At 62.7% G+C, this 54,025-nt stretch carries 46 protein-coding genes and 2 tRNA genes (1 of these 48 only partly in view); 17 read left to right on the top strand and 31 right to left on the bottom strand.

Annotated features, from left to right (window positions below):
* Window positions 1–501: 501 nt before the first annotated feature.
* The 9 genes from msrQ to mrcB form a co-directional block, all read right to left on the bottom strand.
* Window positions 502–1,113, bottom strand: a complete 612-nt coding sequence (gene msrQ, locus CAG00_RS05050; protein ID WP_085663626.1) for a protein-methionine-sulfoxide reductase heme-binding subunit MsrQ — start codon at window positions 1,111–1,113, stop codon at window positions 502–504.
* Window positions 1,113–2,126: a protein-methionine-sulfoxide reductase catalytic subunit MsrP gene (msrP, locus tag CAG00_RS05045; protein WP_015271833.1), complete on the bottom strand. Its 1,014-nt coding sequence runs from the start codon at window positions 2,124–2,126 to the stop codon at window positions 1,113–1,115. Before msrP ends, msrQ begins: the two co-directional genes overlap by 1 nt.
* Window positions 2,127–2,205: 79 nt before the next feature.
* Window positions 2,206–3,057, bottom strand: a complete 852-nt coding sequence (gene pssA / locus CAG00_RS05040; RefSeq protein WP_009685387.1) for a CDP-diacylglycerol--serine O-phosphatidyltransferase — start codon at window positions 3,055–3,057, stop codon at window positions 2,206–2,208.
* Between the two features lie 150 nt (window positions 3,058–3,207).
* A complete protein-coding gene (ilvC, locus tag CAG00_RS05035) occupies window positions 3,208–4,224 on the bottom strand; it encodes a ketol-acid reductoisomerase (protein WP_013974255.1) in 1,017 nt (338 codons plus the stop codon).
* 55 nt (window positions 4,225–4,279) lie between these two features.
* Window positions 4,280–4,771: an acetolactate synthase small subunit gene (ilvN, locus tag CAG00_RS05030; RefSeq protein WP_003250040.1), complete on the bottom strand. Its 492-nt coding sequence runs from the start codon at window positions 4,769–4,771 to the stop codon at window positions 4,280–4,282.
* A 1-nt stretch (window position 4,772) separates the two neighbouring features.
* Window positions 4,773–6,497, bottom strand: coding sequence for an acetolactate synthase 3 large subunit (locus CAG00_RS05025; protein WP_015271834.1), 1,725 nt, complete (start codon window positions 6,495–6,497; stop codon window positions 4,773–4,775).
* A 408-nt stretch (window positions 6,498–6,905) separates the two neighbouring features.
* Window positions 6,906–7,238: a YqcC family protein gene (locus tag CAG00_RS05020; RefSeq protein ID WP_015271835.1), complete on the bottom strand. Its 333-nt coding sequence runs from the start codon at window positions 7,236–7,238 to the stop codon at window positions 6,906–6,908.
* The gene (locus CAG00_RS05015) at window positions 7,238–8,056 is read right to left on the bottom strand and encodes a tetratricopeptide repeat protein (RefSeq protein ID WP_085663625.1); all 819 of its coding nucleotides are present in this window, start codon (window positions 8,054–8,056) and stop codon (window positions 7,238–7,240) included. The genes CAG00_RS05020 and CAG00_RS05015 overlap by 1 nt, the downstream gene beginning before the upstream one ends.
* Before the next feature lie 15 nt (window positions 8,057–8,071).
* Complete coding sequence (mrcB, locus tag CAG00_RS05010) at window positions 8,072–10,393, bottom strand: penicillin-binding protein 1B (RefSeq protein ID WP_061551398.1); 2,322 nt, start codon at window positions 10,391–10,393, stop codon at window positions 8,072–8,074.
* Between the two features lie 116 nt (window positions 10,394–10,509).
* Here mrcB and CAG00_RS05005 point away from each other — a divergent pair, with 116 nt between their 5' ends.
* Window positions 10,510–12,072: a bifunctional aminoglycoside phosphotransferase/ATP-binding protein gene (locus tag CAG00_RS05005; protein ID WP_085663624.1), complete on the top strand. Its 1,563-nt coding sequence runs from the start codon at window positions 10,510–10,512 to the stop codon at window positions 12,070–12,072.
* Window positions 12,073–12,312: 240 nt separating this feature from the next.
* Window positions 12,313–12,591, top strand: coding sequence for a TfoX/Sxy family protein (locus CAG00_RS05000; protein ID WP_013974260.1), 279 nt, complete (start codon window positions 12,313–12,315; stop codon window positions 12,589–12,591).
* A 179-nt stretch (window positions 12,592–12,770) separates the two neighbouring features.
* Here the strand turns inward: CAG00_RS05000 and CAG00_RS04995 are convergent, their stop codons facing one another.
* The 4 genes from CAG00_RS04995 to CAG00_RS04975 all read right to left on the bottom strand — a co-directional run bounded on the left by CAG00_RS04995 (window position 12,771) and on the right by CAG00_RS04975 (window position 16,505).
* Window positions 12,771–13,652, bottom strand: a complete 882-nt coding sequence (locus CAG00_RS04995) for a ChaN family lipoprotein (RefSeq protein WP_085663623.1) — start codon at window positions 13,650–13,652, stop codon at window positions 12,771–12,773.
* 167 nt (window positions 13,653–13,819) lie between these two features.
* On the bottom strand, window positions 13,820–14,587 hold the full coding sequence (locus CAG00_RS04985; RefSeq protein ID WP_085663621.1) for a heme ABC transporter ATP-binding protein: 768 nt from the start codon (window positions 14,585–14,587) through the stop codon (window positions 13,820–13,822).
* A complete protein-coding gene (locus CAG00_RS04980; RefSeq protein WP_176240857.1) occupies window positions 14,587–15,570 on the bottom strand; it encodes an iron ABC transporter permease in 984 nt (327 codons plus the stop codon). Before CAG00_RS04980 ends, CAG00_RS04985 begins: the two co-directional genes overlap by 1 nt.
* Before the next feature lie 50 nt (window positions 15,571–15,620).
* A complete protein-coding gene (locus tag CAG00_RS04975; RefSeq protein WP_085663620.1) occupies window positions 15,621–16,505 on the bottom strand; it encodes a hemin ABC transporter substrate-binding protein in 885 nt (294 codons plus the stop codon).
* A 148-nt stretch (window positions 16,506–16,653) separates the two neighbouring features.
* Here CAG00_RS04975 and CAG00_RS04970 point away from each other — a divergent pair, with 148 nt between their 5' ends.
* Window positions 16,654–16,971 carry a Rieske (2Fe-2S) protein gene (locus tag CAG00_RS04970; RefSeq protein ID WP_025340682.1) on the top strand — a complete coding sequence of 106 codons (318 nt, stop codon included), beginning with the start codon at window positions 16,654–16,656 and terminating at the stop codon, window positions 16,969–16,971.
* Here CAG00_RS04970 and sfsA read toward each other — a convergent pair.
* On the bottom strand, window positions 16,961–17,674 hold the full coding sequence (gene sfsA / locus CAG00_RS04965; RefSeq protein ID WP_085663619.1) for a DNA/RNA nuclease SfsA: 714 nt from the start codon (window positions 17,672–17,674) through the stop codon (window positions 16,961–16,963). The two genes, CAG00_RS04970 and sfsA, sit on opposite strands and share 11 nt — an antisense overlap.
* The gene (locus CAG00_RS04960) at window positions 17,674–18,846 is read right to left on the bottom strand and encodes a pyridoxal phosphate-dependent aminotransferase (protein WP_075046415.1); all 1,173 of its coding nucleotides are present in this window, start codon (window positions 18,844–18,846) and stop codon (window positions 17,674–17,676) included. Before CAG00_RS04960 ends, sfsA begins: the two co-directional genes overlap by 1 nt.
* Window positions 18,847–19,056: 210 nt before the next feature.
* Here CAG00_RS04960 and dksA point away from each other — a divergent pair, with 210 nt between their 5' ends.
* From dksA to CAG00_RS04900, 13 genes are all read left to right on the top strand, one after another.
* Entirely contained in the window at window positions 19,057–19,500 is a 444-nt protein-coding gene (gene dksA / locus CAG00_RS04955) for an RNA polymerase-binding protein DksA (protein WP_025340685.1), read from the top strand.
* Window positions 19,501–19,564: 64 nt separating this feature from the next.
* Window positions 19,565–20,452 (top strand): tRNA glutamyl-Q(34) synthetase GluQRS, encoded by an 888-nt coding sequence (gene gluQRS / locus CAG00_RS04950; RefSeq protein ID WP_084785353.1) that lies wholly within the window; start codon window positions 19,565–19,567, stop codon window positions 20,450–20,452.
* Between the two features lie 245 nt (window positions 20,453–20,697).
* Window positions 20,698–20,874, top strand: a complete 177-nt coding sequence (locus tag CAG00_RS27650; RefSeq protein ID WP_003250005.1) for a hypothetical protein — start codon at window positions 20,698–20,700, stop codon at window positions 20,872–20,874.
* Complete coding sequence (locus CAG00_RS04945; protein WP_025340687.1) at window positions 20,858–23,833, top strand: sensor histidine kinase; 2,976 nt, start codon at window positions 20,858–20,860, stop codon at window positions 23,831–23,833. Before CAG00_RS27650 ends, CAG00_RS04945 begins: the two co-directional genes overlap by 17 nt.
* A 4-nt stretch (window positions 23,834–23,837) precedes the next feature.
* Entirely contained in the window at window positions 23,838–25,280 is a 1,443-nt protein-coding gene (locus CAG00_RS04940; RefSeq protein WP_013974271.1) for a sigma-54 dependent transcriptional regulator, read from the top strand.
* Window positions 25,281–26,119: 839 nt separating this feature from the next.
* Window positions 26,120–27,508: a polynucleotide adenylyltransferase PcnB gene (locus tag CAG00_RS04935; protein WP_015271847.1), complete on the top strand. Its 1,389-nt coding sequence runs from the start codon at window positions 26,120–26,122 to the stop codon at window positions 27,506–27,508.
* A complete protein-coding gene (folK, locus tag CAG00_RS04930) occupies window positions 27,505–27,984 on the top strand; it encodes a 2-amino-4-hydroxy-6-hydroxymethyldihydropteridine diphosphokinase (protein WP_085663618.1) in 480 nt (159 codons plus the stop codon). Before CAG00_RS04935 ends, folK begins: the two co-directional genes overlap by 4 nt.
* 262 nt (window positions 27,985–28,246) lie before the next feature.
* Entirely contained in the window at window positions 28,247–29,047 is an 801-nt protein-coding gene (gene panB, locus CAG00_RS04925) for a 3-methyl-2-oxobutanoate hydroxymethyltransferase (RefSeq protein ID WP_025340690.1), read from the top strand.
* Window positions 29,044–29,907, top strand: coding sequence for a pantoate--beta-alanine ligase (gene panC / locus CAG00_RS04920; protein ID WP_085663617.1), 864 nt, complete (start codon window positions 29,044–29,046; stop codon window positions 29,905–29,907). Before panB ends, panC begins: the two co-directional genes overlap by 4 nt.
* Before the next feature lie 262 nt (window positions 29,908–30,169).
* On the top strand, window positions 30,170–31,834 hold the full coding sequence (gene pgi, locus CAG00_RS04915) for a glucose-6-phosphate isomerase (protein ID WP_025340692.1): 1,665 nt from the start codon (window positions 30,170–30,172) through the stop codon (window positions 31,832–31,834).
* Between the two features lie 242 nt (window positions 31,835–32,076).
* The gene (acs, locus tag CAG00_RS04910) at window positions 32,077–34,011 is read left to right on the top strand and encodes an acetate--CoA ligase (protein ID WP_085617912.1); all 1,935 of its coding nucleotides are present in this window, start codon (window positions 32,077–32,079) and stop codon (window positions 34,009–34,011) included.
* A gap of 42 nt (window positions 34,012–34,053) precedes the next feature.
* Window positions 34,054–34,923 (top strand): oxygenase MpaB family protein, encoded by an 870-nt coding sequence (locus CAG00_RS04905; protein WP_085663616.1) that lies wholly within the window; start codon window positions 34,054–34,056, stop codon window positions 34,921–34,923.
* Window positions 34,924–35,001: 78 nt separating this feature from the next.
* On the top strand, window positions 35,002–37,938 hold the full coding sequence (locus tag CAG00_RS04900; protein ID WP_085663615.1) for a DUF748 domain-containing protein: 2,937 nt from the start codon (window positions 35,002–35,004) through the stop codon (window positions 37,936–37,938).
* Window positions 37,939–38,059: 121 nt separating this feature from the next.
* Here the strand turns inward: CAG00_RS04900 and CAG00_RS04895 are convergent, their stop codons facing one another.
* Window positions 38,060–38,473: a VOC family protein gene (locus CAG00_RS04895; protein ID WP_010955354.1), complete on the bottom strand. Its 414-nt coding sequence runs from the start codon at window positions 38,471–38,473 to the stop codon at window positions 38,060–38,062.
* Between the two features lie 60 nt (window positions 38,474–38,533).
* On the opposite strand from CAG00_RS04895, the gene CAG00_RS04890 reads away from it, so the two are divergent.
* The gene (locus CAG00_RS04890; RefSeq protein WP_085663614.1) at window positions 38,534–38,836 is read left to right on the top strand and encodes a putative quinol monooxygenase; all 303 of its coding nucleotides are present in this window, start codon (window positions 38,534–38,536) and stop codon (window positions 38,834–38,836) included.
* Window positions 38,837–38,914: 78 nt separating this feature from the next.
* On the opposite strand, the gene CAG00_RS04885 is transcribed toward CAG00_RS04890, so the two are convergent.
* The 15 genes from CAG00_RS04885 to ftsH all read right to left on the bottom strand — a co-directional run.
* Window positions 38,915–39,265, bottom strand: coding sequence for a BON domain-containing protein (locus CAG00_RS04885; protein ID WP_025340697.1), 351 nt, complete (start codon window positions 39,263–39,265; stop codon window positions 38,915–38,917).
* Between the two features lie 263 nt (window positions 39,266–39,528).
* Entirely contained in the window at window positions 39,529–41,634 is a 2,106-nt protein-coding gene (gene pnp / locus CAG00_RS04880) for a polyribonucleotide nucleotidyltransferase (protein ID WP_025340698.1), read from the bottom strand.
* Between the two features lie 250 nt (window positions 41,635–41,884).
* A complete protein-coding gene (gene rpsO / locus CAG00_RS04870; protein WP_003249971.1) occupies window positions 41,885–42,154 on the bottom strand; it encodes a 30S ribosomal protein S15 in 270 nt (89 codons plus the stop codon).
* 147 nt (window positions 42,155–42,301) lie between these two features.
* Window positions 42,302–43,219 carry a tRNA pseudouridine(55) synthase TruB gene (gene truB, locus CAG00_RS04865; protein WP_013974284.1) on the bottom strand — a complete coding sequence of 306 codons (918 nt, stop codon included), beginning with the start codon at window positions 43,217–43,219 and terminating at the stop codon, window positions 42,302–42,304.
* Between the two features lie 3 nt (window positions 43,220–43,222).
* Window positions 43,223–43,621, bottom strand: coding sequence for a 30S ribosome-binding factor RbfA (rbfA, locus tag CAG00_RS04860; protein ID WP_025340699.1), 399 nt, complete (start codon window positions 43,619–43,621; stop codon window positions 43,223–43,225).
* Between the two features lie 116 nt (window positions 43,622–43,737).
* Complete coding sequence (infB, locus tag CAG00_RS04855; RefSeq protein WP_085663613.1) at window positions 43,738–46,278, bottom strand: translation initiation factor IF-2; 2,541 nt, start codon at window positions 46,276–46,278, stop codon at window positions 43,738–43,740.
* A gap of 27 nt (window positions 46,279–46,305) precedes the next feature.
* Window positions 46,306–47,787, bottom strand: coding sequence for a transcription termination factor NusA (nusA, locus tag CAG00_RS04850; protein ID WP_003258062.1), 1,482 nt, complete (start codon window positions 47,785–47,787; stop codon window positions 46,306–46,308).
* A gap of 59 nt (window positions 47,788–47,846) precedes the next feature.
* Window positions 47,847–48,305: a ribosome maturation factor RimP gene (gene rimP, locus CAG00_RS04845; RefSeq protein WP_003249960.1), complete on the bottom strand. Its 459-nt coding sequence runs from the start codon at window positions 48,303–48,305 to the stop codon at window positions 47,847–47,849.
* Between the two features lie 130 nt (window positions 48,306–48,435).
* Window positions 48,436–48,512, bottom strand: a tRNA-Met gene (locus tag CAG00_RS04840).
* 100 nt (window positions 48,513–48,612) lie between these two features.
* Window positions 48,613–48,698: transfer RNA gene (locus CAG00_RS04835), tRNA-Leu, on the bottom strand.
* 21 nt (window positions 48,699–48,719) lie between these two features.
* Complete coding sequence (gene secG, locus CAG00_RS04830; protein ID WP_015271857.1) at window positions 48,720–49,118, bottom strand: preprotein translocase subunit SecG; 399 nt, start codon at window positions 49,116–49,118, stop codon at window positions 48,720–48,722.
* Between the two features lie 4 nt (window positions 49,119–49,122).
* Window positions 49,123–49,878 carry a triose-phosphate isomerase gene (gene tpiA, locus CAG00_RS04825; protein ID WP_025340701.1) on the bottom strand — a complete coding sequence of 252 codons (756 nt, stop codon included), beginning with the start codon at window positions 49,876–49,878 and terminating at the stop codon, window positions 49,123–49,125.
* Between the two features lie 65 nt (window positions 49,879–49,943).
* Entirely contained in the window at window positions 49,944–51,284 is a 1,341-nt protein-coding gene (gene glmM, locus CAG00_RS04820; protein ID WP_085591700.1) for a phosphoglucosamine mutase, read from the bottom strand.
* 16 nt (window positions 51,285–51,300) lie between these two features.
* Window positions 51,301–52,152 (bottom strand): dihydropteroate synthase, encoded by an 852-nt coding sequence (gene folP, locus CAG00_RS04815; protein WP_075046426.1) that lies wholly within the window; start codon window positions 52,150–52,152, stop codon window positions 51,301–51,303.
* 8 nt (window positions 52,153–52,160) lie between these two features.
* Window positions 52,161–54,025, bottom strand: the 3' portion of a protein-coding gene (gene ftsH, locus CAG00_RS04810) for an ATP-dependent zinc metalloprotease FtsH (RefSeq protein WP_025340704.1). 40 nt of this gene lie beyond the right edge of the window; 1,865 of the gene's 1,905 nt are visible here — the last part of the coding sequence; the start codon falls outside the window, past its right edge; it ends in the stop codon at window positions 52,161–52,163.

Here is a 54,025-nt window from a genome sequence, read left to right as displayed (position 1 = left end):
TGGGTTTTTAAGAAACCCTAAACTTGGCTCAGCAATCTCAAATGACTATGTGATTTCTCGCATGGCCACTTGTGATGCTGATAATCTTTGTGACTATCAGTCCGTACTCACAAGCACCCACACGAATTGCTTGATTCGATTTGTTAAAGAGCGTTTGGTTAAGAGCGTTTCGTCTCAACCGAGGCGCGCATTCTACGCTTTCCTCATTTGCTGTCAAGCGTTTATTTTGAAGTTTTTTGCGAGAAACTCGTTTAGCTTCAAACACTTGACTCACTGCGATCTCTCGTAGCGGGAGGCGAATCATACAGCGTTTAGAAGCGCTGTCAACCATCATCTCAACCGCTGCCGATCATTCGATCGTAGCCCTTTCAACTTCGCTTCAACTATCTAACTCTTTGAAAATCAAGGAGTTTGTCGTTCCGGCGTCGCTGGAAGTGGGGCGCATTATAAGGGGATTCGAGAGGGCGTCAACCTTTAATTTCAAGAAATTGAAATAATCGCTCAGACAACCCTCCCCTGCCTCCGACCAACCCTGGGCAGCACCCGCGAAACCGCGGGAACCCGCAACACCATCAACACTGCCCCAATAACCGCATAGATTGCCCACTCCCGCAGATCCGAGCGCACGATCCACAAGAAATGCAGCAACCCCAACCCAAGTATCACGTACACCAACCGGTGCAGCTTCTTCCAACGCGCACCCAACCGCCGCTGGCTATACCGATTCGAGGTAACCGCCAGGGCCAGCAGCCCAAGAAACCCAAGCGCACCCACAATAATGTAAGGCCGCTTGCGCAGCTCAACCGCCAGCTGCCCCCAGTCCAGCCCAAGGATAAAGAACAGGTAAGCCAGGACGTGCAGCACGATATAGGCAAACACCCACAACCCCAACTGCCGGCGCACCACGATCCAGCCCGACCATCCCGTCAGCTTCTGCAGCGGCGTCATGCCCAAGGTAACCAGCAGAAAGGTCAACGCCCCGAGCCCAAGCCGGTCCATCATGATCTTTCCGGGATCAGGCCCTAGCAGATTCATCGCCGCCTCATACAACCACCAGACTGGGAACAGGCATCCCACGATGAAAATGGCCAGACGAAACCAGGGGTAACGCATCAATAGTTCTTCCGCAGATCAAGCCCGGTATACAGCGACGCCACTTCATCGGCATAGCCATTGAACATCTGGGTTTCCCGCACATTGGGACTGAACAGCCCGCTGGGCAGCCGCCGTTCACGCGCCTGGCTCCAACGGGGGTGGTCGACCGTCGGGTTCACATTGGCATAGAACCCATATTCATCCGGCGCCAGCCCTTCCCAGGTGGTGCCCGGCTGCTCCGCCACCAGGCTGATACGCACGATCGACTTGATGCTCTTGAAGCCATACTTCCACGGCACCACCAGCCGCAACGGCGCGCCATTCTGGTTGGGCAGCTCCCGGCCATACATCCCGACCGCCAGGATCGCTAAAGGATGCATTGCCTCATCCAGGCGCAAGCCTTCTCTATAAGGCCAGTCGATCAAGGCAAAACCCGAACGCTGCCCCGGCATGTGCTCCGGGTCTTTCAGGGTTTCGAAGCGCACATAACGTGCCTTGGATGTCGGCTCGACCTGCTTGAGCACCTGCGCCAACGGGAAGCCCAGCCACGGAATGACCATCGACCACGCCTCCACGCACCGCAGCCGGTAGATGCGCTCCTCGAGCTGGTACGGTTTGACGAAGTCCTCCAGCGCATAGCGGCCGGGCTTACCCACTTCGCCATCGACCACAACGCTCCAAGGTTCGGTCTTCAGGCTGTCGCCATTGGCCGCCGGGTCGCCCTTGTCAGGCCCGAACTCGTAGAAGTTGTTGTAGTGGGTAGCATCCTTGAACGGCGTGATTGCCTCACCCTTGACCGTTACTGCCTGCCATCGGGTAGCTGCGAGCTTTTCATTGAACCAACCAGGCGCCCTGCCCGCCTCGACATCGGCGTAACGGCTGGCTTCAGCTGCGCGCGCCATGCTCGGCAAAGCGCCCAAGGCCAGGCCAGCCAACGAGCCACCCAGCAGGGTACGACGGGAGAGGTAGATGCCTTCGGGGGTGATCTCCGACGCCTTGCACTCGGAAGACCTGGGAAGCTTGATGAGCATGAGCGGCTCCACAGCACTGGATAACGGATGTACCAGTAAGACTATGGAGCCGGCGGGTTATTCCAGCATTAAATGATTGTCACGCTTTGCGACGGCGTGACTTCAGCAGGAACTGAATCGGGCCCGAAGCCGCATAGGCGAGGAAGATCAGCAGCAGGATACGCGGCGGGTCGCTGAACACCACGGCAAACACCAGCACCACGGCCAGGATAGCCACGAACGGCACACGCCCCTTCAGGTCCAGCTCCTTGAAGCTGTTGTACTTGATGTTGCTGACCATCAGCATTCCGGCAGCAGCCACCAGCAGCGCCACCAGGAACGACAGCTTGGAGCCCTGGATGCCGTAGTCGCTGAACGCCCACACGGTACCCGCGACCACACCCGCAGCAGCAGGACTGGCAAGGCCGATGAAGTAGCGCTTGTCGGCGGTGCCGACCTGGGTATTGAAGCGTGCCAGGCGCAGTGCTGCACCGGCCACATAGATGAAGGCAACCATCCAGCCAACCTTGCCCATGTCGCCCAGCGCCCAGCCAAAGGCCAGCAAGGCCGGAGCGACACCAAAGGCAACCATGTCCGACAGTGAGTCGTACTCGGCACCAAAGGCGCTCTGTGTGTTGGTCATGCGCGCGACACGGCCATCCAGGCCGTCGAGCACCATGGCCACGAAGATCGCGATGGCAGCGAAGGCAAAGTACTTGCTCGCCTCGCGCGGGTCACCGGCGCTCAGGGCGCTCTGCGCGCTCATCGAGCTGATGATGGAATAGAAACCGGCAAACAGGTTGGCGGTGGTAAACAGGTTGGGCAGCAGATAGATGCCACGATGGCGCACCTTGCGCCCTTCGGCGTCATGCCCTTCTTCAACGTGCTCATCGACAGGTAGCAGGCTTTCGGCGTCGGAGGGCTTGTTCGGCTCTTCGGGACGTTCGCTCATGGAGGGTACCTTGCAACAGGATGGAAAATGTTCGACACGGGCCTGCAAAACAGGTTCTGACGGCAGGCCACTGGTCTGCTTTATACCAGAAGCTGACTGTCAGAACGAAAAAACGCGGCCGAAGCCGCGTTTTTCATCTTTCGATAAGACTTAGTTCTTGGTCTTGTCGACGATTTTGTTAGCCGAGATCCACGGCATCATCGAGCGCAGTTGCTCGCCGATGATTTCGATGCCGTGAGCGGCGTTGTTGCGGCGCTTGGCGGTCATCGATGGGTAGTTGGTAGCACCTTCGGAGATGAACATCTTCGCGTACTCGCCGTCCTGGATGCGCTTCAGGGCGTTGCGCATGGCCTTGCGGGATTCTTCGTTGATGACTTCCGGACCGGTTACGTACTCACCGTACTCGGCGTTGTTGGAGATCGAGTAGTTCATGTTGGCGATGCCGCCTTCGTACATGAGGTCAACGATCAGCTTCAGCTCGTGCAGGCACTCGAAGTAGGCCATTTCCGGCGCGTAGCCAGCTTCAACCAAGGTTTCGAAACCGGCCTTGACCAGCTCGACAGTACCGCCACACAGAACAGCCTGCTCACCGAACAGGTCCGTTTCGGTCTCGTCCTTGAAGGTGGTTTCGATGATGCCGGTACGGCCGCCGCCTACGCCCGAAGCGTACGACAGGGCGACATTCTTGGCGTTGCCCGAGGCGTCCTGGTAGATAGCGATCAGGTCAGGGATACCGCCGCCCTTGACGAACTCGGAGCGAACGGTGTGGCCCGGGGCCTTCGGCGCGATCATGATCACGTCGAGGTCGGCACGTGGGACAACCTGGTTGTAGTGGATCGAGAAGCCGTGGGAGAAGGCCAGGGTAGCGCCCTTCTTGATGTTCGGCTCGATTTCCTGCTTGTACAGTTGGCCCTGGAACTCGTCCGGGGTCAGGATCATGACCAGGTCGGCAGCAGCGACGGCAGAGGCAACGTCGGTCACTTTCAGGCCGTGGGCTTCTGCCTTGGCAACGGTGGCCGAACCTTTACGCAGACCGATGGTGACATCCACACCGGAGTCCTTCAGGTTGCACGCCTGAGCGTGGCCCTGGGAACCGTAACCGATGATGGCGACTTTCTTACCCTGAATGATGGAAAGGTCGCAGTCTTTATCGTAGAAAACTTTCATGAAAATACCCCTGGTTATATCTCGGCCCCTGCGGAGCCATCGCTAATTTTTGAATTTAGATGCTGAGCACTTTGTCGCCACGGGCAATGCCGGTAACGCCGCTGCGCACGGTTTCGAGAATCGATGCAGTGCCGATCGCCTGGATGAAGCTGTCCAGTTTGTCGCTGGTGCCGCTCAGCTGCACGGTGTACACGCTGGCAGTCACATCGACGATCTGGCCACGGAAGATATCCGTGGTGCGCTTGATCTCGGCGCGCTGGGCACCGGTGGCCTTGACCTTGACCAGCATCAGTTCACGCTCGATGTGAGCGCTTTCCGACAGGTCGACGAGCTTGACCACTTCGACCAGCTTGTTCAGGTTCTTGGTGATCTGTTCGATCACTTCGTCATGGCCAACGGTGGTCAGCGTCAGACGCGACAGGGTCGGGTCTTCGGTCGGCGCCACGGTCAGGCTTTCAATGTTGTAGTTACGCTGGGAGAACAGGCCGACCACGCGGGACAACGCACCTGGTTCGTTTTCCAGCAGCAGGGAGATGATGTGCCGCATATCAGGTACGCTCCGTCTTGCTCAGCCACATGTCACGCATCGAGCCATCCTTGATCTGCATCGGATAGACGTGCTCACTGCGGTCAACCGCGATGTCGATGAACACCAGGCGGTCCTTCATCGCAAACGCTTCTTCCAGCTTCGGCTTGAGGTCCTTCAGGCTGGTGATGCGGATACCCACATGGCCATAGGCCTCGGCCAGCTTGATGAAGTCAGGCAGCGACTCGACGTACGAGTGCGAGTGACGACCGTTGTAGGCCATGTCCTGCCACTGACGGACCATGCCCAACACACCGTTGTTCAGGTTGACGATCTTCACCGGCAGGCCGTACTGCATGCAGGTGGACAGCTCCTGGATATTCATCTGGATGCTGCCTTCGCCGGTCACGCAGGCCACGTCCTGGTCCGGGAAGTTGAGCTTGACGCCCATCGCCGCCGGGAAACCGAAGCCCATGGTGCCCAGGCCACCGGAGTTGATCCAGCGGTTCGGCTTGTTGAAGCGGTAGTACTGCGCCGCGAACATCTGGTGCTGACCCACGTCGGAGGTGACGAAGGCATCGCCATTGGTCACTTCGCACAGAGTCTCGATGACTTTCTGCGGCTTGATGACATTGCCGTCACCCTTGTCGTAAGGGAACAGCTCGCCATTGCCACGCCATTCGTCGATCTGCTTCCACCAGGCATCCAGCGCCGCCTTGTCAGGCTGCTCGCCGATTTCCTTGAGGATGCCGAGCATTTCGCTGAGCACGCTGTCGACCGGGCCGACGATCGGCACGTCGGCCTTGATCATCTTGGAGATCGACGCCGGGTCGATGTCGATATGGATGATCTTGGCATTCGGGCAGAACTTGGCCGGGCCGTTGACCACGCGGTCGTCGAAACGGGCACCGACGGCGAAGATGACGTCGGCATGATGCATGGCCATGTTGGCAGTGAAGCTGCCGTGCATGCCGAGCATGCCGAGGAACTGGCGGTCGGTACCCGGGAAGCCACCCAGACCCATCAGGGTATTGGTGACCGGCAGGTTCAGCGACTTGGCGATTTCGGTCAGGGCTTCGGAGCCACCACCGAGGATCACGCCGCCACCGGAGTAGACGATCGGGCGCTTGGCCGCCAGCAGCATCTCTGCAGCCTTGCGGATCTGGCCGGAGTGGCCGCGTACCGCTGGGCTATAGGAGCGCAGCTTGACCTTTTTCGGATAGACGTATTCGAACTTCTCGGCCGGGTTGGTCATATCTTTTGGAATGTCGACCACGACCGGACCTGGGCGACCGGATTGCGCCAGGTAGAAAGCTTTTTTCAGAACTTCGGGGATTTCGCTGGCATGTTTGATCATGAAGCTGTGCTTCACGATCGGCCGCGAAATACCGATCATGTCGGTTTCCTGGAAGGCATCGGTACCCACCATGGTGCTAGGCACCTGGCCGGACAGGATGACCATCGGAATCGAATCCATGTAGGCGGTGGCAATACCGGTAATGGCATTGGTCGCGCCCGGGCCGGAGGTTACCAGCACCACGCCGGCCTTGCCGGTGGCGCGGGCGTAGCCGTCCGCCATATGGGTAGCTGCCTGCTCATGACGAACCAGGATGTGCTCGACTTCCGGTTCCTTGAACAGCGCGTCGTAAACATGCAGGAGAGCACCACCAGGGTACCCGTAGATGTGCTTAACGCCTTCGTCACGCAAGAAGCGGACGACCATCTCAGCGCCAGATAAAAGCTCCACGTTGTTCACCTCTAAAACGCCAGAATACCGCCCTCACTGGACGGGTCTTAATAGGTTTACTGCCAAGCAGAGCATGAGCGAACGTCAGCACTGACTGAGCAAGTATTGGGAGCGCCCCAGAGTGTTGCGGGGTTTTCCCACCCAGCGCGAGGTAACGCGTTGCGGGGTGTAACAGGTCGGCGCGGGTGTGCGCCTCATGATCTGCTTAGCGGGTCTGCTTCTGGCAGTCCCTCTACAGCGGAGATTGGATTCTTCTGATTCGGCGCCAACAAGTCAAGAAAAATTATTGCCAATTTTTCCCCAAGATGAATTCCTGCCACCACTAAAAATCGCTTCAGCAGCAGAATAAATAAGATTTCCACAAAAAAGGGCCACAATCTGCGGCCCTTGAAGGAAAAACTGAAGAAATCAGGCGGAAGGAGCAATCAATTGGTCAAATGCTGCCAACAGGCGGCGTAGCTCACGACTTTGCTCTGGCCGGTCGGTAAATACCGTTTCAGCCATTACCAGGATGCCGGACGCACTAGGCAGCGGGTGGCCCAGCTCGATGATGATCTTCATCCGCGGCAGGAAGATCCATTGGAGCCACTGCTCGAAACTGAGGGTATCGACTGCGAAAGGCACCGTACTGGCCAGTGCCTCATCGCTTGGCGGCTCGTCATCCCACCAGCCTTGCACCTGCAACTCTCGTTCGATCAGCAGCAGGTGGTCGGCAACATCCAGAATGCGCTGCTCGATCATCACGAATTGACCCGTGCCTTTTGCCGGGCCAGTGCGGCACCAGCGCTGTCACCCTGCTTCTCGCGGGCCTGGGCGATGGTGTTCCACAGCTCGGCCTGCAGGCTCGGGCGGCCGTTGGCGTAAGTCAAAGCACGACGCGCCAACTGCTCGGCCTGCGGTGCATCACCTTGCGACAGGCGTACCTGGGCCAGACGGTACAGTACCTGCGGCTCGCGCGGGGCAATGCGCTGAGCACGCTCCAGGCTCGATGCGGCACCGTTGAAGTCACCGCTGCCCTGCTGGGTCTTCGCGGTGGTCAGCAGCGCCAGCACCGGGCCGTCCAGCTGCTCGTCGGCCGACAGGCCACCGGTAGCAGCACCGCTACGCGGAATACCGGTTGGCGCGCTGGTGCTTTGCGGGGCGCTGTTCATCGCCGCGATGTCGAAGGGTTCGTCGGCGATCGGGTTGGGATTGGTGGTCATTGGTGCCGAACTGACCGGCCCAGTGGTAATTGGGCCTGGGGTGATCGGCCCCGGGGTAATCGGCGAGGTGCTGATTGGCGCCGCGCCATTGGCCGCCGGGAACGTCTGGATGCCCGAAGCGCCAGCGCCCTGCGGGATCATCACGGTCACGCCGGAGTCTTCAGGCAGCGTTTGAGCCTGCGCGGTACCCGCGTTATAGCCACCCGCAGAGCGATTGGCCGTCACGCGTTCGCTGTTGGACACCCGGGTGCTCGAGTCGACCACCGGAATATTGCCGCGCGGGACGCTGGCGCACCCCTGGAGCACAGCCAGCGCCGTCACGGCAGGAAACAGCCACTTGTTCACGTCACACCTCATCAATGCAGCCTGTGCTTAATTCATCCAGCCCTTGACCCAGTCCATGACCGATTCAACTGGATCCTGCTCGCCGCCGCAGGTCGCGCCGGCGGGCGGTTCACTCCCGCGAATATACGGCATCTGCACCGCTCCCGGACAGCTGCCATCAGACCCATGGCCACTGTACGGGTCAATCCAGGCCTGCACCACGTTGTCCGGTTGCGGCATGTCCAGCGGCAGCGGGTCGGCCTTCTTCATGAAGCTGGTCCACACCTGCAGGGCGCCGGTAGCACCAGTAAATGGCGTCTTGCCGTTGTCGTCACGCCCCATCCATACCACGGCCAGCAGGTCCTGGCTGAACCCGGAGAACCAGCTGTCGCGCGAATCGTTACTGGTGCCGGTCTTGCCCGCCAGGGTGAGATTGCGCGGCAAAGTGTTGTACACCGAGCGGCCGGTGCCTTCGCGCATCACCCGCTGCATGGCGTTCTGCACCAGGTAGATAGCCCCCGGGTCGAAGGTTTGCTGGATCTGGAACGGGTAGCGTTTTAGCGGCTCGCCCTCGGCGGTGAGCACGCTGCGGATACCGCGCATCGGGGTATTGAAGCCGCCGTTGGCGATGGTCTGGTACATCGTCGCGACCTGCATTGGCGACATGCCACCGGCACCCAGCAGCATGGCCGGGAAGGCTGGCCAGTCAACGTTCACTCCCAGCCGGCCAATGGTCTTGATCACGTTGGGCACACCCACTTCCAGGCCGATCTTGGCAGTCGACAGGTTGTAGGAGTTGGCCAGCCCCTGGTACAGGTAGATGGTGCCATGCGGGCGACGATCGTAGTTCTGCGGGCGCCAGACCTGGCCGTCGGCACCTTTGACCGAGAACGGCTCGTCCTGCACCCAACTGGTCAAGGTGTACTTGGTCGGTTGTTCCAGCGCGGTCAGGTACACCGCCGGCTTGACCAGCGAACCGATCGGCCGCACGGCATCAATGGCGCGGTTGAAGCCGGCGAAGCCGGCCTGGCGGCTGCCGATAAGCGCCTGCACCTCACCGGTTTCCGGATTGGTCACGACCATCGCCGACTCAACCTCGTCCGCCCCCTTGCGCCCCGCGAGGCGCTTGAAGGTCTCGCTCATCGAGGTTTCGGCCTTCATCTGCAGGATCGGGTCGAAGCTGGTGAAGATGCGCAGGCCTTCTTCGGTCAAGTCTTCATCGCGGTAGTCCTGGCGCAGCTGGCGCTTGACCAGGTCGAGGAATGCCGGGAACGAGCTGTCGGCCAGGCTGCCGCGCTTGGTCACGCCCAGCGGCATCTTCTTCGCTGCATCGACTTCGGCCTGGCTGGCCACGCCCTGCTCGGCCACCAGGTCGAGCACCAGGTTGCGGCGGGCCAGGGCGCGGTCCGGATAGCGACGCGGGTTGTAGTAGGACGGCCCCTTGACCATGCCCACCAGCAAGGCGATCTGGTGCAGTTTCAGCTCCGACAGCGGTTGGCTGAAGAAGAACTGGCTGGCGAGGCCGAAGCCGTGCACCGCACGCTGGCCATCCTGGCCGACGAACACCTCGTTGAGGTAGGCCTCGAGGATCTCGCGCTTGTCGTAGTGCAGCTCCAGCAGTACGGCCATCATCGCCTCGGTCAGCTTGCGGCTGAGGCTGCGCTCGCTGGTGAGGTAGAAATTCTTCACCAGCTGCTGGGTCAGGGTACTGCCACCCTGGCGCATGGAACCTGCCGAGGTGTTGACCCACATGGCCCGGGCGATGGACTTGGGCGACACCCCGAAGTGGCTGTAGAAATCGCGGTCTTCCGTCGCCACCAGGGTTTCGAGCAGGTACGGCGGTACCTGGTCGATCTTGATCAGGATGCGGTCTTCGAGGTTTTTCGGGTATATGCCACCGATCATCAGCGGCTCCAGGCGCACTACGTCGAGCGTCTTGCCGTTGGCGCCGGAAAGGCCCGCCACGTAATCGCCGGAGAAGCGCACACGCACGAACTGCGCCGGCTCCATGCCCTCGTAAAACTGGAAGCCGCGGGTATTGAGCTCGACGGTGTTGCCGTTGACTGCCGCCGCGCCCGGGCCGTTGGCCGCGCTTTCACGCCGGTAGCCGAGCGCGTCCAGCTCGGTGAGGAAGTCGTTCTTGCTCAGCTTCTGGCCGGAGAACAGCTCCAGCGGCCGGGCATACACCTTGGCCGGGATGGTCCAGCGCTTGCCGGAAAACTTTTCCTGGACGACAGCATCGAGGTAAACCGCGAAGCCGGCAACGATCACCAGGCCGACCAGGCTGAGCTTCAAAGCCCAGCCCAGCCAGGCGCGGGAGCGGCCGGTCGGGCGTTTCTGAGGGGTACGGGGATTTCGGGTTCGGGTCATGGCGGCGGATTATACGCACTTTATAAAGGCTGGGCAGACGCCCCCGGCGGTAGGCAGGGACGGCACCATTGACCATAATGGCGCATTCGAATTCCCTGCCCCCGGAAGGATTTCCCGTGAGCCAAGCCCTTATCACTGCGTTGCAGAACCCCGCCCTGTACCCTCACCCCGTGGATGGGTTCCAGCTCATCGAGACGCATATCTCCTGGGTCCTGCTCACTGGCGAGTATGCCTACAAGATCAAGAAGCCGATGAACTTCGGCTTCCTCGACTTCACCAGCCTGGACCAGCGCCAGCATTTCTGTAACGAAGAATTGCGCCTGAACCAGCGCCTGACCGACGGCCTGTACCTGGAAGTGTTGCCGATCACCGGTAGCGTCGACGCGCCGCAGATCGGTGGTGAAGGCGAAGCCATCGAGTACGTGCTGAAGATGCGCCAGTTCCCCCAGGGGCAGATGCTCAACACCCTGCAGGCCAATGGCGAACTGAACGCCGCGCACATCGACCAGATGGCCCGGCAGATCGCCGAGTTCCACCTGCAGGCCCCACGCGTTCCGGTGGAGCACCCGCTCGGCACGCCGGACAGCGTGATGGCGCCGGTGGAACAGAACTTCGAGCAGATTCGCCCGTTCCTCAGCGACAAGGCCGACCTGCAGCAACTCGACGCCCTGCAGGCCTGGGCACGCAGCAGCTTCGAGCGCCTGCATGGCCTGCTGGAAAAGCGCAAGGCCAATGGTTTCATCCGTGAATGCCACGGTGACATCCACCTGGGCAACGCCACCCTGATCGACGGCAAGGTGGTGATCTTCGACTGCATCGAGTTCAACGAACCGTTCCGTCTGACTGACGTATATGCCGACACCGGCTTCCTGGCCATGGACCTGGAAGACCGCGGCCTGAAATGCCTGGCCCGCCGCTTCATCAGCCAGTACCTGGAACTGACCGGCGACTACGAAGGCCTGGAACTGCTCAACTTCTACAAAGCCTACCGCGCGCTGGTGCGGGCCAAGGTTGCACTGTTCAGCATGCCAGCCGATGCCGATGGCGTGCAGCGCGCCACCACCCTGCGCACCTACCGCAACTATGCCAACCTGGCAGAAAGCTACAGCGCCATCCCGTCGCGCCTGCTGGCCATTACCCACGGTGTTTCGGCAGTGGGCAAAAGCCACGTCGCCATGCGCATGGTCGAGGCCCTGGGTGCCGTCCGCGTGCGTTCGGATGTGGAGCGCAAACGCCTGTTCGGCGACCAGCAGCAGGCTGACGCTGGCCAGCTAAGTACCGGCATCTATGACCAGGACGCCAGTGTCGCGACCTACCAGCGCCTGCACGAGGTGGCGGCGACCGTGCTGCGAGCCGGCTTCCCGGTAGTGCTGGATGCCACCTACCTCAAGCGTGATCAGCGCCAGGCCGCGGCGGACATCGCCAGCCAGACCGGCGTGCCATTCCTGATCCTCGACTGCCATGCGCCGGATGCGGTCATCGCCAGCTGGCTGGAGCAGCGCCGGGCAGAAAACACCGACCCGTCAGATGCCACCCTGGAAGTGGTCAAGGCCCAGCAAGCCAGCCGTGAGCCGCTGAGTGCGCAAGAGCTGGTGCAGAGCACCCGCGTCGATACCCAGAGTGCCGGGAGCATGGACCAGGTGATCGAGCAGATTCGCCAGCGCTTGCCTGGGCTGTAAGGTCAGCGTTTTCCTGGGCCGGCCTATTCGCGGGTGAACCCGCTCCCACAGGTACTGCGTCAGTCGTGAGGCTTGCAGATAACCTTGTGGGAGCGGGTTTACCCGCGAAGAGGCCGGCACAGGACATCTCGTCGCCCCCTATGGCAAAAGGCCGCGCATTTCCCATCCCCCGCTACACTCCTCTCTGACCTGCTCGCGATTTATCCCCCAATCCCCGTTCAGCCATCGCAAGGAGGCTCGATGAACGATGAATTGCAGCATCTGAAGAACCTTGGCAAGACCTCTGCGCAGTGGCTGCATGCAGCCGGCATCCACAGTGCATCGGATCTGCGCCGCCTGGGCGCGGTGGGTGCGTACCAGGCCGTGAAGACACGAGGGTTCCGCGCATCGAAGGTGCTGTTGTATGCCATTGAAGGCGCCCTGCTGGACATGCACTGGAACGATCTGCCGCTGGAGCGCAAAGAAGCGCTCAACCAACAACTGGATGCGAAAAGCCCCGCGCAAAAAAATCAGAAATAATTTCAGGAAGGGGATTGACGACGAAATGAGAATCGTTATGATTATCACAACTGGTCGCGAGACTGGTTGGATAAGCTAAGAGCCCCTGGTTCGGACTCTCAGATTATCTCCTCATCAGGCTAATCACGGTTATTGACCCGGCAATTTGCCGGGTCTTTTTTTGCCTCTTTGCAGCCCTGTCACCGCAGTTGCGCGCAATAGTCCTGCTCCGGCATCGCTGCCGTGTACCACACAAAATCAGCCTCGCCTGCCTCGACCTGCTCACCGACCTCTGCCAACCGCAGTACCTTGCTCTCCCCCTGCGCTTGCAGGTCAGCCAGGTGCAACGGTACACCCAGGTCCTTGCGCACGTGATAAGCCCCAGCCAGCAGCAGTGCCGGCTGCGGCGCCGCCAGCAAGCGCTCGGCCATGCGCCGGTCGCGTTGCTGCTGCACGGCCAGCATCGCCGGCAACTGGCTTTCTGGCAGCATCCCGCAATGCCCGGCACGCACATGCTCCAGCAAGGCGGCCTTGACCGTCGGCGCATTGGAGCGTTCGCCCGGTAACGAAGCAGGCTGTCGATAGGCCTGGCGCATCTCGCCGGGCGAGAGGTTGGCGGCCAGCACAGGCATCCGCTGCTGCAAAGCCTCAGTCACGATTGGCCCGTACAGCTGCCAATCCCAGCCGTCCTGCCATGCCAGGGCCTTGGACAGGTCTGCCGGCAAAGGTTGCCCCGCAAGCTTGTCCAGCAGCGGTTGCTGCTCGGGCTGCAGCATTTCCAGCAGCAGGCTGCCCTGCACACGTTGGCCTTGCAGGGCGCGCAGCAGCCACAGCTGCAGTGCGTGATGGTCGGGGTTGTCGTGCTTCTCGCCGACCAGCACCCGGGGGGCGGCAGACAGGCGCTGCACCAGTTGCTCAGGGCTGATCAGCTGGCCATTGGCAAGATCGACGATATGCCCCAGCTCGGCATGGCTGCGCCCCTCACTGCTCTGCCAGGCGGGCAGCGGTGGCAGGCTGGCCTGGCAGCCACCCAGTACCAGCACCAGGCACAGCGAGAAAGCGGACAGCAGCGGATGTCGCATGGGCAGTACCTCCATTCATGGCCTGCACGAGCCCTTGTAGGAGCGGCCTTGTGTCGCGAAAGGGCCGCAAAGCGGCCCCAGATTTTCAGCAGTGATGCACAAATTGCCGGGGCTGCCCTGCAGCCCTTTCGCGACACAAGGCCGCCCCTACAAAGATCGCGCCGGCGTTAGCGGGTGATGATCAGCGGATGCCCACGCTCCGGGTGCGCCTGTACCAGTACATCGATCCCATATACCGCCCTCAACGCCGCCGGCGTCAGCACTGCTTCAGGTGTGGCAAAGGCATGGCAGCGCCCCTGCTCCAGCAGCAGGATACGGTCACAGTAGCGCGCCGCCAGGTTCAGGTCATGCAGGATCACCAGCACCGCGGCGCCACGGTCGGCAAAGCGGCGCACGGCTTCCAGGGTGGTGTGCTGGTGCAACGGGTCGAGCATCGAGGTTGGCTCGTCGAGCAGCAGCGTGCTACCCGCTTCGCCCGGCCACAGCTGCGCCAGTACACGAGCCAGGTGCACCCGTTGCCGCTCGCCGCCAGACAACGCCAGGTAACTGCGCTCCACCAGGTGCCAGGCATCCGCCGCCCGCAAGGCCGCTTCGACGATTTCCGCATCGCGCCGCTGCCCGGTGCCATGGGGCATGCGCCCCATGCCCACCACTTCCTCGACCCGGAACGAGAACCCCAGGCTAGACACCTGCGGCAACACCGCCAGGCGCCTGGCCCGTTCCTGCCCGGCCCAGTTGGCCAGCGGCCTGCCCTGTAGCGTCACCCATCCGCGATCAGGCGCCAGCTCACCACACAGTACACCCAGCAGGCTGCTCTTGCCGGCACCGTTGGGGCCGAGCACGCCCACCACCTGCCCCGGGCTCAGCTGCAAATGAATGTCATGCAGCACTTCGTTGCTGCCCCGCCGCAAGTACAGGCCCTCGGCTTGCAACATCAGCTGCGCCCTCGTATCAGCAGGAACAGGAAAAACGGTGCACCGATAAAGGCCGTGACGATACCGATCGGCAGCTCGGCAGGCGCCAGCAGCAGCCGCGCCGCCAAATCGGCGAACAGCATCAGCACACCGCCCGCCAACAACGAAGCTGGCAGCACCACACGGTGATCAGGCCCGGCCAGCAAGCGCACCAGGTGCGGTACCACCAGGCCGATGAAACCGATCAACCCGGCAGCCGCCACCGCCGCACCCACGCCCAGCGCCGTGCAGAACACCAGCTCGCGCTTGAGCCGCTCCACATCGATGCCCAGGTGGCGCGCCTCCGACTCACCCAGCAGCATGGCATTCAACGCCTTGGCCCGGCGTGGCAGCCACACTGCCACGCCCGCAGCCACCAGCAGCAACGGCCACAGCCGCTGGTAACTGGCACCATTGAGGCTGCCCAGGTTCCAGAACGTCAGCGTGCGCAGCGTGGCGTCGTCGGCCAGGTAGGAGAACAGCCCCACGGCAGCACCGCCCAACGCGGTCATGGCCACACCGGCCAGCAGCATCGTGGCGACGTTGGTCTGGCCGTCGCGCCGCCCCAGACGATAGACCAGCGCAGTCACGCCCAGCCCGCCGATGAAAGCACACAGCGACAACAGGTAAGGGGCAAGCACCTCCGGCATGCCGCCCAGCCAACTGCCGCCAACGATGGCCACCGCCGCGCCCACCGCCGCCCCGGCGGCAACCCCTACCAGCCCGGGGTCGGCCAGCGGGTTACGGAACAGCCCCTGCATGGCCACACCGGACAACGCCAGCACCGCGCCCACCGCCAACCCCAGCAAGGTGCGCGGCAAGCGGATCTGGCCGAGGATCATCTCGGCCTGCTGCAGGCCGTCGGCGGCAATGGGCAGCCCCAGCAGGCGCAGGCCGGCACGCAGGGTATCGAACAGCGGCAGGCTGACCGGCCCCAGGGCCAATGACAACCACACCGCCAACAGGCACAACAGGCTCAGGCAAACGAACAGCGTGCGTGGCTGGACCCGCTGTTTCATTGGGCGAGGCCGGCCTTGGCAGCCGGATAGAAGGTGGCCGCAAGCAACTGCAGTGTTGCCGGCAGGCGTGGCCCGAGCCCACCGACCAACAGCGTCGGGTCAAGCGATACCAGGCGTTTCTCGCGCACAGCGCGCGAGGCCGCCAGCGCGGGGTTTTCTTTCAGCAACGCCTGCAAGGCCTGCTCATCGGCCAGCGCCCGGTCGGAAAACACGATCACATCCGGGTCCAGCGCCGCCAGTGCTTCGCTGGAGAAATTCTTGTAGCCCTGATGTTCTGCCAGGTTGCGCCCGCCTGCCTGGCTCAGCAGCCAGTCACCGGCGGTACCCTGCCCGGCGATCAGCGGCTTGGCCCCGGCATGCCCGACTAGCAGCAACACCCCTGGCGCCTTCTGCTCCGCCCGGGCCTGCCTGACCTTGGCCTGCAAGGCATCGAGCTGCTGGTGGTAGCCCGACGCCAAGACCGCGGCCTGCTGTTCTGCGCCCAGCAACTGCCCCAGGCGCTTGAGGTTTTCATCCACCGCCGCCAGTTCGGCCTTGCTGGAGAACAGTTCGACCCGCACGCCAGCCTTGCGGATTTGCGCCAGTACCGGTGGCGGCCCCATTTCCTCGGTGCCCACCAGCACATCCGGGCGCAGGCTGAGAATGCCTTCCGCAGACAGCTGCCGCTGGTAGCCGACACTGGGCAGTGACTTCAGCGATGGCGGATGCTGGCTGGTGGTGTCCACCCCCACCAACCGCGCTTCACCACCCAGCGCGCTGATCCATTCGCTCAGTGCACCACCAGCGCTGACCCAACGCTGCGGCAGCTCGACCGCCAGGGCCTGGGTGGAGAGCACAAGGCTCGCGCACAGGGCGAGCAAGGCGACGGGACGGCGCATCATCGGGTTCCTTCTGCAGGCGGGCCGCGCGCCTTGTGGCGGGCGACGGAACTGCGCACCATAAGCAGCCGGGCGCAGCGAATGCGGGCAATTTGATAATTATTCGCATTGACGCGTCAAGCCACCACTTGTTTCACGAGTCGTCCTTGCCATGCACTTCCTTTGTACCTCCCACGGCCTGGCCGAAGGCCAAAGCCGCGCCTTCAGCGTAGACGGCATCGAACTGTTCGGCGTACGCCGCCAGGGCCAGGTGTACCTCTACCGCAATCGTTGCCCGCACCGCAGCATCCCGCTGAACTGGGCGGAAGATGCGTTTCTCGATGACAGCGCCAGCCTGATTCACTGCGCCCATCATGGCGCGCTGTTCCTGATCGAAAGCGGCGAATGCGTGGCCGGGCCGTGCGAGGGCGAGCAACTGCAGGCCCTGGGCTGCCACGAGGACAGCCAGGGCATCTGGTTCAAGGGGTAAGCAGCACCGGCAGGCGGCGGTCGATGACGATGCCTTCGGCGTCCAGGCGCGTGCCGTAGGCCAGCACCTCCACCCCGTCCGCCACCGCCGCGCGCAGGGCCTGGGCATAGGCCGCATCGATTTCCTCGGCCGGGCGCACCGCGTCGATACCGGTCAGGTTCACGCAATACAGCTGCACCGCCCGCACGCCCTGCCTGGACAGCTTCGCCAGCTCGCGCAAGTGTTTGGCACCGCGCTGGGTCACCGCATCAGGGAAGGCCGCGACCGTGCTGTCTGGGTAGCCCAGGGTCACGCTCTTGACCTCGACATAGGCCGGGGCACCGTCGAATTCCAGACGAAAGTCGATGCGGCTGCCTTCCTCGCCGTAGGCCACTTCACGCCTTAGAGCGCTGAAGCCGGCCAGTTCGGCGATGATGCCCGCACGCAGGGCCTCTTCGACCAGCGTATTGGCCCGCCCGGTATTCACACAGGCCAGCCGACCCTGCGGGGTTTCGCTGATTTCCCAGGTGCCCGGGAGCTTGCGCTTGGGGTCGTTGGAGCGGCTGAACCACACCTGCCCGCCTTCTCGCATGCAGTTGAGCATGGAACCGGTGTTCGGGCAGTGGATGGTCAGCTGTTCGCCGCCGGGCAGTTCGATATCCGCCAGAAAGCGTTTGTAGCGGCGCAGCAGGCGTCCCTGTTCGAGTGGGGGATGGAATTGCATCAGCCTTGCCAGCTCCGCAGACCGCGGGCGATCCGTTGTACCGCCTCTTCCAGGCGCGGCAGGCTTTGGGTGTAGGCAAAGCGCACATGGTGGCCGGCCAGGTGACGGCCGAAGTCCAGGCCCGGGGTAAAGGCCAGGTGCTCGGTCTCCAGGAAGTGCCGGCAGAAGGCGAACGCGTCACCGCCAAAGGCACTGATGTCGGCATACAGGTAGAACGCCCCCTGCGGCTCGACGGCAATGCGGAAGCCCAGTTCGCGCAGGGCAGGCAACAGGTAGTCGCGGCGGCGGGCGAACTCGGCCCGGCGCTCCTCGAAAATGGCCAGGGTCTCGGGCTGGAAACACGCCAGCGCGGCGTGCTGGGCCATGCTGGGCGCACTGATGTACAGGTTTTGTGCCAGCTTCTCCAGGTCGGCCACCGCGCCAGGAGGCGCCACCAGCCAGCCGAGGCGCCAACCGGTCATGCCGAAATACTTGGAAAAACTATTCAGGACGAATGCCGAGTCGTCCACTTCCAGCACGCTGGGTGCGTCCATGCCATAGGTCAGCCCGTGGTAGATCTCGTCCACCACCAGGTGGCCATGCCGTTCGCGGGTGGCGCGGGACAGGCCGGCCAGCTCGTCACGCCCCAGCACGGTGCCGGTCGGGTTGGCCGGCGAGGCGACCAGGGCTCCGACCGTGTCCTTGTCCCAGTAGCGGTCGACAAGGTCGGCAGTCAGCTGGTAATTCACGTCCGGGCCCACCGGCACCAGCTGCGCCCCGCCCTCGACCAGGCGCAGGAAGTGGCGGTTGCACGGGTAGCCTGGGTCGGCCAGCAGCCAGTGCTTGCCTGGGTCTACCAGCAAGCTGCTGGCCAGCAGCAGCGCACCGGAGCCACCCGGGGTGATGAGGATGCGTTCAGGGTCGACACTCAGGCCGTAACGCTGGCCATAGAACCCGGCAATGGCTTCGCGCAGTGCCGGCAGGCCGCGTGCGGCGGTGTAGCGGGTGTGCCCGGCGGCCAATGCTGCCTGGCCGGCGGCAACGATGGGCGCGGCCGTGGTGAAGTCCGGCTCGCCGATTTCCAGGTGGATCACGTCGTGTCCGGCCGCCTGCAGCTCGTTGGCCCGGGCCAGCAGCGCCATGACGTGGAAGGGTTCGATGGCGCGGCTGCGCGCACTGTAGGGGTGGGCCATGACCTTCTCTCAATTGGGTCTAAACTGGAGATTCTACCTCTGCACGCCACCGAACGTGCGGCTCGCGCCGCTGTCAATTACCAGGATCGGGCGGGGTAGCGCACCCCCGATCTATCTGGTAAGTTCGGCGGCTCGCAGTCGCAGGGCCGGCGGGTGCCGGAGATGGAGCAGCCTGCGCATTGGATCAGATGAGTGAGAGGCGGTCTATTCATGTCCACCGTAGAAAAGCAAAAAGCCCAGACCATGTACGGTGTCGAGCCCTACGTAGAAACCAAGGGTGAAGAGTACATGGGCGAGCCCATGAAAAAGCACTTCACCAAGCTTCTCGGCGCCTGGAAGCAAGAGCTGATGAACAGTGTCGACCGCACTGTGGACCACATGAAGGACGAGGCAGCCAACTTCCCCGACCCGGCCGACCGTGCCAGCCAGGAAGAAGAATTCGCCCTGGAGCTGCGCAACCGCGATCGCGAGCGCAAGCTGATCAAGAAAATCGACAAGACCCTCGACAAGATCAAGGCCGACGAGTACGGCTGGTGCGAATCGTGCGGCATCGAGATCGGCCTGCGTCGCCTGGAGGCCCGCCCTACCGCCGACCTGTGCTTCGACTGCAAGGAAATCGCCGAGAAAAAGGAAAAGACGGTCGGCAAAGGCTGACCTTTCTTTCCACCTGAACGGGGCGCATCATGCGCCCCGTTTCATTTATATGCCCAGCCTGACCATGACCGAATCAAGCTACATCGGGCGTTTCGCCCCCACCCCCAGCGGCTTCCTGCACTTCGGCTCGCTGGTCGCAGCCCTCGCCTCCTGGCTCGATGCCCGCGCCGTGAACGGCCGCTGGCTGCTGCGCATGGAAGACACCGACCCGCCTCGGGAAATGCCCGGTGCTCGCGATGCGATCCTGCAGACCCTGGAGCGCTACGGCCTGGAGTGGGACGGCGAAGTGGTGTTCCAGAGCCAGCGGCACGATGCCTATGCCGCGGTGGTCGACCGCCTGTTCAACATGGGCCTGGCCTACGCCTGCACCTGCTCGCGCAAGCAGCTTGAGGGTTACAACGGCATCTACCCGGGCCTTTGCCGCAACGCCGGGCATGCTCGGGAAGGCGCGGCGATCCGCCTGCGCGTGCCAGAGCTGATCTACCGCTTTACCGACCGCGTGCAGGGCGAGTTCCAGCAGCACCTGGGGCGTGAAGTGGGCGATTTCGTCATCCAGCGCCGCGACGGGCTGTATGCCTACCAGCTGGCGGTGGTACTGGACGATGCCTGGCAAGGTGTTACCGACATCGTGCGTGGGGCCGACCTGCTCGACAACACCCCGCGCCAGCTGTACCTGCAAGAGTTGCTGGGCTTTTCGCAGCCGCGTTACCTGCATATTCCGCTGATCGTGCAGCCGGACGGGCACAAGCTGGGCAAGTCGTACCGCTCGCCGCCGCTGCAGGCGGACCAGGCGACACCGCTGTTGCTGCGGGCGCTGCGGGCGCTGGGGCAGGAAGCAGACCCCGAGTTGCTGCTGGCAACGCCGGCGGAGGTATTGGCGGTAGCTCGCAAGCAGTGGCGGCCCGAGGCGATTGCGCAGCGGACCACGGTGCCAGAGGCTGATTTGCGCTGAGGCAGGCCCGGCCCTTTCGCGGGTAAACCCGCTCCCACAGGGTCCTCACCAAACCTGAGGAAAGCGCATTACCTGTGGGAGCGGGTTCACCCGCGAAGAGGCCGGCACAGGCAACCCACCCCTCAAAAACAAAAGCCCAATAAATTCAACCTCTTGGCGAACACTATGGATTCCCGCTAGCATCCGCCCAGCCATTTGCGCCAATAATAAGTCCAAGCCCGCAGCGCCCAACCATCGAGGCCAGCATGTACATCTATCGTTTGGTCCTGCTTCTGGTCGTGGGGATCTACCTGTTCTCCCCGGCCATCATGGACTGGTGGATCGAACCGACCGGAGCCTGGTATCGCCCTTACCTGCTCTGGCTGATCCTGATCGTCGTCACCTTCATCCTGCAGAGCCAACGAGATGCCGATGAGCTTTAGCCTGACCCAGATGATCCTGATCAGCGCCGCGTACCTCATGGTGCTGTTCGGCGTGGCCTGGATCAGCGAGCGGGGGTTGATCCCGCGCTCGATCATTCGCCACCCGCTGACCTACACCCTGTCGCTGGGCGTATACGCCAGTGCCTGGGCTTTCTATGGCTCGGTGGGCCTGGCCTACCAGTACGGCTACGGCTTCCTTGCCTGTTACCTGGGGGTGTCCGGCGCGTTCCTGCTGGCGCCGGTGCTGCTTTACCCGATCCTCAAGATCACCCGTACCTACCAGCTTTCCTCGCTGGCCGACCTGCTGGCGTTCCGTTTCCGCAGCACCTGGGCCGGGGCGCTGACCACCATCATCATGCTGATCGGCGTGCTGCCCTTGCTGGCCCTGCAGATCCAGGCGGTGGCCGACTCGATCAGCATCCTCACCGGTGAACCGGTCAAGGCACGGGTGGCCTTCGCCTTCTGTGCGCTGATCATCCTTTTCACCATCTTCTTCGGCTCGCGGCACATCGCCACACGCGAAAAGCACGAAGGGCTGGTGTTCGCCATCGCCTTCGAGTCGGTGATCAAGCTGCTGGCCCTGGGCGGTATCGGCCTGTACGCCCTGTATGGCGTGTTCGGCGGCCCGCACGAACTGGAAGTGTGGCTGCTGCAGAACCAGACCGCCCTGGCGGCTCTGCATACGCCACTGCAGGAAGGCCCATGGCGCACCCTGCTGCTGGTGTTCTTCGCCTCGGCCATCGTCATGCCGCACATGTACCACATGGCCTTCACCGAAAACCTCAACCCGCGCTCGCTGGTCAGCGCCAGCTGGGGCCTGCCGCTGTTCCTGCTGCTGATGAGCCTGGCCGTGCCGCTGGTGCTGTGGGCCGGCCTGCGCCTGGGCGCCACCACCAACCCCGAGTACTTCACCCTGGGCCTGGGGCTTGCCGCCAACAATCAGGCACTTGCGCTGCTGGCCTACGTCGGCGGTTTGTCGGCCGCCAGCGGGTTGATCATCGTCACCACCCTGGCGCTGTCGGGCATGGCCCTCAACCACCTGGTGCTGCCGCTGTACCAGCCGCCGGCCGAAGGCAACATCTACCGCTGGCTGAAGTGGACCCGCCGCGCGCTGATCGTCGCCATCATCACCGCCGGGTTCATGTTCTACCTGACCCAGAACAACCATCAGAGCCTGGCCAACCTGGGCATCGTCGCCTTCGTGGCCACGTTGCAGTTCCTGCCGGGCGTGCTGTCGGTACTGTACTGGCCGACTGCCAACCGCCGTGGCTTCATCGCCGGCCTGCTGGCCGGCACCCTGGTGTGGATGGTGACCATGCTGCTGCCACTGCTGGGCAACCTGCAGGGCTTCTACATCCCGCTGCTGGACATGATCTACGTGCTGGACGACACCAGCTGGCACATGGCGGCCATCGCCTCGCTGGCGGCCAACGTGCTGTTGTTCACCCTGATCTCGCTGTTCACCAACGCCAGCAACGAAGAGGTCAGCGCCGCCGAAGCCTGCGCGGTGGACAACGTGCGCCGCCCGCAACGCCGCGAACTGCACGCCGCCTCGCCACAGGAGTTCGCCACCCAACTGGCCAAGCCGCTGGGCGCCAAGGCCGCACAGAAGGAAGTGGAACAGGCCCTGCGCGACCTCTACCTGCCATTCGACGAGCGCCGCCCCTATGCCTTGCGCCGCCTGCGCGACCGTATCGAGGCCAACCTGTCCGGCCTGATGGGGCCGAGCGTGGCCCAGGACATGGTCGAGACCTTCCTGCCGTACAAGTCCGGTAACGAGAACTACGTGACCGAGGACATCCACTTCATCGAAAGCCGCCTGGAAGACTACCACTCGCGCCTGACCGGCCTGGCCGCCGAGCTCGACGCCCTGCGCCGCTACCACCGCCAGACCCTGCAGGAACTGCCCATGGGCGTCTGCTCGCTGGCCAAGGACCAGGAAATCCTGATGTGGAACAAGGCCATGGAAGAGCTCACCGGCATCGCTGCCAAGCACGTGGTCGGCTCGCGCCTGGTCACCATCAGCGAACCCTGGCGCGGCCTGCTGCAAGGCTTCATCAACGTGCCCGACGAGCACCTGCACAAGCAGCGCCTGGCGCTGGACGGCCAGCCGCGCTGGCTGAACCTGCACAAGGCGGCCATCGACGAGCCGCTGGCCCCGGGCAACAGCGGACTGGTGCTGCTGGTAGAGGACCTTACCGAAACCCAGGCGCTGGAAGACAAGCTGGTGCACTCCGAACGCCTGGCCAGCATCGGCCGCCTGGCCGCCGGCGTGGCGCACGAGATCGGCAACCCGATCACCGGCATCGCCTGCCTGGCGCAGAACCTGCGCGAGGAGCGTGAGGGCGATGGCGAAATCATCGAGCTGTCCAGCCAGATTCTCGAACAGACCAAGCGGGTATCGCGCATCGTCCAGTCGCTGATGAGCTTCGCCCATGCCGGCGGCAGCCACCAGAACAGCGAAGAGCCGGTATGCCTGGCCGAAGTGGCGCAGGACGCCATCGGTCTGCTGGCGTTGAACCGGCGCAATTTCGAAGTACAGTTCTTCAACCTCTGCGACCCGGAGCACTGGGCCGAAGGGGACCCGCAGCGCCTGGCCCAGGTGCTGATCAACCTGCTCTCCAACGCCCGCGACGCTTCGCCGCCCGGCAGCGCCGTGCGCGTGCGCAGCGAAGTCAGCGAGCACACCGTCGACCTGATCGTCGAGGATGAGGGCAGCGGGATCCCGAAGAACATCATGGACCGCCTGTTCGAACCCTTCTTCACCACCAAGGACCCGGGCGAAGGAACCGGACTGGGGCTCGCTCTGGTCTATTCCATCGTGGAAGAGCATTATGGGCAAATCACCATCGACAGCCCGGCCGATATCGAACGGCAACGTGGCACCCGGATCCGCGTGACCCTGCCCCGGCATGTCGTAGCGACGTCCCCTGAAATTCGAGACCGTCGAGAGAATTGAATCAATGCCGCACATTCTGATCGTCGAAGACGAAACCATCATCCGCTCGGCCTTGCGTCGCCTGCTCGAACGGAACCAGTACCAGGTCAGCGAAGCCGGCTCGGTGCAGGAAGCCCAGGAACGCTTCAGCATTGCCACCTTCGACCTGATCGTCAGCGACCTGCGCCTGCCTGGCGCGCCCGGCACCGAGCTGATCAAGCTCGGCCAGGGCACCCCGGTGCTGATCATGACCAGCTACGCCAGCCTGCGCTCGGCGGTAGACTCGATGAAAATGGGCGCGGTGGACTACATCGCCAAGCCCTTCGACCACGACGAGATGCTGCAAGCGGTGGCGCGTATCCTGCGCGACCGGCAGAACGCCCCAGCTGCCGCACCGGCGGCCGAGCCACGCGCCACCAATGGCAAGGCCGCCCCGGCCGACAAAGGCAGCGCGGCAGCCGCCAATGGCGAAATCGGCATCATCGGCTCGTGCCCGCCAATGCAGGACATGTACAGCAAGATCCGCAAGGTCGCGCCCACCGACTCCAATGTGCTGATCCAGGGCGAGTCGGGCACCGGTAAAGAGCTGGTCGCACGCGCCCTGCACAACCTGTCGCGTCGGGCCAAGGCACCAATGATTTCGGTGAACTGCGCAGCCATCCCCGAGACACTGATCGAGTCCGAGCTGTTCGGCCACGAGAAAGGCGCGTTCACCGGCGCCAGCGCCGGGCGCGCTGGCCTGGTGGAAGCTGCCGATGGCGGTACCCTGTTCCTCGACGAAATCGGCGAACTGCCGCTGGAAGCCCAGGCGCGCCTGCTGCGCGTGCTGCAGGAAGGCGAGATTCGCCGGGTGGGTTCGGTACAGTCGCAAAAGGTCGATGTACGCCTGATCGCCGCGACCCACCGCGACCTGAAGAACCTGGCCAAGGCCGGCCAGTTCCGTGAAGACCTGTATTACCGCCTGCACGTGATCGCCCTGAAACTGCCTGCCCTGCGCGAGCGCGGCAGCGACGTCAACGAGATCGCCAGCGCCTTCCTCGCCCGCCAGAGCGCGCGCATCGGCCGCGACGACCTGCACTTCTCGGCCGAAGCCGAGCAGGCCATTCGTCACTACAGCTGGCCGGGTAACGTGCGAGAGCTGGAAAACGCCGTTGAGCGCGCGGTGATCCTCAGCGAGAGCGCAGAAATTTCCGCCGACCTGCTGGGCATCGACATCGAGCTGGGCGACCTGGAGGAGGACGAAATCCTCGACAACGCCCTGGTCGTGGCCAGTTCGGCGAATGCCAGCCATGAGCCGACCGAGGACCTGTCGCTGGAAGACTACTTCCAGCACTTCGTGCTCGAGCACCAGGACCACATGACCGAGACCGAACTGGCCCGCAAGCTCGGGGTCAGCCGCAAGTGCCTGTGGGAACGCCGCCAGCGCCTGGGTATCCCGCGGCGCAAGAGCAACGCTACCAGCGAGTAACCGCGCTGCCTGGGCGGGAGGCTCCTCCTGCCCCTATCTACAACCTCTCCGTCCTCTTCGCGGGCACGCCCGCTCCCACAGGAATTTCACTGCCCTAAAGGGTGGTGCAACCCCTGTGGGAGCGGGCGTGCCCGCGAAAGGGCCAGCAAAGCCAGCGCACACATCCCAGGTAACACATCAGCCCCCGCAAAAATCTGTTACCCAAGCTTTCCGCCGTAACAGTTCCCGAGGCGTACGGTAACGAAATTTCGACATTTTCGACCGCTGAAAAACTGCTAACCACCTCCAACCCATTGATTTTACTGGGTTTGCAAAAGTTGGCACGGCACCTGCTATATGTCTGGTACAAGAACAATAACAAGCACTGCAACTCAGAATAAGAACAAGACGAAACGGCTCACGCACAATAAGAACAAGACGGCGGAGGCGCAGCTAACTGATTCTTTTGGAGAGGATGCGTGTTTGGGGCTTGCCCCACAACCAGGCAGAGAACAATAAAAACTGCACTAAAAAGCAGCGCCTGAACTGGTTGGATCGACAGATCAACGTGACATCAGCGACCAAAGCAATCCGTTTGCTCTTAACCCCTGGATTGGGGGTCGTCCACAAGCTTCGAGATTTGTGGACAGGGCACTCAACAAAAACAAGAAGCCCAGCAAAAAAACAATAAGAGCACGCAACGACTTCTTGGGGAGCTTAGGCTCCCCTTGTCGTTTCTACCCTTCCGGCAGGCATCCTGCTACCGCCTACACCATTCCTTGAGTAAATGCTAGAATCCCCGCCCATCATGCGGCCATTCTCCTATTCTTGGCCGAACATTCCTTCAAACAGTGCATCCCATGCTGAAGAAGCTGTTCCAGTCGTTCCGCCCGCCCGTACCGGGCCCGCACCACAGGCGCACCACGCCTGAGGTGATCAACAAGAGCCAGCACTCGCTGCAACGCCACCAGTTCAGCCGCCATGCGGTGAACATCGTGGAACGCCTGCAGAGCGCCGGTTACCAGGCTTACCTGGTCGGTGGCTGTGTCCGCGACCTGATGCTGGGCATCACGCCGAAAGACTTCGACGTCGCCACCAGCGCCACCCCCGAACAGGTCCGTGCCGAGTTCCGCAACGCGCGCATCATTGGCCGCCGCTTCAAGCTGGTCCACGTGCATTTCGGCCGTGAGATCATCGAAGTCGCCACCTTCCGCGCCCACCACTCGGAAGACGACCAGGGCGACAGCCACCGTTCGTCGCACAATGCCAGTGGCCGCATCCTGCGTGACAACGTGTATGGCACCCTGGAAGAGGACGCGCAACGTCGCGACTTCACCATCAACGCCCTGTACTACGACCCGGTCAGCGAGCGCATCCTCGACTACGCCAACGGCGTGCACGATATTCGCAACCGCCTGCTGCGCCTGATCGGTGACCCTACCCACCGCTACCAGGAAGACCCGGTGCGCATGCTGCGCGCGGTGCGTTTCGCCGCCAAGCTCGACTTCGGCATCGAAAAGCACACGGTCCAGCCGATCCGCGAGCTGGCCCCACTGCTGCGCGAGATTCCGCCAGCACGCCTGTTTGAAGAGAGCCTCAAGCTGTTCCTCTCCGGCCAAGGCGCCATCGTCTTCGAGATGCTGGTCGACCTGCAGTTGTTCGAGCCGCTGTTCCCGGCCAGTTCGCATGCCCTGGACGAGCGCCCGACCTACACCCACACGCTGATCAGCCAGGCGCTGAACAACACCGACCTGCGCGTGAAGCAAGGCAAACCGGTAACCCCGGCCTTCCTCTTCGCCGCGCTGCTGTGGCCAGCCCTGCCGGCCCGCGTGCTGCACCTGCAGAACCAAGGCGTGCCGCCGATCCCGGCCATGAACGGTGCGGCCCACGACCTGATCGCCGAGCAATGCGCACGCATCGCCATCCCCAAGCGCTTCACCCTGCCGATCCGCGAGATCTGGGACATGCAGGAGCGCCTGCCACGCCGCAGCGGCAAGCGCGCCGACATGCTGCTGGACAACCCGCGCTTCCGCGCCGGCTACGACTTCCTGCTGCTGCGTGAAAGCGCCGGGGAAGAAACCGACGACCTCGGCCAGTGGTGGACCGACTACCAGGATGCCAACGACAGCGAGCGCCGCGAGATGATCCGCGAGCTGGGCAGCCGTGACGAAGGCACAGGCGCCGGCCCGCGCAAACGCAAGCGTAGCGGTGGCAAGCGCAAGCGCAGTGGCGACGAGGCCTTCGAGTGAGTACCCGCGCCTATATCGGCCTGGGCAGCAACCTGGATGCACCTGCCGAGCAGTTGCGCAGCGCCTTGCAGGCCCTCGACCAGGTCGAAGCCACACGCCTGGTGGCGGCCTCGGCCCTGTACACCAGCGATTCGCTGCTGCCCGGCCAGCCGCGCTACACCAACGCCGTCGCCGCCCTGGACACCGCCCTGTCACCGCTGGCCCTGCTCGATGCACTGCAGGCCATCGAGAACGATCAGGGCCGCGTGCGCAAGGAACGCTGGGGCCCGCGCACACTGGACCTGGACATCCTGCTGTTCGGCGACCAGGTGCTCGATGAGCCGCGCCTGAAAGTGCCGCATTACCACATGCATGCCCGGCCTTTCGTGCTGTACCCGCTGGCGGAACTGGTACCGAGCGATTTCCGCCTGGCCGACGGCCGCGCCCTCGCGCAACTGCTCGACGACTGCCCGCTCGTCGGCCTGGAACGCCTGTAAACCGGGCGTTCCAGCCTTGCACACTGGCGCGGTAACGCCAGTAACACCCTGATCGTAACAATGCGGTAACAGGGTGATTGACTTCCCCAACCTCGCTCACGACTATAGGCGTCCCGTGTGGCACCAAAGTGCCGCATACCCGTATTTAGGCCCGGACGGACCTGTGCCCGAACATCACGCGCGATGATGTGCCGCTCCGGAAGATGACTACACGCGTTGAATGCAGTCGTTTCTTACAGCGCCTGAACGAGGAATTTCCTACATGCCTGAAGTAACCCTGACCACCCTCAATGGCCTCAAGGCCAAGGGTGAAAAAATCACCATGCTGACCTGCTACGACGCGACCTTCGCCAAGGCCGCCAGCCAGGCCGGTGTCGAAGTGTTGCTGGTGGGCGACTCGCTGGGCATGGTCCTGCAAGGCCACGACAGCACACTGCCGGTGACCACCGCGGACATGGCCTACCATACCGCCAGCGTCAAACGTGGCAACGACGGCGCGCTGATCCTCGCCGACCTGCCGTTCATGGCGCACGCCACCCCGGAGCAGGCCTTCGCCAACAGCGCCACGCTGATGCAGGCCGGCGCCCACATGATCAAGATCGAAGGTGCTGCCTGGCTGGCCGAGACCATCCGCCTGCTGGCCGAGCGTGGCGTGCCGGTGTGCGCGCACATGGGCCTGACCCCGCAGACTGTCAACGTGCTGGGCGGCTACAAGGTGCAGGGCCGCCAGGAAGCCCAGGCCCGGCAGATGCGCGCCGACGCCATTGCTCTGGAACAGGCCGGTGCAGCCATGCTGCTGCTCGAATGCGTGCCCAGCGAACTGGCGGCGGAAATCACCAGTGCCGTATCCATCCCGGTGATCGGCATTGGCGCCGGCAGCGGCACCGATGGCCAGGTACTGGTCCTGCACGACATGCTCGGCCTGTCGCTGAGCGGCCGGGTACCGAAGTTCGTGAAGAACTTCATGCAAGGCCAGCCGGATATCCACAGCGCCCTCGTCGCTTACGTCGAGGCGGTCAAGCAAGTCAGCTTCCCAGGCAGCGAACACGGGTTCAGTGCATGAATACAGTCAAGACCGTCCGCGAACTGCGCGCCGCAGTCGCCCGCGCCCGCGGTGAAGGCAAGCGCATCGGCTTCGTGCCGACCATGGGCAACCTGCACAGCGGCCATGCCGCCCTGGTGACCAAGGCTGCGCAGCGCGCCGATTTCGTGGTCGCCAGCATCTTCGTCAACCCGCTGCAGTTCGGCGCCAACGAAGACCTCGACAAGTACCCGCGCACCCTGGCCGCCGACCAGGAGCGCCTGCTCCAGGCTGGCTGCAATCTGCTGTTCGCGCCCAGTGTCGAAGAGATGTACCCCGACGGCATGAGCGTGCAAACCCGCGTCAGCGTGCCCCACCTTTCCGAAGGCCTGTGCGGCGCCAGCCGGCCCGGGCATTTCGAAGGCGTGGCCACCGTGGTCAGCAAGCTGTTCAACATGGTCCAGCCCGACCTTGCCGTGTTCGGTGAAAAGGACTTCCAGCAGCTGGCGGTGATCCGCGCCATGGTGCGCGACCTGAACATGCCGATCCAGATCATCGGCGAGCCCACCGTGCGGGCCGAGGACGGCCTGGCGCTGTCGTCGCGCAACGGTTACCTCACGCCTGAGCAGCGTGCTGCGGCGCCAGCGTTGTACCGCACGCTGCAGCACATCGCTGCTGGCATCGGCCGTGGCCAACGGGACTTTGCCGCGCTGGTTGCCGAAGGCAAGGCGCAGTTGACCGCCGCTGGTTTCCGGCCGGATTACCTGGAAGTGCGTCATGCCGTGAGCCTGCGCCCCGCAGTGATCGATGATCGAGACCTGGTGGTAATCGCGGCGGCTTACCTGGGTAACACACGGTTGATCGACAACCTGTACCTGCATCTGGAAGAGAAGACCGCGTAACGGCCTGGGGCTGCCTTGCAGCCCATTCGCCGGCAAGCCAGCTCCCACCTCGACCGCATCGGCCTCGAGCCATGCGCTATCCCTGTGGGAGCTGGCTTGCCGGCGATGAGGCCAGTACAGGCAATACAAAACAGTTGCCTCCCCCAAATTCCCCGCCATACCCATTCCCTGCAAGTGGCCTTTGCCTATAATGGTGCCAGCCTGAACCCGGCAATGAGTGCCGTGTCCAAGGTCTCACCACGCACCAAGGGAACCCCGCGCAATGGCGTATTACCGTACACCCCACGATGTCACGGCCCTGCCCGCCTGGCAGGCGCTCCAGCAACACCGCGACGCCATGCAAGGTTTCAGCATGCGCGAAGCCTTCGCCGCCGATGCCAAGCGCTTCGACCAGTTCTCCCTGAGCTCCTGCGGCCTGTTCCTCGACTACTCGAAAAACCTGATCACCGAACAAAGCCGCGACCTGCTGGTGAACCTGGCCAACGAAGTGGGCCTGCAGGACGCCATCAAGTCGATGTTCAGTGGCGAAATCATCAACGCCTCCGAAGGGCGCCCGGTGCTGCACACCGCCCTGCGCCGGCCGGTGGGCGACAAGCTCAGCGTCAACGGCGTGAACGTCATGCCGGAAGTGCACAAGGTGCTCAACCAGATCACCGAACTGGTCGGCCGTATCCACGACGGCCTGTGGCGCGGCTACAGCGAAAAACCGATCACCGACGTGGTCAACATCGGCATCGGTGGCTCGTTCCTCGGCCCCGAGCTGGTCTCCGAGGCGCTGCTGCCCTACGCCCAGCGCGGCGTGCGCTGCCACTACCTGGCGAACATCGACGGCAGTGAGTTCCACGAGCTGTCGGCCAACCTGCGCGCCGAAACCACCCTGTTCATCGTCTCATCGAAGTCGTTCAACACCCTCGAGACCTTGAAGAACGCCATGGCCGCGCGTACCTGGTACCTGGCCCAGGGCGGCTCGGAAGCCGAGCTGTACCGCCACTTCATCGCCGTTTCCAGCAACAAGGCCGCCGCCGTGGCCTTCGGCATCCGCGAAGAAAACATCTTCCCGATGTGGGACTGGGTGGGCGGGCGCTACTCGCTGTGGTCGGCCATCGGCCTGCCGATCGCCCTGGCCATCGGTACCGCCAACTTCAAGGAACTGCTGTCCGGTGCCTACACCATGGACCAGCACTTCCAGACCGCGCCGTTCGAAAAGAACATGCCGGTACTGCTGGCCCTGCTGGGCGTGTGGTATGGCAACTTCTGGGGCGCCCAGAGCCACGCGATCCTGCCGTACGACCACTACCTGCGGAACATCACCAAGCACCTGCAACAGCTGGACATGGAGTCCAACGGCAAGAGCGTGCTGCAGGACGGCACCCCGGTGAAAACCGACACCGGCCCGGTGATCTGGGGCGGCGTCGGCTGCAACGGCCAGCATGCCTACCACCAGTTGCTGCACCAGGGCACCCAGCTGATTCCGGCCGACTTCATCGTGCCAGTGGTGAGCTTCAACCCGGTGGCCGACCATCACCAGTGGCTGTACGCCAACTGCCTGTCGCAGAGCCAGGCGCTGATGCTGGGCAAGACCCGCGAGGAAGCCGAAGCCGAGCTGCGTGGTAAAGGCCTGAACGAAGCGGACATCGAAAAGCTGGCCCCGCACAAGGTCATCCCGGGCAACCGCCCGAGCAATACCCTGGTGGTGGAGCGCATCAGCCCACGCCGCCTGGGCGCGCTGGTGGCGATGTACGAGCACAAGGTCTTCGTACAGAGCGTGATCTGGGGCATCAACGCCTTCGACCAGTGGGGCGTGGAGCTGGGCAAGGAACTGGGCAAGGGCGTTTACCAACGCCTTGTCGGCAGCCTGGAAGACAGCGCTGAAGATGGCTCTACCCAAGGCCTGATCAACTACTTCCGCGGCCGTCACCGCGGTTGATCCCAAAGCCGTCACACGGTCGCTCCGTGTAGGAGCGGCCTTGTGTCGCGATGGGCCGCAGAGCGGCCCCAACAATTGATGCGCCAGCGCTGAGATCCCGGGGCCGCTCTGCGGCCCATCGCGACACAAGGCCGCTCCTACAGGGACCGAGTCTACCCTCAAGGAACATCACCTCTGGCTACACTGTCCTATCGAATAGCCGTTGCAGTCCATCGCCCCTTACAAGAGCAGGACCACCCGCCATGTTCGATATCCGCAACTACCCCCAGGCCCTGGCCGTCAGCCAGTCCGCCGCCCTCACCCCCGACGAGTACCGCCGCCTCTACCGCCAGTCGGTGGATGACCCCGACACCTTCTGGGCCGAACAGGCCAAGCGCCTGGACTGGATAAAACCCTGGTCGAGCGTGCAGCAATGCGACCTGAAGACCGGCAGCGCCCGCTGGTTCGACGGCGCCCAGCTCAACGTCAGCTACAACTGCATCGACCGCCACCTGGCCCGACGCGGCGAACAGACCGCCCTGCTGTGGGAAGGCGATGACCCCAAGGATTCCAAGGCCATTACCTACCGCGAACTGCACCGCCAGGTCTGCCGCCTGGCCAATGCGCTGAAAGCACGCGGGGTGAAGAAAGGCGACCGGGTGTGCATCTACATGCCGATGATCCCCGAGGCCGCCTTCGCCATGCTTGCCTGCACCCGCATCGGTGCCATCCACTCGGTGGTGTTCGGCGGCTTCTCGCCCGATGCCCTGCGCGACCGTATCCTCGATGCCGACTGCCGTACGGTGATCACCGCCGATGAAGGCGTGCGCGGCGGTAAACGCATCCCGCTGAAACAGAACGTCGACAAGGCCCTGGCCAGCTGCCCCGCGGTCAGCAGCGTATTCGTGGTGCGCCGCACCGGCGGCGATGTCGCCTGGGCCGAAGGCCGTGACCTCTGGTACCACGAGGCAACGGAAAAGGCCGGCGACGACTGCGCTCCCGAGCCGATGGAGGCCGAGGACCCGCTGTTCATCCTCTACACCTCCGGCAGCACCGGCAAACCCAAAGGCGTGCTGCACACTACCGGCGGCTACCTGCTGCAGGCCACCCTCACCTTCAAGGTGGTGTTCGACTACCGAGACGGCGAGGTGTTCTGGTGCACCGCCGATGTCGGCTGGGTCACCGGGCACAGCTACATCGTCTATGGCCCTCTGGCCAATGGCGCGATCTCGCTGATGTTCGAAGGCGTGCCCAACTACCCGGACACCTCGCGCTTCTGGCAAGTGGTGGACAAGCACCAGGTGAACATCTTCTACACCGCCCCGACTGCCCTGCGCGCGCTGATGCGCGAAGGCTCCGCGCCGCTGCAAAACACTTCACGCCAGAGCCTGCGCCTGCTGGGCAGCGTCGGCGAGCCGATCAACCCCGAAGCCTGGGAGTGGTATTTCGAGGAAGTCGGGCAAAAGCGCTGCCCCATCGTCGATACCTGGTGGCAGACCGAAACCGGCGGCATCATGCTCACCCCGTTGCCCGGCTCGCAGTCGCTCAAGCCCGGCTGTGCCACCCAGCCCATGTTCGGCGTACAACCAGTGCTGCTGGACGAAAAGGGCAAGCTCATCGAAGGCCCCGGTGCCGGCCTGCTGGTGATCAAGGCCAGCTGGCCCGGGCAGATCCGTAGCGTCTATGGCGACCATCAGCGCATGGTCGACACCTACTTCAAGCCGATGCCCGGCTATTACTTCACCGGCGACGGTGCCCGCCGCGATGCCGATGGTGACTACTGGATCACCGGGCGTATCGATGACGTGATCAACGTTTCCGGCCACCGTATCGGTACCGCCGAAGTGGAAAGCGCGCTGGTGCTGCATGACAGTGTCGCCGAAGCGGCGGTGGTCGGTTACCCCCACGACCTCAAGGGCCAGGGCGTTTATGCCTTCGTCACGCCCATGAATGGCGTAACGCCGGACGACGCGCTCAAGGCCGAGTTGCTGGCCCTGGTCAGCAAGGAAATCGGCAGTTTCGCCAAGCCCGAGCTGATCCAGTGGGCCCCGGCGCTACCCAAGACGCGCTCAGGCAAGATCATGCGGCGTATACTGCGCAAGATCGCCTGCAACGAACTCGACAACCTGGGCGATACCTCGACCCTGGCCGACCCAAGTGTGGTGCAGGGCCTGATCGACAAACGCCTCAACCAGTAACCGGCGGCCGCTGTTCATGGCCGCCCTGAACCACAGGTCGCCATGGAAGCCCTTCGCCGCCGCATCGAAACCCAGGTCATGAGCCTTACCGGGCTGGCCCTCGGCCAGCTCGATCTGGAATCGCCCAAGGGCGACCCCGGCCTGTTCGGCCCGCACAGCATCAGCTGGCGGGTACATGGCGACTTCCCGAGCATGCTGGTCGGTGGCATCAGCGCCCTCATGCTGCAATTGCTGCATCCGCTGGCCCTGGCCGGGGTGTGGGACCATTCCAACTTCCGTGAAGACCTGCTCGGCCGCCTGCGCCGCACCAGCCAATTCATTTCCGGCACCACCTTCGGCGCCACCCGCGATGCCGAGTGGCTGATCGACAAGGTGCGCACCATCCACCTGCAGGTGACCGGCACCGCGCCGGATGGCCGCCCATATGCGGCCAGCGACCCGGACCTGCTGACCTGGGTGCATGTGGCGGAAGTAAGCAGCTTCCTCGCGGCCCACCTGCGTTACCGCAACCCGCACCTTGCGCGCACCGAGCAGGATGCCTACTACGCAGAGATCGCGCTGATTGCCGAGCGCCTTGGCGCCCGCGACGTGCCGCGCTCGTGCCAGCAGGTCGAGGACTACCTGCAGCGCATGCGGCCGCAGTTGCACTGCGACGCCCGCAGCCATGAGGTGGTCAGCATCCTGCTCGATGCCCCCGCCCCCAGCCGCCTGGCACAGCCGGTGGGCAAGCTGATGCTGCACGCCGGCATCGACCTGCTGCCGGCCTGGGCCCAGGCCATGCTCGACCTGCAGCACGGCCCGTTGCAGCGGCGCATGATCCGCCTGGGGCTGCAACGCACCGCGCCAGTACTGCGCTGGGCGATGCGCGACGGCTCGGCGCATCGGGCCAAACGGCGCATGGGTATCGAATGAGGTCAGATGGTCGCCTCAGCGGAACTGATTTAACGTGCCATACTCCAAGCTCTCCTGCTTAGACAGACGAAGCGACACATGTACAAAGGATTGACTCGCGCCGCTGGCGCACTGCTGGCCCTCGTAGCCCTCTACAGCCTTCTCGGCTTTCTCGTTCTCCCCGGTGTCGCGCTGCGCATCGCCAACCAGCAGTTGGCCCAGTACGCGACCGTGCCTGCCCACCTCGAACGGATCGAGCTCAACCCCTTCAGCCTCGAGCTGACGCTGTGGGGCCTGCAGATCGGCGAGCCGGGCAAGGAGCAGGTCGGCTTCGAGCGGCTGTACGCCAACCTCTCGCTCGACAGCCTGTGGAGCGGTGCCCTGCACCTGGACGCCGTGGAACTGGTCAAACCACGCAACGAAGTACTGTTCGCCAAGGACGGTATCCTCAACCTGACCCGCCTGTTCAAGCTGCCAGCCAGCGAAGCCAAGCCCGACGAGCCGCCCAGCGACCCGTTCCCGCTACGCATCGGCAGCATCAAGCTCAGCGACGGCTACCTGCACTTCGAGGACCTGCGCCCGAGCGAGCCGATCGAGTTCCTCTACGACAACATGAACCTGGAGCTGAAAAACCTCAGCACCCTGCCCAACGACAATGCCGACATGACCCTGGTGGCCATCGGCCCCAACGGCGGGCGTATCGACTGGAAAGGTACCCTGAGTCTGGCGCCGATCGCCTCTGAAGGCACACTGAAGATCACCGAAGGCAAGATGAAGGCATTCTGGCCCTATGTGCGCGATGCCGTGCCACTGGTGCTGGAAGAGGGCGTGGTCAGCCTCGACACCCACTACAAGCTCAACCTTGCCAAACAGACCGAACTGTTGCTGGACAACGCGTCGGTGCGCATCGCACCGTTTGCCATCAAGGCCCCGGATGGCCGGCCGCTGGCACGCCTGGCAAGCCTGGAGGTAAGCGAAACCTCGGTCGACCTGGTCAAGCAGCTGGTCACCGTGGGCAAGATCCGCAGCGAAAAGCTGGAAACCTGGGCTGCGCTGGAAAAGGACGGCCAGCTCGATTGGCAGAAGCTGTTCGCCAGCCAGCCGCCCAAAGCTACGCCGAAGGAAAAGGCCGAGCCGGCAGCCGCCGAACCCACGCCCGAACAGCAAGCCGCCAAGGAGCCGAGCAAACCCTGGCAGGTGCTGCTCAAGGATGTGCAACTGCGTAACTACCTGGTGCACCTGGCAGACCGTACCCAGAAGGAGCCGGTGGCCCTCGACGTCGGCCCGCTCAACGCCGACCTGCAAGGTTTCGACAGCCTCAACAAGTCGCCCTTCACCCTCAAGCTCGATACCGGCGTGGGCAAGCAAGGCAAACTGCAGGCGGCCGGCCAGATCAACCTGGCGCCCATCTGGGCCAAGCTGGACGTGAGCACCCGCGACATCGACCTGCGAGTGGCCCAGGCCTATATCAGCCCGTTCATCCTGCTGGAGCTGCGCAGCGGCATGCTCGCCAGCGACCTCAAGGTCGACCTGAAGAACACCGCACCGCTGGCCTTCAGCGTTACCGGCAAGGCACAGGTCAGCCAGCTGCACACCCTCGACACCATCAAGAGCCGTGACTTCGTCAAATGGCAGCAGGTGAACGTCGACGGCCTGTCCTACGTGCACGGCGATGCTCTGTCGATCGACAAGGTGACCCTGCTGCAACCCTATGCGCGCTTCATCATCAACGAGGACCGCACCACCAACATCAACGACCTGCTGATTCCGCAGCCGGCCGGCGCCCCGGCGACCAGCCAGGCCAAGCCGGCCGCTGCCAGCAACGACAAGCCGCTGGGCATCCACATCGGCCAGATCGACATCAACGACGGCTCGGCCAACTTCGCCGACCTGTCCCTCACCCCCAACTTCGCCACGGCCATCCAGCAGCTCAACGGCCGGATCGGCACCATCGACAACCGCAAGCCGGTGCCGGCCAAGGTCGACGTCAAGGGCAAGGTCGACCGCTACGCGCCGGTCACCATCAAAGGCGCCCTCAACCCGTTCAACCCGCTGGCCAGCCTGGACATCGCCACCAGCTTCAAGCGGGTCGAGCTGACCACACTCACCCCCTACTCCGGCAAGTTCGCCGGCTTCCGCATCCGCAAGGGCCGGCTCAACCTCGACCTGCACTACCTGATCACCAATGGCCAGCTGAAGGCTGAAAACAAGGTGGTGGTAGAGCAGCTGCAGTTGGGCGAGAAGGTCGACAGCCCGGACGCCGTGGACCTGCCGATCCGCCTGGCGGTGGCGCTGCTGAAGGACACTGAAGGCAAGATCTCGATCGAGCTGCCGGTGTCCGGCGACCTCAACAACCCGCAGTTCAGCGTGATGCCGATCGTCTGGCAAACCCTGCGCAACCTGGTGTTGCGTGCGGCGCAGGCACCGTTCAAGTTCATTGGCGGGCTGGTTGCCGGCGGTGGCTCGGAAGACCTGGGCAACGTGGCCTTCGCCCCGGGCTCCAGCGAGCTCGGTAGCGACGCCCAGGCATCGCTGGACAAGCTGGCGTCGGCCCTGAAGGAACGCCCGGAACTGCGCCTGGAAATCGAAGGCACCAGCGCCCAGGCCAGCGATGGCCCGCTGATCGCCCAGCAGCGCCTGGAGCGCGAGTACCAGGCCACCTGGTACAAGATCCTGCAGCGTCGCGGTGACAAGGTGCCGGCCAATGCCTCGATGCTGGTGGTCGACGACAGTGACAAACCGGCGATGCTCGAAGGCATCTACCGTAACCGCCTGAAGCAGCAGCCGCCTGCCGAATGGGAGCAACTGGGCCGCGACGAGCGCACCGCCAAGCTGCGCGAGGCGGTGATCAAGTCCTGGGCCGAGAGTACTGCGCTACTGCGCACGCTGGGCCAGGAGCGGGCCAGCAGCATCAAGGATTACCTGGTGGACAAAGGCCAGCTGGAAGATGATCGGGTGTACTTCATCGATACCAACCTGGGCCAGGCCGAGAGCGATGGGCGGGTGGTGACGCCGATGCATCTGGATGCCGAGTAACTTCTACTAGCAGGGCTGGCCTCTTCGCGGGTAAACCCGCTCCCACAAGGTATGCGCCGGCCTTGAGCTGTGCGCGATCCCTGTGGGAGCGGGCAGGCCCGCGAAGAGGCCGGTACAGGCTTCACACCAAACGCTGCCCCGACACCGCCGGATGGTACAACGGCTGCACCTTGTTCCCTGCCGGGTCCAACAGGTGGAAGCTGCGCGCCCCGTCACCATGGTTGAACGGCCGGTCCAGCAAGGTCACGCCGTGCGCCTTGAAGTACTGGTACCAGGCTTCCAGCTCCTCCACGCTATCGACGATGAACCCATAGTGGTCCAGGGTCTGCAACCCATTGGCCGCCCCTGCCCCACGCCCCAGCGACAGGTTGTCGTTACCACAAGTGAGGTACACCAGGTCTTCGTTGGCGCGGTTCAGCACTTCCATGCCCAGCACATCGACGTAGAAGCGTTCACACTCCTCCAGGTTGGGTACCAACAAGGCAATATGACGCAGGCCGTTCAGGCGGCCAGGGCGTGCAGGCAATTCGGACATTGGCGAGGCTCCATTTTTGTATACAATTCATAATAGAATTTAAAACAAAAGGAGAGCCTTGTGTATAGCCTGTTCATCAAGACCCGAGTGAAGCCCGGTTGCGCCGAGGAATTTCTGACTGCGATCAAGATCAATGCCGCGGCTTCCGTTGCCAACGAGCCTGGCTGCCTGGTGTTCGATGTGTCGCAGGACCGGGTCGATCCGGAGGTGATCTACCTGTACGAGATCTACCGCGATGATGCGGCGTATGACGCGCATACGCAGACTGCGCACTTTCGCGATAGCCGGCCGTTGGTCGAGCCGCTGATCGTCGAGCAGGAATGCTTCGAGAGTGAGGTGATTGCGCGTAACCCGGTTTACTAGCCACCAATGAAAAGCCCCGGCAAATAGCCGGGGCTCGGAGCGAAAGTGGCCAAATCCTTTTGGCCGACGGGACATTCCTTATTCGGCTTTCAGACCGTCCGACATCACACTCTTGACGCCTTTGATGTTCTTGGTAATACGAACAGCTTCTTCTTTCTGGGACTGAGTCACCGCCACGTCAGACGACAGCGAGACGACACCTTGGCTGGTCTCGACTTTGATGTCGCTGCCTGGAATACCTTTTTCAGTCAGCAGGTCCGCTTTCACTTTGGTGGTGATCCAGGTGTCAGAACCTTCCTGCTTGGCGTTGTCCACGGTATTGGCGGCCAACATGACTGGAGCCTGGGTTGGCTCTGCAGCGAATGCGCCGTTAGCCATGGTCAGGGTCAGGGCGGTAGCAGTAGCGGCAGCAATGGCGAACTTCTTCATGTGAGTCACTCCTGTTTTTCGAAAGGTCTGCGCCGTATGTCCTGGCGTCAGATATGAAGGTAGTTGCACGCGCTGTGCCAGATTTTCCGCTTCGCTTGTTTCTTTTAAAATCAATAAGTTAGCGAAAAACCAGCATTCCCGTCGTCGTGCATTTTGCAATCTGCACGGTAAACCTGCATGCAAGATGCAAGTCCGCAAAAGGTTCCCTTTCGCCCATGAAAAAAGGGCCCCGAAGGGCCCTTTTCCTGTTGCGTGGCAGTCGCTTAGACGCCCGAGGCCTTGGCCGCGGCAACGTCCTTGATCGACAGCTTGATACGGCCGCGGTTGTCCACGTCCAGTACCAGTACTTCGACTTCCTGGCCTTCTTTCAGGATGTCGGTGACTTTCTCGACGCGAGCATCGCTCAGCATGGAGATGTGCACCAGGCCGTCCTTGCCAGGCAGGATGTTGACGAAGGCACCGAAGTCGACGATGCGCTCGACCTTACCGACGTAGATCTTGCCGATCTCGGCCTCGGCGGTGATGCCCAGGATGCGCTGCTTGGCAGCCTCTGCCGCTTCCTTGGTTTCGCCGAAGATCTTGATCGAGCCATCGTCTTCGATGTCGATCGAAGCCTTGGTCTCTTCGCAGATGGCGCGAATGGTGGCACCACCTTTACCGATGACGTCACGGATCTTGTCGGTGTCGATCTTCATCGCGATCATGGTCGGGGCGTTGGCCGACAGCTCGCTACGCGACTGGGCGATGATCTGGTTCATCTGGCCGAGGATGTTCAGGCGCGCTTCCAGGGCCTGGCCCAGGGCGATTTCCATGATCTCTTCGGTGATGCCGTTGATCTTGATGTCCATCTGCAGCGCAGTAACACCCTTGGCGGTACCGGCTACCTTGAAGTCCATGTCGCCCAGGTGGTCTTCGTCACCCAGGATGTCGGTCAGGACGGCGAACTTGTCACCTTCCTTGACCAGGCCCATGGCGATACCGGCAACCGGTGCCTTCATCGGTACACCGGCGTCCATCAGGGCCAGGGAAGCACCACAGACCGAAGCCATGGAGCTGGAACCGTTGGATTCGGTGATTTCCGATACCACGCGGATGGTGTAAGGGAAGTCGCTGTCGCTCGGCAGCATGGCCTGCACGCCACGACGGGCCAGGCGGCCGTGGCCGATTTCACGACGGCCGGCGCCGCCCATGCGACCGCACTCACCCACCGAGAATGGCGGGAAGTTGTAGTGCAGCATGAACGGGTCTTTCTTCTCGCCTTCCAGGGTGTCCAGCAGCTGGGCGTCACGGGCAGTACCCAGGGTCGCGACGACCAGGGCCTGGGTTTCGCCACGGGTGAACAGCGCCGAACCGTGGGTCTTCGGCAATACGCCGACTTCGATGTTCAGTGGGCGCACGGTGCGGGTGTCACGGCCGTCGATACGCGGTTTGCCGTTGACGATGTTCTCGCGGACGGTGCGGTATTCCAGCTCGCCGAAGATGTCCTTGATGGCGCCGGCGGACGGGCCGGTCTCTTCGTTGCTCAGACGGGCAACAGCCTCGTCGCGCAGCTGGCCCAGGCGGTTGTAACGGTCAGCCTTCTGGGTGATGGTGTAGGCCTGCGAAACGGCTTCGCCGAACTCGCCACGCACCAGGTTCATCAGCTCGACGTTGGCTGGGGCTGGCTGCCAGTCCCAGGTCGGCTTGCCGGCTTCGGCGGCCAGTTCCTTGACGGCCTGGATCACGGCCTGGAATTCGTCGTGGGCGAACAGTACGGCGCCCAGCATCTGGTCTTCGGTCAGCTCTTTGGCTTCCGATTCAACCATCAGTACAGCGTCGGAGGTACCGGCAACGACCATGTCCAGGCTCGAGGCAGCCAGTTGCTCGTAGGTCGGGTTCAGCAGGTAGCCGGTGCTTTCGTGGAAGGCAACGCGAGCGGCGCCGATCGGGCCTTCGAACGGAATGCCGGAAATGGCCAGGGCAGCCGAGGTACCGATCATCGCAGCGATGTCAGGGTCGGTCTTCTTGCTGGTGGAAACCACGGTGCAGACTACCTGCACTTCGTTCATGAAGCCTTCCGGGAACAGCGGACGGATCGGACGGTCGATCAGGCGCGAGGTCAGGGTCTCTTTCTCGGAAGGACGGCCTTCACGCTTGAAGAAGCCACCCGGGATCTTGCCGGCGGCGTAGGTCTTTTCCTGGTAGTGGACCGACAGCGGGAAGAAACCCTTGCCTGGATCGGCCTGTTTGGCGCCTACCACAGTCACCAGCACGGTGACGTCGTTGTCGACGGTCACCAGCACGGCGCCGGTTGCCTGACGGGCAATACGGCCCGTTTCGAGAGTAACGGTCGATTGACCGAACTGGAAAGTCTTGATTACCGGGTTCACGGTTTCCTACCTTTTTCAGTGGCTCTTGGGGGAACTGGTTTCTTGCGAATTCTTGGGCAGAACGGGGAATCGGCCCCATTGACCGTCCAGATACAACACGAGGCTGGGAGCCTGGCACCAAGCGGAAAATCCGCTCAGCATTGCCAGGCTGCCAACCTCGGAGATACGCGTGGCGTGTCCAACGGCAGCACTGCAAAACAGCCCTGCCGAAGCCTGCGACACGCCATGCACACCACTGGCCAGGCCGCTATTAGCGACGCAGACCCAGGCGACCGATCAGGGCGCTGTAACGAGTGGTGTCTTTGCCCTTCAGGTAGTCCAGCAGCTTACGACGCTGGTTGACCATACGAATCAGACCACGACGGGAGTGGTGGTCTTTGTCGTTGGCCTTGAAGTGGCCTTGCAGCTTGTTGATGTTGGCGGTCAGCAGAGCAACCTGCACTTCCGGGCTACCGGTATCGCCGGCGGCTTGCTGGTATTCGGCAACGATCTGAGCTTTTTCTTCAACGCTGAGGGCCATTTGGCTTCTCCTGATAACGGATCCCGCATGCGGGGTCCAATAGGCCAGGGACAAATCCCTGTATTAATAAAAAAGGTGTGACCGTGCCTACTGACAGCCACCCTTGGTGCCGTGGGGCCTGGCAACTGCCTGGCCTCACGGTTTCGGTCATTCCGACCGAATCAGCCGACGCGGCGCAATGCGCCCGTCTTCGCTCACTTCACCGATACCGATGAAGCGTGCATTGTGATCCTGTACCCGGACCATGCCAAATTGTGGCGCGTCCGGCGCGCGTACCGCCTGCCCATGCAGCCAGTAGAACGCACTGTGTTCGGACAGGCACACCAGCGGCCAGTCCTGCAGGCCGCTGTCCGAGGGCATGAGGAAGCGGTCGAGCGCTTCGTTGCCGCCTTCGGCGTGGGCCTGTTCGAGTTCCTCGAGGGTGACCGTCTGTGCCAGCGCGAAAGGCCCGGCCTGGGTCCTGCGCAGCTCGGCGACATAGGCGCCGCAGCCAAGGGCCTCGCCGATATCCTCCACCAGGGTGCGGATATAGGTGCCTTTGCTGCATCCTACGCTCAACCGTGCACGGGTGCCTTCGCACTCGAGCAACTCCAAGCGGCCAATAGTAACAGAACGCGCCTCGCGCTCCACTACCTCTCCTGCACGTGCCAGCTTGTACAGCGGCTGGCCGTCACGCTTGAGCGCCGAGTACATCGGCGGTATCTGGCTGATCTGGCCACGAAAACGCGGCAGCAGGGCCTCGATGTCGGCGCGACCAACGGTCACCTCGCGGGTCTGCAGCACCTCACCTTCGGCATCACCGGTGTTGGTAGTCTGCCCCATCTGCATGACCGTTTCGTAGCCCTTGTCGGAATCGAGCAGGTACTGCGAAAACTTGGTCGCTTCGCCGAAGCACAGCGGCAGCACGCCCGTTGCCAGCGGGTCGAGGCTGCCGGTGTGGCCGGCCTTTTCCGCGTTGAGCAGCCAGCGCACCTTTTGCAGGGCGGCGTTGGAGGTGAAGCCCAGCGGCTTGTCGAGCAGGATGATGCCGCTGACGTTGCGGCGGATACGTTTGACCTGGGCCACCGCTTACTCCTCGGCGTCCGGCTTGTCGGCATCCTTGTGCAGACGGTCTTCGGCGACCGCGCGCTCGATCAGTGCCGACAGGTGGACACCGCGGCTGACGCTTTCGTCGAAGTGGAAATGCAGTTGCGGCACGCTGCGCAGCTGCATCGAGCGGCCCAGGTGCAGGCGCAGGAAGCTGGCGGCGCTGTTCAGGGCCTTGAGCGACTGCTGCACTGCGTCTGGCGTTTCTTCGCCCATGACGGTGATGAAGACCTTGGCATGGCCTAGGTCGCGGCTGACATCCACAGCGGTGATGGTGACCAGACCTACGCGGGGGTCCTTGACTTCACGGCGGATCAGCTCGGCCAGCTCGCGCTGCATCTGATCACCGATACGTTGGGTACGGCTGTATTCTTTGGCCATTCTTGCTACCTGTAACTTAAAGCGGCAAACGCCCGGTCAGGCTGATGCCTGACCGGGCGCTACCTACTGAGGCACTGCCCACCGCCCTGCGGCGGGGGCTGGCGCCCTGCTCACCCTTAAAGGGTACGAGCAACCTGGACTTTCTCGAAGACTTCGATCTTGTCGCCGACCTTGACGTCGTTGTAGCTCTTCACGCCAATACCGCACTCCATGCCGTTACGCACTTCGGAGGCATCGTCCTTGAATCGACGCAGCGACTCCAGTTCGCCTTCGAAGATCACAACGTCTTCGCGCAGTACGCGGATCGGACGGTTGCGGTACACGGTACCCTCGATGACCATACAGCCAGCGATGGCGCCAAACTTCGGCGAACGGAACACGTCACGTACTTCGGCGACACCCAGGATGTTCTCGCGAACATCGCTGCCGAGCATGCCGGTCAGGGCCTTCTTGACGTCTTCGATGATGTCGTAGATCACGTTGTAGTAACGCATATCCAGACCTTCCTGCTCGACGATCTTGCGCGCGCCGGCATCGGCACGCACGTTGAAGCCGAACAGTACTGCATTCGAAGCCAGCGCCAGGTTGGCGTCGCTTTCGGTGATACCACCGACGCCGCCACCGATCACGCGTACCTGAACTTCGTCGTTGCCCAGGCCCGACAGCGAACCCTGCAGTGCTTCCAGGGAACCACGCACGTCGGTCTTGAGGACGATGTTGAGGGTCTTCTTCTCTTCCTGACCCATGGTCTCGAAGATGTTTTCCAGCTTGCCGGCGTGAGCACGGGCCAGCTTGACCTCGCGGTACTTGCCTTGACGGAACAGGGCAACTTCACGGGCCTTCTTCTCGTCGGCAACAACGGACAGCTCGTCACCGGCTTCCGGGGTACCGTCCAGGCCGAGGATTTCGACCGGGATCGACGGGCCGGCTTCCTTCACAGGCTTGCCGTTCTCGTCGAGCATGGCGCGCACGCGGCCATAGTTGGAACCGCACAGGACCATGTCGCCCTGACGCAGGGTACCGTCCTGAACCAGGATGGTAGCCACCGGGCCACGGCCCTTGTCCAGGCGCGATTCGACAACCACGCCACGACCTGGAGCGGTCGGGGTAGCGGTCAGCTCGAGGATCTCGGCCTGCAGCAGGACAGCTTCGAGCAGTTCGTCGACGCCGGTACCCATCTTCGCCGAAACCTTGACGAACGGAGTGTCACCACCCCAGTCCTCGGAGGTCACGCCTTCGACGGCCAGCTCGTTGCGGATGCGATCGATATCGGCACCCGGCTTGTCGATCTTGTTCACCGCAACCACCAGCGGAACGCCAGCTGCCTTGGCATGCTGAACGGCTTCGCGGGTTTGCGGCATCACGCCGTCGTCCGCCGCCACCACCAGGATGACGATGTCGGTAGCCTTGGCACCACGGGCACGCATTGCGGTGAACGCAGCGTGGCCTGGGGTATCGAGGAAGGTGACCATGCCGCGGTCGGTTTCCACGTGGTAGGCACCGATGTGCTGGGTAATACCACCGGCTTCGCCAGCGGCAACCTTGGCACGACGGATGTAGTCGAGCAGCGAGGTCTTGCCGTGGTCAACGTGACCCATGACGGTAACGACCGGCGCACGCGATTCGACTTCACCTTCGAATTTCAGCGATTCGGCCAGGGAGTCTTCCAAGGCGGTATCGCTGACCAGGGTCACTTTGTGGCCCAGTTCTTCGGCGACCAGCTGAGCGGTTTCCTGGTCGAGCACCTGGTTGATGGTGACCGGGGTACCCAGCTTGAACATGAACTTGACCACTTCAGCGGCCTTGACCGACATCTGTTGGGCCAGTTCCGAGACGGTGATGGTCTCGCCGATGGTCACGTCACGGATGACTGGACCGGTCGGGTTCTGGAAGCCGTGCTGATTGCGCTTCTTCAGCTTGCTCTTGCCACCGCGGCCACGGCGTACGCCATCGCTCTCTTCATCGGTGGTGCGCGGTGCGGCACGAGGAGTCGGAGCCTTTTCCTTCTCCTTGACCTTGACCTTGATCGACACGCGCGGGGCCTCGCCACGACGCTCGCCACCACGACGGTCTTCGTCACGGGTGCGGCCTTCGTTGCGACGGGCTTCGTCCTTCTTGCGCTCGGCGGCACGGGCTGCGGCGTCTTCGGACGCCGGGGCATCGGCAACTACCGGGGCCGGGGCAGCGGCTGGCGCCGACTCTGGCTTGGCGGCAGGCGCAGGGGCTGCAGCAGCGGTATCGGCGGCCTGACGGCGAGCCTGCTCTTCGTTGCGCTGGCGAACTTCGGCCTCGACCTTCTCGCGAGCGGCATTTTCAGCCGCGCGGCGCTCATCCAGTTCACGCTTCTGCTCAGCCTGGATTTCTTCCGGGCTGCGCTGCACGAATACTTTCTTCTTGCGTACTTCTACGCTGATGCTCTTGCTACCGGCGACACGCAGGGTGCTGGTGGTTTTGCGCTGCAAGGTAATCTTGCGCGGTTCTTCCGCCTTGCTCTTGTGGCTGCTCTTCAAATGAGTCAGCAAGGTCTGCTTCTCATTGTCGGTCACTACCTGACCGGCGTCGGTGTGCGGCAGACCTGCCTCACGCATCTGCTGCAGCAGGCGCTCTACCGGTGCCTCGACCTCTTGGGCCAGTTCTTTCACCGTGACTTGCGTCATGCACTTCTCTCCTCAGGCCGCGCCTAATTACTCGAACCAGTGGGCTCGGGCGGCCATGATCAACTTGCCGGCACGCTCTTCGTCGATGCCGTCGATGTCGAGCAGATCGTCGATCGACTGCTCGGCCAGGTCTTCGCGGTTAACCACGCCGCGCACCGCCAGTTCCGCCGCCAGGTCCTTGTCCATGCCCTCGAGGGAGAGCAGGTCGTCAGCCGGATGGGCGTCTGCCAGTTTTTCTTCGGTAGCGATGGCCTTGGTCAACAAACGGTCCTTGGCTCGAGCGCGGAGCTCGTTGACGATATCTTCGTCAAAGCCATCGATGTTGAGCATTTCTTCCAACGGTACGTAGGCAATTTCTTCGAGGCTGGTGAAGCCTTCGTCGACCAGCACTTGGGCCAGCTCCTCGTCGACTTCCAGTTCATCGATGAAATTGCGCAGGATGTCACCGGTTTCGGCCTGCTGCTTGGCCTGGATGTCCTTCTCGGTCATCACGTTCAGGGTCCAGCCGGTCAGCTGACTGGCCAGGCGAACGTTCTGACCGCCACGACCAATGGCCTGGGCCAGGTTGTCCTCGGCAACGGCGATGTCCATGGCATGGGCATCTTCATCAACGATGATCGCCGCGACTTCAGCCGGCGACATGGCGTTGATGACAAACTGCGCCGGGTTATCGTCCCACAGGACGATATCCACACGCTCACCACCCAGCTCCCCGGATACGGCCTGGACGCGCGAACCACGCATGCCGATGCAGGCGCCTTGCGGGTCGATGCGCTTGTCCTTGGAGCGGACGGCGATCTTGGCTCGCGAACCCGGATCACGGGAGGCAGCCATGACTTCGATGAGGCCTTCGGCAATTTCCGGCACTTCGATGCGGAAAAGCTCGATCAGCATCTGTGGCGCGGTGCGCGACAGGATCAGCTGAGGGCCACGGTTCTCGGTGCGAATTTCCTTGAGCAGCGCACGCAGGCGCACGCCAACACGGAAGGTCTCACGCGGAATGATGTCTTCGCGGGCCAGCAGGGCCTCGGCGTTGTTGCCCAGGTCAACGATGACGTTGTCGCGGGTAACCTTTTTGACGGTGCCGGAGATGATCTCGCCAACGCGCTCGCGGTAGGCATCGACCACCTGGGCACGCTCGGCCTCACGGACCTTCTGCACGATGACCTGCTTGGCGGTCTGGGCGGCGATACGACCGAACTCGATGGACTCGATCTTCTCTTCGATTACGTCACCGACCTTGGCTTCAGGGTGGGTTTCGTGAATCTTGCTCAACCAGGTCTCGATCGCCGGATCATCAAGATCGGCTTCGTCGACCACGGTCCAGCGACGGAAGGTCTCGTAGCTACCGGTGTGGCGGTTGATTTCCACACGCAGGTCGACTTCGTCTTCAAAACGTTTTTTGGTTGCAGTGGCCAGTGCCACTTCCAGCGCTTCGAAAATGACGCCGGGCGGTACACCTTTTTCGTTGGATACCGATTCAACAACCAGCAGTACTTCTTTGCTCATCGTACGCCTCGCCTTGCGCAAGCCATTGGGCCCGGATAGTCCGCCGGGCCCGGCACGTCTCAGTCAAAACTGGGAATAATATTGGCCTTGTCGATCGAGTCGATCGGCAACAGGAACTCTTGATTGTCCACCTGGACCACCACATCCTGCTCCTCCACACCGCGGAGAAGGCCCTGGAAGTTACGACGACCCTCGAAGGGTGAGCGCAGCTTGATCTTCACTTGTTCGCCGGCATGCGAGGCAAACTGTTCCAGAGTGAACAGTGGGCGATCCATGCCTGGAGAAGACACCTCGAGGGTGTATTCGCTGCTGATCGGATCTTCCACATCGAGAATTGCGCTGGCCTGACGGCTGACCGCTTCGCAGTCGTCCACCAGGATGCCGCCTTCCTTGTCGATGTAGATGCGCAGTACCGAATGCTTACCCTGGGAAACGTATTCGATCCCCCAGCATTGATAGCCCAGACCCTCGACAACCGGGGCCAACAAGGCCTGCAACTGTTCTAGCTTGCTCGACACCTGAACCCCCTCGTGCATGCTGTGCAAATAAAAAATGGGCGAAGCGCCCATCCCTGAAAGCGCCGTTGGACAACGACGCCGAAAACTGTTCGGTTAGCAAAAAGCCCCTGAAAAGGGGCTCCGCTGAAGCTGGTTGCGGGGGCTGGATTTGAACCAACGACCTTCGGGTTATGAGCCCGACGAGCTACCAAGCTGCTCCACCCCGCGACAAAGCTGGGGCGAAAGTATAAGACCGAACCCTCCTGAGGGTCAAATCCGAACCTTCACCTGCAAGAAAGCCCGCTAAAGCGGGCTCTCAAGCTTTAATTGGTACCGAGAAGGGGACTCGAACCCCTACACCCTATGGGCACAACCACCTCAAGGTTGCGTGTCTACCAATTCCACCACCTCGGCAATACTACTACTTGAAAACCGTTACTTCTGCTCTTGTGCTGGAGGAGGTACATCACCCGTATTAGGAGTGGTTTCGCTCTTCTGCTGCTGGAGCACCGGTACATCATCATTAACTGCCGGTTTCTGCGGCTCTTTCACTTCTAGCACTGCTGGATCTGGAAGACCTGCTTGGCTAAGCTGGTGAGCTTGTTGCTTCGCGAAGTATCCTAACCCAAGTGCTGTCAAAAAGAAAGTGGCAGCGAGTATAGCAGTTAATTTACTCAGGAACGTTGCAGAGCCCTGGCTCCCGAACACGGTATTTGAAGCACCCGCGCCGAAAGATGCACCTGCTTCCGCACCTTTACCCTGTTGCAACAGAACCAGCACTACAAGCGACAGCGCTGCCAACAGATGAAAAACAACGATGACTGTTTCCAGCATTTGTTCAGTTTCCTGCGGCGCGACAAATTGCACCGAATTCGTCTGCGTTCAGGGAAGCTCCACCAATGAGCCCCCCATCGATATCCGGCATGCCGAACAGTTCGGCCGCATTGGCCGCCTTCACGCTGCCGCCGTAGAGCAACTGCACCTTCGCAGCCACTTCAGCATCTTCTGCCGCCAGCTGGCCGCGGATGGCTGCATGCACATCCTGGGCCTGCTGTGGCGTGGCCGTAAGGCCAGTGCCAATGGCCCATACAGGCTCATAGGCAATTACTGCATTGGCAAAAGCCTTAACACCGAATGCCTCGATGATACTGCTTAGTTGACGCCCGACAACTTCGAGCGTTTTGCCGGCCTCGCGCTCTTCAAGGGTTTCCCCGATGCAAAGCACTGGCTTCAAACCTTTGGCTTGGGCCGCTGCAAACTTGCGATTGAGCACTTCGTCGGTTTCACCAATGATCTGGCGACGCTCCGAATGACCAATCAACACCAACTTGCAGCCTGCTTCAACCAGCTGTTCCGGAGCAACTTCTCCGGTCAGCGCACCCTGTTCGGGTTGTACTGCAGAATTCTGTGCGCCGACAGTAATTTCCTTGCCTGCCAGGCCATCGATCACTTGATTGATGAACAAGGCCGGTGGAAACACCGCGACTTCCACTCCGCTCGGCAAGGCCAGATTTCTCAAGCCTTCGGTCAGCTCAGCGACGCTAGCGCGGGTACCGTGCATCTTCCAGTTACCAGCTACCATAGGGCGACGCATGCTTTACCTCGTCGGTCAAAGTGGGCGCAGATAGTACCCAACCCTATCTGCGCTGGCAAGCGCCTTCAGACACAAACTTCGCCAACCAGTTTGGCCAACGCTTCTGCGTGCGCACGCACCTGGCTTTCGTCCTCGCCCTCGACCATCACCCGCACCAACGGCTCGGTACCGGATTTGCGCAGCAGCACACGGCCGCGGCCCGCCAAGGCCTCGGTCACCTTGGCACTGGCTTCCTTGACCGCCGGGTGCTCCAGCGGGTCGACCTTGCTGGCGCCATAGCGCACATTGATCAGCACCTGCGGGCACTTGCGCAGGGCCTGACGAGCCTGGGCCAGGGTTTCGCCACGACGTTTGAGTGCCATCAGCACCTGCAGCGCAGCGATTATCGCGTCACCAGTGGTGGTGTGATTGCAGCAAACGACGTGACCGGAGTTTTCACCACCGACCAGCCACTCACGCTCCAGCAGCTCGGCCATGACGTAACGGTCACCGACCTTGGCCCGCACGAACGGGATATCCAGCTCCTTCAGCGCAAGCTCCAGGCCCAGGTTGCTCATCAGCGTGCCCACTACCCCGCCCTGCAGCTTGCCCCGCTCCTGCATGTCGCGGGCGATGATGAACAGCAGTTCGTCACCATCGACGATGGCGCCGGTGTGGTCGACCATCAGCACGCGGTCGCCATCACCGTCGAAGGCGATGCCCAGGTCGGCATGACCGACCAGCACGGCAGCCTGCAGCGATTCGATGTGAGTCGAGCCACAGCCTTCGTTGATGTTCAGGCCGTCGGGCTGTGCATGCAGCACGGTCACGTCGGCACCCAGCTCGCGGAACACGCTTGGCGCGACCTTGTAGGTGGCGCCATGGGCGCAATCGACCACCAGCTTGAGGCCGTCGAAACTGGTGCTGCTCGGCACGCTGCTCTTGCAGAACTCGATGTAGCGGCCGGCGGCATCGTTGATGCGCGAAACCTTGCCCAGCTTGCCCGACTCGACAACGGTCATCGGCTGGTCGAGCAATTCCTCGATCATCAGCTCGACTTCGTCCGGCAGCTTGGTCCCCTGGCCCGAGAAGAACTTGATGCCGTTGTCATCGTGCGGGTTGTGCGAGGCGCTGATGACGATGCCGGCTTCGGCGTGGAAGGTACGCGTCAGGTAGGCGATGGCCGGCGTAGGCATCGGCCCGAGCAGCATCACGTCGGCACCTGCCGCGGACAGGCCGGCTTCGAGTGCGGACTCGAACATGTAGCCGGAAATACGCGTGTCCTTGCCAACCAGCACCCGGCAGTGGCCTTGCTTGCGGAAGGCCATGCCGGCCGCCCAACCAAGCTTCAGCATGAAGTCAGGCGTGATCGGGTATTCGCCGACACGGCCACGAATGCCGTCGGTACCAAAGTATTTTCTGCTCATAGGGACTCCAATGTTCTTATTCGGCGTTTTGCACCGCAGCGATCATGCGCACCACATCAACGGTTTCGGCCACGTCATGGACACGAAGGATGCTCGCCCCCTTGGTCATGGCCAACGCCGCCAGCGCGAGGCTGCCGTACAACCGCTCGCCGACCGGACGTTCCAGCGTCAGGCCGATCATGCTCTTGCGTGAAACACCCACCAGCAGCGGGCGCCCAAGGCGATAGAGCGCTTCCATATGCTTGAACAGGCTCAGGTTGTGCGCCAGTGTCTTGGCGAAACCGAAGCCCGGATCAAGGATGATTCTGTTTGCGTCGATGCCCGCCGCAGCGCAGGCGGCCATTCGCTGCTCAAGGTAACGCGTAACGTCGGCGGTCACATCTTCGTAATGTGGGTCGTCCTGCATGTTACCCGGCTCGCCGCGCATGTGCATGAGGCATACCGGCAGGCCGGTATCCGCGGCAGCGTCCAGGGCGCCATCGCGCTCCAGGGCTCGCACGTCGTTGATCAGCCCGGCACCGAGGCGCGCCGATTCACGCATGACCGCCGGGGTGGAGGTATCGACCGAGATGACCACATCGAGGCGGCTGTTGATCGCCTCGACCATGGGGGCTACCCGCTCCAGCTCCTCGGTCACCGATACCGCGCGCGCGCCCGGACGCGTGGACTCGCCGCCGATATCGATCAGCGTGGCGCCTGCGGCAACCATCGCTTCGGCATGACGCAACGCCTCGTCGCGCTGGTTGAAGCGCCCGCCATCGGAGAAGGAATCAGGGGTGATATTGAGAATACCCATGACATGGGTACGCGACAAATCAAGAACCCGGTTGCCGCAAGGCAACCGGGTCGGGTACTGCGCTGAGCTCATAGATGCCCTTAGTGTTGAGCCGCTGGACCGCCGATCGGCGATTCCGGGCGATCACCCTGGGCTGCAGGCTTGCCCGAAGCCGAGTCATCATCCCAGTCGCGCGGTTCGCGGGGGGTACGGCCGGCCATGATATCGTCAATCTGCTCGGCGTCGATGGTCTCGTACTTCATCAGCGCTTCGGCCATGGCATCGAGCTTGTCACGGTTGTCGGTGAGCAACTGCTTGGCCGTGGCGTAGCACTGGTCGATGATACTGCGCACTTCCGAGTCGATCAGCTTGGCGGTTTCGCCGGAAACGCTGGCGTGCTGGCTGGCAGCACTGCGACCCAGGAACACCTCGCCTTCTTCCTCGGCGTACATCAGCGGGCCGAGTTTTTCGGAAAGGCCCCACTTGGTCACCATGTTTCGGGCGATCTGGCTGGCACGCATGATGTCGTTGGACGCGCCGGTAGTGACACCGTCGAAGCCCAGGGTCATTTCTTCGGCAATACGGCCGCCGTACAGCGAGCAGATCTGGCTGATCAGTGCGCGCTTGGACAGGCTGTAGCGGTCTTCTTCCGGCAGGAACATGGTCACGCCCAGGGCACGACCGCGCGGAATGATCGAAACCTTGTAGACCGGATCGTGCTCAGGCACCAGGCGACCGACAATGGCGTGGCCAGCCTCATGGTAAGCGGTGTTCTGCTTTTCTTTCTCGGACATGACCATGGTCTTGCGCTCGGCGCCCATCATGATCTTGTCCTTGGCCAGCTCGAACTCTTTCATTTCGACTAGGCGCTTGTTGGCGCGCGCGGCAAACAGCGAGGCCTCGTTGACCAGGTTGGCCAGGTCCGCACCGGAGAAGCCAGGGGTACCACGGGCAATGACCGCCGGGTTGACGTTCTCGCCGACCGGCACCTTGCGCATGTGCACCTTGAGGATCTGCTCACGACCACGAATATCCGGCAGGCCAACCACCACCTGGCGGTCGAAGCGGCCGGGGCGCAACAGAGCCGGGTCGAGCACGTCCGGACGGTTGGTAGCGGCGATGACGATGATGCCATCGTTCATTTCGAAGCCGTCCATCTCCACCAGCAACTGGTTGAGGGTTTGCTCACGCTCGTCGTGACCGCCACCCATGCCGGCGCCACGGTGGCGACCAACGGCGTCGATCTCGTCGATGAAGATGATGCACGGGGCGTGCTTCTTGGCCTGCTCGAACATGTCGCGCACACGGCTGGCACCGACACCGACGAACATTTCCACGAAGTCCGAACCGGAAATGGTGAAGAACGGCACCTTCGCCTCGCCGGCGATGGCCTTGGCAAGCAACGTCTTACCGGTACCGGGCGGGCCGACCATCAGCACGCCACGCGGGATACGGCCGCCCAGGCGCTGGAACTTGCCCGGGTCGCGCAGGAACTCGACCAGCTCGCCGACCTCTTCCTTGGCTTCGTCGCAACCTGCAACGTCGGCCAGAGTGGTCTTGACCTGGTCTTCGGACAGCAGGCGCGCCTTGCTCTTGCCGAAGCTCATCGGCCCGCCCTTGCCGCCCGCGCCGCCCTGCATCTGGCGCATGAAGAACATGAACACGGCGATGATCACCAGGATCGGGAAGCTCGCCACCAGCAGCTGGGTCCAGATGCTCTGCTGCTCAGGCTGCTTGCCTTCGACGATGACGTGGTTGTCTACCAGGTCGCCGATCAGGCCGTTGTCGGTAATGGCCGGGCGAACGGTCTTGAAATTGTCGCCGTCGGCGCGCTTGCCGGTAATGATGTAGCCGTCGACGGTCACACGCTCGACCTTGCCATCCTTGACCTGCTGGATGAAGTCGGAATAGTTGAGGGTCTGCGGCTCGTTAGGGCTGGAGAAGTTGTTCATCACTGTCACCAGGA

The organism is Pseudomonas sp. B5(2017), from assembly GCF_002112825.1.
Classification (GTDB): Bacteria; Pseudomonadota; Gammaproteobacteria; order Pseudomonadales; family Pseudomonadaceae; genus Aquipseudomonas; species Aquipseudomonas putida_Z.
The sequence above is the reverse complement of the archived record's forward strand: the minus strand, read 5'-3'. Positions and strand labels throughout refer to the sequence as shown.

Bases quoted from the DNA above. Each gene is read 5' to 3' on its own strand.
- ilvC (WP_013974255.1), bottom strand. From the start codon at position 4,224: ATGAAAGTTTTCTACGATAAAGACTGCGACCTTTCCATCATTCAGGGT.
- pssA (WP_009685387.1), bottom strand. From the start codon at position 3,057: ATGAGCGAACGTCCCGAAGAGCCGAACAAGCCCTCCGACGCCGAAAGC.
- CAG00_RS27650 (WP_003250005.1), top strand. From the start codon at position 20,698: ATGTACATCTATCGTTTGGTCCTGCTTCTGGTCGTGGGGATCTACCTG.
- CAG00_RS04940 (WP_013974271.1), top strand. From the start codon at position 23,838: ATGCCGCACATTCTGATCGTCGAAGACGAAACCATCATCCGCTCGGCC.
- CAG00_RS04895 (WP_010955354.1), bottom strand. From the start codon at position 38,473: ATGTCCGAATTGCCTGCACGCCCTGGCCGCCTGAACGGCCTGCGTCAT.
- CAG00_RS04945 (WP_025340687.1), top strand. From the start codon at position 20,858: ATGCCGATGAGCTTTAGCCTGACCCAGATGATCCTGATCAGCGCCGCG.
- secG (WP_015271857.1), bottom strand. From the start codon at position 49,118: ATGCTGGAAACAGTCATCGTTGTTTTTCATCTGTTGGCAGCGCTGTCG.
- CAG00_RS04985 (WP_085663621.1), bottom strand. From the start codon at position 14,587: ATGTTGCAAGCCGAGGGCCTGTACTTGCGGCGGGGCAGCAACGAAGTG.
- panC (WP_085663617.1), top strand. From the start codon at position 29,044: ATGAATACAGTCAAGACCGTCCGCGAACTGCGCGCCGCAGTCGCCCGC.
- panB (WP_025340690.1), top strand. From the start codon at position 28,247: ATGCCTGAAGTAACCCTGACCACCCTCAATGGCCTCAAGGCCAAGGGT.
- rbfA (WP_025340699.1), bottom strand. From the start codon at position 43,621: ATGGCCAAAGAATACAGCCGTACCCAACGTATCGGTGATCAGATGCAG.
- pgi (WP_025340692.1), top strand. From the start codon at position 30,170: ATGGCGTATTACCGTACACCCCACGATGTCACGGCCCTGCCCGCCTGG.
- mrcB (WP_061551398.1), bottom strand. From the start codon at position 10,393: ATGACCCGAACCCGAAATCCCCGTACCCCTCAGAAACGCCCGACCGGC.
- ilvN (WP_003250040.1), bottom strand. From the start codon at position 4,771: ATGCGGCACATCATCTCCCTGCTGCTGGAAAACGAACCAGGTGCGTTG.
- CAG00_RS04975 (WP_085663620.1), bottom strand. From the start codon at position 16,505: ATGATGCGCCGTCCCGTCGCCTTGCTCGCCCTGTGCGCGAGCCTTGTG.
- CAG00_RS04885 (WP_025340697.1), bottom strand. From the start codon at position 39,265: ATGAAGAAGTTCGCCATTGCTGCCGCTACTGCTACCGCCCTGACCCTG.
- CAG00_RS05020 (WP_015271835.1), bottom strand. From the start codon at position 7,238: ATGATCGAGCAGCGCATTCTGGATGTTGCCGACCACCTGCTGCTGATC.
- tpiA (WP_025340701.1), bottom strand. From the start codon at position 49,878: ATGCGTCGCCCTATGGTAGCTGGTAACTGGAAGATGCACGGTACCCGC.
- dksA (WP_025340685.1), top strand. From the start codon at position 19,057: ATGTCCACCGTAGAAAAGCAAAAAGCCCAGACCATGTACGGTGTCGAG.
- CAG00_RS04900 (WP_085663615.1), top strand. From the start codon at position 35,002: ATGTACAAAGGATTGACTCGCGCCGCTGGCGCACTGCTGGCCCTCGTA.
- sfsA (WP_085663619.1), bottom strand. From the start codon at position 17,674: ATGCAATTCCATCCCCCACTCGAACAGGGACGCCTGCTGCGCCGCTAC.
- CAG00_RS04905 (WP_085663616.1), top strand. From the start codon at position 34,054: ATGGAAGCCCTTCGCCGCCGCATCGAAACCCAGGTCATGAGCCTTACC.
- rpsO (WP_003249971.1), bottom strand. From the start codon at position 42,154: ATGGCCCTCAGCGTTGAAGAAAAAGCTCAGATCGTTGCCGAATACCAG.
- nusA (WP_003258062.1), bottom strand. From the start codon at position 47,787: ATGAGCAAAGAAGTACTGCTGGTTGTTGAATCGGTATCCAACGAAAAA.
- CAG00_RS05000 (WP_013974260.1), top strand. From the start codon at position 12,313: ATGAACGATGAATTGCAGCATCTGAAGAACCTTGGCAAGACCTCTGCG.
- CAG00_RS04970 (WP_025340682.1), top strand. From the start codon at position 16,654: ATGCACTTCCTTTGTACCTCCCACGGCCTGGCCGAAGGCCAAAGCCGC.
- msrP (WP_015271833.1), bottom strand. From the start codon at position 2,126: ATGCTCATCAAGCTTCCCAGGTCTTCCGAGTGCAAGGCGTCGGAGATC.
- CAG00_RS04935 (WP_015271847.1), top strand. From the start codon at position 26,120: ATGCTGAAGAAGCTGTTCCAGTCGTTCCGCCCGCCCGTACCGGGCCCG.
- folP (WP_075046426.1), bottom strand. From the start codon at position 52,152: ATGAGCTCAGCGCAGTACCCGACCCGGTTGCCTTGCGGCAACCGGGTT.
- glmM (WP_085591700.1), bottom strand. From the start codon at position 51,284: ATGAGCAGAAAATACTTTGGTACCGACGGCATTCGTGGCCGTGTCGGC.
- msrQ (WP_085663626.1), bottom strand. From the start codon at position 1,113: ATGCGTTACCCCTGGTTTCGTCTGGCCATTTTCATCGTGGGATGCCTG.
- CAG00_RS04995 (WP_085663623.1), bottom strand. From the start codon at position 13,652: ATGCGACATCCGCTGCTGTCCGCTTTCTCGCTGTGCCTGGTGCTGGTA.
- gluQRS (WP_084785353.1), top strand. From the start codon at position 19,565: ATGACCGAATCAAGCTACATCGGGCGTTTCGCCCCCACCCCCAGCGGC.
- CAG00_RS05015 (WP_085663625.1), bottom strand. From the start codon at position 8,056: ATGAGGTGTGACGTGAACAAGTGGCTGTTTCCTGCCGTGACGGCGCTG.
- CAG00_RS04960 (WP_075046415.1), bottom strand. From the start codon at position 18,846: ATGGCCCACCCCTACAGTGCGCGCAGCCGCGCCATCGAACCCTTCCAC.
- infB (WP_085663613.1), bottom strand. From the start codon at position 46,278: ATGACGCAAGTCACGGTGAAAGAACTGGCCCAAGAGGTCGAGGCACCG.
- acs (WP_085617912.1), top strand. From the start codon at position 32,077: ATGTTCGATATCCGCAACTACCCCCAGGCCCTGGCCGTCAGCCAGTCC.